Raw genomic sequence first — 53,286 nt, 5'->3', positions numbered from 1 at the left:
CCCCTCCACCTCGGCGCGCTCGGAGGGCTGGAAGACCTTCTCGGCCTCCCCGAAAATGAGCGCCCTCGCCTCCTCCTCGGTGATGAGCCCACCACCCACCAGCCGCCCGAGCTGGTAGGCCATGCGGTTCAGGGCGTTGTTGCGGTTCCCCGGCGTGGCCTCGCGGGCGAACTCGTTGACGATGCGAGCCAGGGCCGCCTCGGCGTAGCGGCGGATGTGGTAGCCGGGCTCGTCCTCCCGGACGTGGTTGGCGGCGTAGCCCCGGACGAGCCCCTTCCTGAGGGCTTCGGGGCCGTGGTGCGCCACGAGGTTCACATCGTAGACGTCCAGGAGGAATCCGGTCCCCTTCTCGGGGTGCCACGCCGCCAGGAGGACGCCGAACTCCAGCAGGGCGGCGTGCGCTTCCACCTCGTACCCCTCCGCCTCGAGGGCGACCCTGGCCCACCGCACCGCCGTGGGGGAGAAGGAGTAGTAGCGCCACTCCTCCGGGGTCGGGTCGTACAGGGCGCGGTGGGCCATGGCTCCTCCTACCAGAGGTCTTCAACCGCCTTCTGGGCCGCCTTCTGAGCCCGCTTCCTCGGAACCGGGGCGTACTGGATGATGTTGGTCACCACCCGGTCCCCCTTCTCCTTCGTGGCGATGGTGAGGAGCACGGGCCTGCCGGGGGCGGTGATCTCCTCCTCGCCCATGCGAATCACCACCCCTTTCACCGGTTCCTGCCCCTCTGTGAAGAAGAGAGGTAAGCGCTTCAGGTCCTCCGGTCTGTTCACCCCGGGAATGTCCATGTCCAGGAGGCTCGCGTCCTGAGGCCCGACCGCCCGGCCCCAGAGGGCCCCCACCACCTGCCAAAACTTGGACTTCTCGTTGTAGAGGAGCCCGTAGGAGCCATCGGGGGTTCTACCGATGGAGGGGATGTTGACGAGACCGGAGAGGCGCCCCTCGTCGTCCTCAAAGAGGAAGCGCAGGGCGGGCTTGGGCTCCTCGCTGAACTGGCTCGCCATGAGCCCCGCCTGCACCTCTACAAGCTGGAACTCGTAAGTCCCAGGCTCCCTAACCGCCTGCTCGCCGCTCCTTTCCGCGACCATCCCTTTAAAGATCCCCATGATCTACCTCCTTTGGCCTTCTTCGGCCATTGGGAACGGGGTTTCCTCCCCGTAGTCCCCTGCGTCAACGGGGAAGGGCACCAGGCCTTCCCCCCCGCATGCGTGGCAGTCCTGCCACCACTCGTCCGCGAGGTCCTGGGGGACTTCCCACGAGCGAGCCATGGGATGCGTCCACACCACCCCCTCCCCCCGGCACACGGGGCAGAGGGCCCGGGGGGCCTGGAGGTCCCACAGGAGCTCCCACCAGAGGCCCCAGCCCTCGCGCTCCAGCCGCGTGGCCAGGGCCCTGGCGGCCTCGGGGCGGGACCGCGCGAGGTCCCTGAGACGCCCCACCAGTCCCTCGGAGTTGGCTTGGTACCATGCGGCGCGCCAATCACGCATGGCGCACTCCCTTGAGGGCCCGCCGAAGCTCCGGCAAAGCCATGCGGAGCAAGTAGATTTCCCCCCGGGCCTTCGGCCACGCCCAGGCCCAGTAAGGGTCCTCCAGGTACTGCTCGGGCCTAGGGGGGGACTCAATCCAGTCCCCCCAGGCGTACTCCAGCACCCGGAGGCGGTCCTCCAGGCGCTGGAGATAGGCCTCCCAGGACTCCCCGCGCTCCCGAGGGGGAAGGGTTGGGTACTTCTCCAGCACCCGCCGCAGAGCTGTGGTATACTGAACCTGCGCCTGTCTAGTCATTCGCATCACCTCCACTAGGCCAGGGCCTCCACCCTGGCCTTCCTCACGGCCACGTGGCCGTAAAGGACCTGTTCAACGCCACCGCGTTCTAAAAACTCCACGATGGCCGAGTGAGGGACCAGCACCCTCCTCCCCACCCGGGCCACGCGGATCTGCCCCGCCCGGATGAGGTAGCGGAGGGTGCGTTCCCCGATGCCCAGCACTCTGGCCGCCTGGGCGATGTTGTAGGCCACGGGGTGGCCCAGGGGCTGAGGGGTGGTCGTGGGGTTAGGCATGGTGGACCTCCTCTGTCAGCAATACTGCTGACAGCTCGGACACAGAAATACCCAACGCAGTCGCCAGCTTTTTTAGAGTGCTGATGCTGGGGCGACCGCCATTCTCCACATACGCAACGAGCGAGCGGGAGACGCCAGCCTTGGCTGCCAAATCCGCCTGGCTCCAGCGCTTCTCCGCTCGCTTGACCCTAATCAGGGTTGCCAGGTCCGTTGCCGTCATCCTGTCAGCCATGCTAGCACAGCCTGGCCGAATAGTCAACACCCCTGACAGAGTGTTAGCTATGCTAACACCGAGGGGGTGGCAAAGTGGTGGCTACAGAAGAGAAAGCCGCTATGGCTATTCGCAAGCGCATCCGCGAGCTGGGGCTATCACAGCCAAAGGTGAGCCGCATGGTAGGGCGTAGCGCTTCGTGGCTGGCGACCCAGGTCCTCCCTGACCCCGAGAACGCCATCCGCTATCTCTGGGCTAAGGACCCGGAGGCGTTCAACCGGCTTCTCCGGGTCCTCCAATGGACCCCCGAGGAGTTCTCCCGCGAAACCGGCATTCAGCTTCCTGGTGCGGAAATCCCCGGGTCCATCCCCGTGGTGCGGTATCGTATTCCTGTCATAGACGCCGGGGCTGGGCCGCCGATGTGGAACGAGGGCGCGGAATACATCACCCTCCACATCCCCGAGCTCAGGGGCAAGCGGGAGGAAGAGCTCTTCGCCGTGCGGGTCAAGGGAGACTCCATGGAGCCCACGCTTCGGGACGGGGACATCGTGGTCTTCTGGACGGGGGGAGCCCCGGAGCCCGGGCGCATCGTGGCGGTGCACGTGCACTGGGACGGGGTTATCGTCAAGCGCCTCCAGCGCTACAACGGCTCCTGGTACCTCTACTCCGACAACCCGGACCACCCTCCCGTTCCCCTAACCGAGCACGACCGCGTACTCGGGGTGGCGGCCACCCTGGTGCGGAAGATGTAGGAGGTGGGCATGGTGCTCAAAAGGTTCACTGTTTTCTTGGGAGCTTTAGTCGGCTTATCCCTAGGCCAGGCTGCAACTTGGTTGGATGTTTTCATCCCCGATGAGCAACGCATTAACCAAGCTTGCGACAAGGGGTACGAAAACGGGGAAAAGAAGGACCTCCTTTTTGGCTTAGTCCAAGGTTTAAAGTACGTCTACCAGGCCAGCGCGAAGCTAGACCCTTTGGATAAACTGCGTATAGCTCGGCTGAGTGTTGAACTCCAACCACCACTAGCGCAGGTGTACCTCCGATGCCTTTCACAAGCGCGTTCATTGAAGCCTAAAAGTTATGCTGGGTTGACCGCTCTCCAGCAAACTGCCGTTCTCGTTTTGAGTGGGGAGATTAGGGAGCTCAAGTATGCCCAAGAGTGGGCTGTGGCTCTCTCTATACGCAACAAGGATGGTGAAGAGGTTGCTCGTGTGCTCCCCGCTTCTAAAATCGTTGGCGACCCCAGTAGATGGTCGCTAGATTGCTCCAAAGGTGGGTGTATTTGGAAGGGTAGCAACATCTATAACTTCGTCTTCCAAAAAGATGAGCTGCAGTCCATGGAAAGACTCTTCATCCTCTACCATCTTGGCTCTGGGGTGAAAGAGGATGAGGTGCCGCTAAAGCTGTTCCAGCAATGACCCGCAAGCGCCCCCCAGGAGAGGGCTCCATCTACCAGCGGCGGGACGGGCTCTGGGTCGGGGCCGTCACCATCGGCTACACCCCTCGCGGGAACCCCCGGCGGAAGGTGGTCTACGGCAGGACCCGCCAGGAAGTGGCCCGCAAGCTCGCCGAGCTCCAGGTCCAGCGCTACCGGGGGCTCCTCTCCGAGCCCACGCAAATCAGCGTGCGGGACTGGGCCGAGGACTGGCTCAAGCGCAAGGCGGCGGAGGTTCGCCCCCGCACCCTGGAGAGCTACCGCTACCACCTGGCGAAGGCCATACCCTCCCTCAGGGACCCCACGGCTCACGACCGCTTTGGGCGCATGCGGCTCCAGAGCGTCCAACCCCTCCACGTCCGGCGGCACCTGGACGGGCTCAGGCTCACCCCGCACGCCATGAAGAACATCCGCTGGCTCCTCCACGCCGTCTTTGAGGACGCCGTGCGGATGGAGCTCATCCACCGCAACCCCGTGGCCCCCGTGCAGGTGAAGGGGCCAGCCCGGAAGTCGCCTGGCCGCACCCTCCAGCCCGAGGAGGCCAGGAGGCTCCTCGCCGCGCTGGACGAGCACCCCTCCCCCCTCGCCCTCGCCCTCCGGCTCATGCTCACCTGCGGGCTCCGTCGGGGAGAAGCGCTCGGGCTCAGATGGGAGGACGTGGACCTCGAGGAGGGGGTGCTCCACGTGCGCCGGGCGTGGGCGAAGGTGGGCGGGAAGGGAGTCATATCCGAACCGAAGACTTCCTCTGGCTACCGCTCGGTCCCGATCCCCCCCACCACCCTGGAGCGCCTGAGGGCCTACCGGGAGAGCGTCCAGGGGCTCAGCGAGGAGGAGGTGCGGAGGAGCTGGCTCTTCCCGGGGCGGGACCCCTCCCAGCCCGTCCATCCGGACGCTCCCGACCACCTCCTTCGCAGGCTCCTCGCCCGGCTCGGGCTCCCCCAGGTGCGGGTCCACGACCTCCGCCACACCTACGGCTCCCTCCTCCTCGCCCACGGGGCTCCCGTGGAGCTGGTGGCCGAGCGCATGGGCCACGCAAACCCGAACATCACCCTGGGCATCTACCGCCACCTCCTGGAGGAGGAGCGGCGGGGATGGGTGCTGGACATCGGTTAGAGCCGTTGATGAGCCATTTGTGCGGATAGTGGTAGTAATGGGCGGGGAGGTCTTGACAGGGAGGGGTGTTAACATGTATGTTAACACTCGGAGGTGATGAGGATGACCAGGGCCGAGATCCGTGAGAAGCTGGTGGAGCTGCTGGAGGGCATGGAGAGCGGTTTCGCCTCCTGGCAGGAGGGCGAGCCGGAGGCCGTGGCGGACTATATCCTCGCGGAAGACCCGTCCGCCGCGAGGAACCTGGTGGAGATGGCCGAGGAGGGGCATCCCTATCTCACCAACCGGTTGGCGGACTGGATCAACGCGTGGGAACGCGAGCGCCAGGGGCTCAGCCGGTCCAGGGTGGTGAGGGCCTACCTCCGTTCGTGGGAATGGGACGAGGTGGAGCGGGCCGCTGCCAGGTTGGTCCAGCTCGGGTTGGCGCACTCCAAGGCCGGCGCACTCGGCTACCTGGCGCTCGCTGGCGCCAGGCTGCTCGATGAGGGGACTGGCGCATTTACCGAGAAGTTGGCCGCTAGGCGGTAGACCCCTGTAGACCCCTGCTACACCTTCTGCTACAGAGCGACCCCCCGGGGAAGCCCGGGGGGTCAAAAACTCCGTTCTGGAGCTGGTGGAGCCGACGGGACTCGAACCCGTGACCTCCTGAGTGCGATTCAGGCGCGCTCCCAGCTGCGCCACGGCCCCACGCGCCCTTTATGGTAGCGGGGGGCCTTGGCCTTGTCTAGTCCCCTTCCCTAAGGCGCACCTCCACCCGGCCCTTCTTGTCCTTCACGGAAAGCTTGGCCTTGGCCTTGCCCTTTTTGTACTCCGCCTTCCACTCGTCCTTTTTCACCTCGTACTTCACCCGCACCCAGCCCCGGCGGCGAAGGTCCTCGTCGTGGTGGCGGAAGATGGCCTCGGCCCGGGAGTAGCGGTAGACCACCAGAAGGCCTTGGGGCTCAGCCACCCGCTCCACGACCACCCCCTGGGGAAAAAGGCTAAAGGAGAGGCTAGCGGTGATGCGAAGCTCCATAGGGGAGCTCGGGTTGACCTCGAGGGCCCAGGCCAGAAGCAGCAAGGGCAGCATTCCCAGGATCCTGCGCATAAGCCTAGCCTAGCCCATCTTTCCCCCTAACCCCTGAGGGTAGCCTAAAGTACACTTTAACTATGGACGAAGTTTGGCAGAGACTCTCCGAACCCTTCCCCCCCGGCGAGGTGCAGTGGCGCATAGAAGCCCTCTCCCGGGACAAAAAGCGGGCCCTGGTGGTCCCCTACGTGGACGCCCGCACCGTCTTGGACCGCTTGGACCGGGTGGTGGGCCCCGAGGGCTGGCAGGATGCCTACGAGGTCCTGGCCGATGCCGAACGCACGGTCAAGGACGAGCGGGGGGAGCGGCGCGAACGCCTGGTGGAGGTGAAGTGCCGCCTTACGGTCCTGGGGGTAACCAAGGAGGACGTGGGGGAAGGGGATTCCTTAAAGGCGGCCTTCTCCGATGCCCTAAAGCGGGCGGCGGTGAAGTTCGGGGTGGGGCGGTATCTCTACCGCCTGGAAAAGCAGTGGGTGGACTACGACCCGGAAAAAGGACGCTTTACTCCGCCCAGGCTCCCCGAACCCCTAGGGGAAGAAGCCCCGCCGGAAGAGGAAAAACCCGAGGCCTACCGGCTCATTGACCAACTCCTGGAAAGGCTTAAGGAGAAGGGGCTGGGCAAGGAAGCCGCCAAGATCGTCACCAAATACGGGGGCTACGGCAAAACCCCCGAGGAAACCAAGCGCCTTTACGGGGAGCTCAGGGCCCTGCTTAAGGGATGAGGATCATCGCCGTCGGGGACCTCCACGCCGACTTCCCCACCCTCTGGCGCATCCTGAAGGCGGAGGGGTTGGCCGACCCCGGCCTTAGGCCCACGCAGGAGCTGGCTTCGGGAAGGACCCACCTGGTCCTCCTGGGGGACCTGGTCCACCCCAAAACCCCCAGGGGTTACGAGCGCCTCACGGGGCTTAGCCCCTTTGACCCCCAAGACCCCAACCACCTCCGCCTGGCTGCGGGGGCCCAGATCCGGGAACTCTACCGGATCAAGGCCTTCCAGGAAGCCGCCCAGGGACAGGTGACCATCCTTCTGGGCAACCACGACGAGGCCGCGATGAAGGGGGAGCCCATCCTGGGAAACGCTCACCTTAAGCACCTGGAGTTCCATCCCGAACACGGAGGGCGCCCTCTCCCAGAAGCCTTGAGGACCTGGATATTGGGCTTTCCTCGGGAAGTGGTCTTCCACGGGGTGCACTTCGCCCACGTGGGTCCCGTGCCCTGGCTCCAGGAGTACGACGGGCTCTTCTACGCCCAAAGCGAACCCAAGACCTGGTGGTTCCGCACCCCGGACTACGTGGAGCGCATGGGCTACCGCTTTGGCGTGTACGGCCACGTGCCCATGAAGCAAGGCATCCTCCTAAAGGAACGCTTCGCCCTCATTGACGCCCTGGACCTGGGGGAGTACCTGGAGCTCTTTCCCAAAGAAGACCCCTTGCGCCCCCGGGTGAAACGCCTGAACCATGCTTAAAGACTTGCTTTCCCCCAAAGGGGTGCGGGAGTTGCTGCAGCGCCATGGGCTTTTCGCCGACAAGCGCCTGGGGCAAAACTTCCTGGTCTCGGAGGCCCACCTAAGGCGCATCGTGGAGGCGGCCAAGCCTTTCACCGGGCCCGTCTACGAGGTGGGACCTGGCCTTGGCGTCCTCACCCGCGCCCTGGCGGAGGCTGGGGCCCAGGTCACGGCGATAGAAAAGGACCTGCGGCTAAGGCCCCTGCTGGAGGAAACCCTAAAGGGCCTGCCCGTGGCCTTGGTCTTCGCCGATGCCCTCGAGTTCCCCTGGGAAGGGGTACCGGAAGGAAGCCTCCTGGTGGCCAACCTCCCCTACAACATCGCCACCCCCCTCATCACCCGGCTCTTGCAAAGCGGGCGCTTCGCCCGCCTGGTCTTCCTGGTGCAAAAAGAGGTGGCCGAGCGCATGGTGGCCCGGCCCAACACCCCTGCCTATGGCCTCCTCTCCCTGCGGGTGGCCTACCATGCCCAGGCGGAAAAGCTTTTTGACCTCCCCCCAGGGGCCTTCTTCCCGCCCCCCAAGGTGCAAAGCAGCCTGGTCCGCCTCACGCCCCGAAAGGTGCCCGATGACCCCCAGCTCTTCCGGCTCCTGGAAGCCGCCTTCGCTAAACGGCGCAAAACCCTAAAAAACGCCCTTTCTGCCGCAGGCTACCCCAAGGAAAAGGTAGAGGAGGCCCTCAGGAGCCTGGGCCTACCCCCAGAGGTGCGGGCCGAGGCCTTAGACCTAGGCCAGTTTCAGCGGCTTAGAGAGGCTCTTTACACAGGGGTGTAGGGTGCTCCCAACCGATAACCAAAGGTCCTACACCGATTAGCCACCTCTGCGGTGTAGCCTGGCCCATTTGTCCCGGGATGGGGGTGATAAGATGGGCGGGAACTGAGGTGGGGACATCCGGAGTATTGGACCTCCACCTCGTGAAGGGATGCACGAAAGGAGGGGACCTTGGCGCCAATAGCGGAGTATGTGAACATCCTGATCTATCTGGGGGTGGCCCTTTTCATCGGGGTGGCGGCCCTGGTGGTGGGGGCTCTCCTCGGTCCCAAGAAGCCGGGCCGGGCCAAGCTGATGCCCTACGAGTCAGGGAATGACCCCGCGGGGGAGGTCAAGCGCTTCCCCGTGCACTTCTATGTGGTGGCCATGCTCTTCATCCTCTTTGACGTGGAGGTGGCCTTCCTCTGGCCCTATGCGGTGAGCGCGGGAGGGCTCGGCCTTTATGGCTTTTTGGGCGTCTCAGCCTTCACCTTGCTCCTCTTCGTGGGCTTCCTCTACGAGTGGTGGAAGGGGGTGATGCGGTGGCACTGAAGGACCTCTTTGAGCGGGATGTCCAGGAGCTGGAGCGGGAGGGCATCCTCTTCACCACCCTGGAAAAGCTGGTGGCCTGGGGCCGCTCCAACTCCCTCTGGCCAGCCACCTTTGGCCTGGCCTGCTGCGCCATTGAGATGATGGCCTCCACCGACGCCCGAAACGACCTGGCCCGCTTCGGGAGCGAGGTCTTCCGGGCGAGTCCCCGCCAGGCGGACGTGATGATCGTGGCGGGGCGGCTTTCCAAGAAGATGGCCCCCGTCATGCGGCGGGTCTGGGAACAGATGCCCGACCCCAAATGGGTGATCTCCATGGGAGCCTGCGCCAGCTCCGGGGGCATGTTCAACAACTACGCCATCGTGCAGAACGTGGACTCGGTGGTGCCGGTGGACGTGTACGTTCCCGGATGCCCCCCGCGCCCCGAGGCCCTCATCTACGCGGTGATGCAGCTACAAAAAAGGGTGCGGGGCCAGGCGGTGAACGAAAGGGGCGAGAAACTGCCCCCCGTGGCCGCCTGGAAGCGCACCAGGGGGTGAGGTATGAGGCTGGATAGGGTGCTGGAAGAAGCCCGGGCCAAGGGCTACGCCATAGAGGACAACGGACTCGGCAACCTCTGGGTGGTGGTGCCCCGGGAGACCTTCAAGGAGGAGATGGCCCACTACAAGGCCCTGGGCTTCAACTACCTGGCGGACATCGTGGGCCTGGACTACCTGGAGTACCCGGACCCCCGCCCGGAGCGTTTTGCCGTGGTCTACGAGCTGGTTTCCTTACCTGGATGGCAGGATGGGGACGGAAGCCGGTTTTTCGCGCGGGTCTATGTGCCGGAAAAAGACCCCAGGCTTCCCACCGTCACCGACCTCTGGGGAAGCGCGGGCTTCCTGGAAAGGGAGGTCTACGACCTCTTTGGTATCGTCTTTGAGGGGCACCCGGACCTGCGCAAGATCCTGACCCCGGAGGACCTCGAGGGCCACCCCTTGCGCAAGGACTTCCCCCTAGGGGAAACCCCCACCCTCTTCCGCGGGGGGAGGTTTATCGTGCCCAGCGAGTTCCGGGCCGCCCTAACCGGCAAAAACCCCGGCCTCACCATGTACCGGGGGGGTAGCCGCAAAGGATACCGGGCCCTTTGGGCCGACCTCACCAAGGCCAAGGAGGCCAAATGAAGGACTACCTGGACCTGGACGTGCCCATAGCGGAGGAACCCAAAGAGCTTCGCACCGAGGTGATGACCCTCAACGTGGGCCCCCAGCACCCCTCCACCCACGGGGTCCTGCGGGTGGTGGTGACCCTCTCGGGGGAAGAGGTTCTGGACCTGGTTCCCCACATCGGTTACCTCCACACCGGGTTTGAGAAAAACATGGAGAACCGGACGTATACCCAGGTGATCACGTATACGCCCCGGATGGACTACCTCCACTCCTTCGCCCACGACCTGGCCTACGCCCTGGCGGTGGAGAAGCTGGTGGGGGCGGTGGTGCCCCCAAGGGCCGAAACCATCCGCATCATCCTGAACGAGCTCTCCCGCCTGGCCAGCCACCTGGTCTTCCTGGGGACGGGCCTGCTGGACCTCGGAGCCCTTACCCCCTTCTTCTACGCCTTCCGCGAGCGGGAAACCATCCTGGACCTCTTTGAGTGGGTCACGGGCCAGCGCTTCCACCACAACTACATCCGCATTGGCGGGGTCAAGGAGGACCTGCCCGAGGAGTTCGTGCCCGAACTCAGGAGGCTTTTGCAGGTTCTGCCCCACCGCATAGACGAGTACGAGGCCCTTTTCGCAGAAAGCCCCATCTTCTACGAACGGGCCCGGGGGGTGGGGGTGATTCCCCCCGAGGTGGCCATCAACCTGGGCCTCACCGGGGGCTCCCTAAGGGCCAGCGGGGTCAACTACGATGTGCGCAAGGCCTATCCCTATGCGGGCTACGAAACCTACCAGTTTGACGTACCCCTGGGGGAACACGGGGACGTCTTTGACCGCATGCTGATCCGCATTTGGGAGATGCGGGAGTCGGTGAAGATCATCCAGCAAGCCCTGGAGAGGCTGGAGCCGGGGCCGGTGCAGGACCCGAATCCCCAGATCACCCCGCCCCCCAGGCACCTTTTGGAAACCTCCATGGAGGCGGTCATCTACCACTTCAAGCACTACACCGAGGGCTTCCACCCCCCCAAGGGGGAGGTGTACGTGCCCACGGAGTCCGCCCGGGGGGAGCTGGGATATTACATCGTTTCCGACGGAGGCAGCATGCCCTACCGGGTCAAGGTGCGGGCCCCCAGCTTCGTGAACCTGCAGAGCCTTCCCTATGCCTGCAAGGGGGAGCAGGTGCCCGACATGGTGGCCATCATTGCCAGCCTGGATCCCGTCATGGGCGACGTGGACCGATAGGGAGGTAAGATGGGATTCTTTGACGACAAGCAGGATTTCCTAGCGGAAACCTTTGCCAAATACCCACCGGAAGGACGCCGCGCCGCCATCATGCCCCTCTTGAGGCGGGTGCAACAGGAGGAGGGTTGGATCCGCCCGGAGCGTGTAGAGGAGATCGCCAACCTGGTGGGCACCACGGCCACGGAGGTCCTGGGGGTGGCCAGCTTTTACTCCTACTACCAGTTCGTGCCCACGGGGCGCTACCACCTCCAGGTCTGCGCCACCTTGAGCTGCAAGCTGGCCGGGGCCGACGAGCTTTGGGACTACCTCACGGAAACCTTAGGCATCGGGCCAGGGGAGGTAACCCCGGATGGCCTTTTTAGCGTGCAGAAGGTGGAGTGCCTGGGAAGCTGCCACACGGCCCCGGTGATCCAGGTGAACGACGAGCCTTACGTGGAGTGCGTGACCCGGGCACGGCTTAAAGCTCTCCTGGAAGGCCTCAAGGCTGGCAAGCGCCTGGAGGAGATTGAGCTTCCTGGCCAGTGCGGGCACCACGTGCACGAGGTGGAGGTATGACCGGGCCCATCGTTTCCGGACGCGACCCCCGCTTTGAACCAACCCTCTACGCCCACGTGGGCCGGGAGGGAAGCTGGACCCTGGACTACTACCTGAAGCACGGGGGGTACGAAACCGCCAAGCGGGTGCTTAAGGAGAAGACACCCGAGGACGTCATTGAGGAGGTGAAGCGCTCGGGCCTCCGGGGCCGGGGCGGGGCAGGCTTCCCCACGGGGGTGAAGTGGAGCTTCATGCCCAAGGATGGGAGGCAGCATTACCTGATCTGCAACGCCGACGAGTCCGAGCCGGGAAGCTTTAAGGACCGGTACATCATGGAGGATGTCCCCCACCTGCTCCTCGAGGGCATGATCCTGGCCGGCTACGCCATCCGGGCCACGGTGGGGTACATCTACGTGCGGGGGGAGTACCGCAAGGCGGCAGACCGCCTGGAGGCCGCCATCCGGGAGGCCCGCGCCCGGGGCTACCTAGGGGAAAATCTCTTTGGGACTGGCTTCTCCTTCAACGTGCACGTACACCGGGGGGCTGGGGCCTACATCTGCGGGGAGGAAACCGCCCTCATGAACTCCCTGGAGGGCCTGAGGGCCAACCCCCGCCTTAAGCCCCCCTTCCCCGCCCAGTCGGGGCTTTGGGGCAAGCCCACCACCATCAACAACGTGGAAACCCTGGCCGCGGTGGTGCCCATCCTGGAGCGGGGCGCCGACTGGTTCGCCAGCATGGGCACGGAGGGGTCCAAGGGGGTGAAGCTCTACCAGATCTCCGGGCCCGTGAGGCGGCCTGGGGTGTACGAGCTTCCCATGGGAACCACCCTGCGGGAACTCATCTACGACTGGGCGGGAGGTCCTTTGGAGCCCATCCAGGCCCTCATCCCCGGGGGCTCCTCCACCCCGCCCTTGCCCTTTACCGAGGAGATCCTGGACACCCCCATGAGCTACGAGCACCTGCAGGCCAAGGGCTCCATGCTGGGCACCGGGGGCGTGATCCTCATACCGGAAAGGGTCAGCATGGTGGACGCCATGTGGAACGTGACCCGCTTTTACGCCCACGAGTCCTGCGGCAAGTGCACCCCCTGCCGGGAAGGGGTGGCGGGCTTCATGGTGAACCTCTTCGCCAAGATCGGCTCCGGGGAAGGAGAGGAAAAGGACGTGGAGAACCTGGAGGCCCTCCTGCCCCTCATTGAGGGCCGGAGCTTCTGCCCCTTGGCGGATGCGGCTGTATGGCCGGTAAAGGGCTCCTTGAAGCACTTCAAGGACCAGTACCTGGCCCTGGTGCGGGAAAAGCGGCCCGTGCCCAGGGTAAACCTCTGGAGGTGAAGGTGGTTAGGGTCAAGGTCAACGACCGCACAGTGGAGGTGCCCCCGGGGACTAGCGTCATGGACGCGGTCTTCCACGCGGGGTACGACGTGCCCCTTTTCTGCTCGGAAAAGCACCTCTCCCCCATTGGGGCCTGCCGCATGTGCCTGGTGCGCATCGGCCTGCCCAAGAGGGGCCCGGACGGCAAGCCGGTTCTGAACGAACAAGGCGAGCCCGAGATCGCCTGGCAGCCCAAGCTGGCGGCCAGCTGCGTCACCGCCGTAGCGGACGGCATGGTGGTGGACACCCTTTCCGAGGTGGTGCGGGAAGCCCAGGCGGGGATGGTGGAGTTCACCCTCCTCAACCACCCCCTGGACTGTCCCACCTGCGACAAGGGCGGGGCCTGCGAGCTCCAGGACCGCACGGTGGAATACGGGCTCTACGAAAAGTACTACCAGAAGTCTCCCCTGCAGCCGCCCACCTACACCCGCTTTGAGTTCACCCGCCGCCACGTGGACAAGCACCATCCCCTCTCCCCCTTTGTGGTCCTGGACCGGGAACGGTGCATCCACTGCAAGCGGTGCGTGCGCTACTTTGAGGAAATCCCTGGGGACGAGGTCCTGGACTTTATCGAGCGTGGGATCCATACCTTTATTGGCACCCAGGACTTCGGCCTTCCCTCGGGTTTTTCCGGCAACATCACGGATATCTGCCCCGTGGGGGCCCTTCTGGACCTCACCGCCCGCTTCCGGGCCCGCAACTGGGAGATGGAGGAGACCCCAAGCCACTGCGCCCTCTGCTCCGTGGGCTGCGGCATCACCGCGGATACCCGTAGCGGGGAGCTCCTGAGGATCCGGGCCCGGGAGGTCCCTGAGGTCAACGAAATCTGGCTTTGCGACGCCGGCCGGTTCGGGCACGAGTGGGCGGATGAGAATCGGGTGACGACCCCCATGGTTCGCAAAGGAGGCCGGCTGGAAAGCGCCACCTGGGAGGAAGCCTTTGCCGCCATACGGGAGGGCCTAAAAGGGGCTAGAAAGGAAGAGGTGGGGATTTACCTGCCCCACGAGGCCACCCTCGAGGAGGGCCTCATGGCGGCGGAGCTGGCCAAGGCCCTCTCCACCCCCCACCTGGACTTCCAGGGCCGCACCGCCGCCCCAGCAAGCCTCTTCCCACCCGCCACCTTTGAGGACCTCCTCAGGGCGGACTTTGCCCTCATCCTGGGGGATCCCACGGAGGAAGCCCCCATCCTGCACCTCCGCCTCAGCGAGTTCGTGCGTGACCTCAAGCCCGCCCCTCGCCTGGCCCACGGTACCCCCTTCGCCGACCTCTCCATCAAGGAAAGGATGCCCCGCCGCAGCCACAAGATGGCCCTCTTCGCCCCCTACCGCACCCCCCTCATGAAATGGTCCGGCATCGCGGGTACCCACGCCCCGGGGGAGGAACGGGAGATCCTCCTTGCCCTCCTGGGGGAAAAGGAGGGGAGCGAGGCGGTGAGCAAGGCCAAGGAAGCCTGGGAGAAGGCCCAAAACCCGGTCCTCATCCTAGGCGCTGGGGTCCTGCAGGACACGGTGGCCGCGGAAAGGGCCAGGCTCTTAGCCGAGCGCAAGGGGGCCAAGGTGCTGGCCATGACCCCAGCGGCGAACGCCCGGGGCCTCGAGGCCCTGGGGGTGTGGCCTGGGGAAAAGGGAGCGGGCTGGGACGAGGCCGGAGCCCCTCACGCCTACTACGGCTACGTGCCCCCGGAGGAGGCCCTAAAGGGCAAGCGCTTCCTCATCATGCACCTGAGCCACCTCCATCCCCTGGCGGAGCGATATGCGCACGTGGTCCTGCCCGCTCCCACCTTCTACGAGAAGCGCGGCCATTTGGTGAACCTGGAGGGCCGGGTCCTTTCCCTGAACCCTGCCCCCATCCATAGCGGCGAGGCGGAAGGGGCCCTGCAAGCCCTGGCCCTTTTGGCCGAGGCCTTGGGGGTGCGCCCGCCCTTTAGGCTGGGCCTCGAGGCCGAGCGCGAGCTCAAGCGGCGGATACCTGCCCCCATGGGCCTTCTCACCTACCGCACCCAGCGCCTCAGGCCCAAGGCGCAAGGGGGTAGGCTCTACCTTAGGCCCACCATGTGGAGGTCCTGGCAACTTAGGGGCAAGGCGGCCAAGGCCATCCAAGCCGAGCTTTGGGTCCATCCGGAGACCGCCAAGGCCGAGGCCCTCCTGGACGGAGCCCGGGTAGAGGTGGAAGCGCCCACGGGCCCGGTGCTGGCCCAGGTGGTCCACCGCGAGGACCTGCCCAGGGACTTCCTCTACCTCTCCGCCTTAGGGCCCTTCGCGGGAAGGAGATGGGAGGCTAAAGTCCTGGTGCCCTCAGGAGGTGAAGCATGAAGCCTTACCCCGTGGACCCCTACTGGATGGCGGCGCTCAAAGCCTTTTTGGTGGTGGTGGGCCTCCTCACCGCCTTCGCCTTCATGACCCTGATCGAACGCCGCCTCCTTGCCCGCTTCCAGATCCGCATGGGCCCTAACCGGGTAGGACCCCTAGGGCTCTTCCAGCCCATTGCCGACGCCATCAAGAGCATCTTCAAGGAAGATCTGGTGGTGGAGCGGGCGGATAAGGTCCTCTTCGTCCTGGCCCCCTTGATCGGGGTGGTCTTCGCCCTCCTGGCCTTCGGCGCCATCCCCTTTGGCCCTCCAGGAAGCTTTTTCGGCTATCAACCCTGGGTCTTGAACCTGGACTTGGGCCTTCTTTACCTCTTCGCCGTGAGCGAGATGGCCATCTACGGCATCTTCCTAGCGGGCTGGGCCTCGGGAAGCAAGTACAGCCTCCTGGGCTCCTTGCGCTCCTCGGCCAGCCTCATCTCCTACGAGCTGGGCCTGGGCATCGCCCTCCTCTCCCCCATCCTCTTGGTGGGAAGCCTCAACCTGAACGACATCGTGAACTGGCAGAAGGAAAACGGCTGGCTGGTCCTCTACGCCTTCCCCGCTTTCCTCCTCTACACCATCGCCGCCCTAGCGGAAGCCGCCCGCACCCCCTTTGACCTGCCCGAGGCCGAGCAGGAGCTGGTGGGGGGATACCACACGGAGTACAGCTCCATCAAATGGGCCCTCTTCCAGATGACCGAGTACATCCACTTCATCACCGCAAGCGCCCTTATCCCCACCCTCTTCCTGGGGGGCTGGACCATGCCCTTCCTGGAAGTGCCCTACCTCTGGATGTTCCTCAAGATCGCCTTCTTCCTCTTCCTCTTCATCTGGATTCGGGCCACCTGGTTCCGCCTCCGCTACGACCAGCTCCTGCGCTTCGGCTGGGGCTTCCTCTTCCCGGTGGCCCTGGTCTGGTTCCTGGTGACCGCCTTGGTGGTGGCCCTGGACCTTCCCCGCTCCTACCTCCTCTACCTCTCCTTGGCCGCCTTCTTGGTCCTTCTGGGAGCGGTGATGTATAGCCCAAAACCCGCCCGCAAAGGAGGTGGCGCATGACCCTTAAGGCCCTGGCCCAAAGCCTCGGCATCACCCTCAAGTACCTCTTTTCCAAACCGGTGACCGTCCCCTACCCCGACGCCCCCGTGGCCCTCAAGCCCCGCTTCCACGGCCGCCACGTGCTCACCCGCCACCCCAACGGCCTGGAGAAGTGCATCGGCTGCTCCTTGTGCGCCGCCGCCTGCCCGGCCTATGCCATCTACGTGGAGCCCGCGGAAAACGACCCGGAAAACCCGGTCTCCGCGGGGGAGCGCTACGCCAAGGTCTACGAGATCAACATGCTCCGCTGCATCTTCTGCGGGCTTTGCGAGGAGGCCTGCCCCACCGGGGCCATCGTGCTGGGCTACGACTTTGAAATGGCCGACTACGAGTACTCGGACCTCATCTACGGCAAGGAGGACATGCTGGTGGACGTGGTGGGCACCAAGCCCCAGCGCCGGGAGGCCAAGATCACCGGTAAACCTGTGAAGCCCGGCTACGTGGTTCCCTATGTCCGCCCCGAGTTGGAGGGGTTCAAGGCCCCCACGAAAGGAGGGGAAAAGTGAGCCCCTTTGAAATCCTAGCCCTCCTGGTTCTCCTCGGCACGGGAATCCTGGTGGTCACCCTTAGAAACGCCATCCACGCCGCCTTGGCCCTCATCGGGAACTTCCTTATATTGGCTGGGCTCTATGTGGCCCTCGAGGCCCGCTTCCTGGGTTTCATCCAGATCATCGTCTATGCGGGGGCCATCGTGGTCCTCTTCCTCTTCGTCATCATGCTCCTCTACGCCGCCCAGGGCGAGGTGGGGTTTGACCCCTTGGTGCGAAGCCGCCCCTTGGCCTTGCTCCTCTCCATGGGGGTAGCCCTGGTCCTCCTTTCGGGGCTTTGGGGCCTAAATCTGGCCTTCACCAAGGACCTCCAAGGTGGCCTGCCCCAGGCCCTGGGGCCCCTCCTTTACGGGGACTGGCTCCTGGTGCTTCTGGCGGTGGGCTTCCTCCTCATGGCGGCCACGGTGGTGGCGGTGGCCCTGGTGCAGCCGCAAAGGCCCCTGGATGCCCTGAGCCCTGAGGAGCGCAAGGAGGAAAAGGAGGTGGTGCGGTGAGTTACCTACTGGCCTCCGCCCTGCTTTTCGCCTTGGGGGTCTATGGGGTCTTGACCCGCAGGACCGCCATTTTGGTTTTCCTTTCCATTGAGCTCATGCTGAACGCCGCCAACCTCTCCCTGGTGGGCTTCGCCCGGGCCTACGGCCTGGAGGGCCAGGTGGCGGCCCTCATGGTGATCGCCATCGCCGCCGCCGAGGTGGCGGTGGGCCTCGGGCTCATCGTGGCCATCTTCCGCCAACGGGAGAGCACCGCGGTGGACGACCTTTCGGAGCTTAGGGGGTGAAGATGCTTCTCCTGACCATCCTCCTTCCCCTCTTGGGCTTTGCCCTTTTGGGTCTTTTCGGCAAGCAGATGAAGGAACCCCTACCCGGGGTGGTCGCCTCCCTATTGGTCCTGGCCTCCTTCCTGGTGGGGGTGGGCCTTCTCCTTTCGGGTGGGGCCCGGTATGAGGCAGAATGGCTCCCGGGAATCCCCTTCAGCCTCCTTTTGGACAACCTCTCGGGCTTCATGCTCCTCATCGTCACCGGGGTGGGGTTTCTCATCCACGTCTACGCCATCGGCTACATGGGGGGGGATCCCGGCTACAGCCGCTTCTTCGCCTACTTCAACCTCTTCATCGCCATGATGCTCACCCTGGTCCTGGCCGACAGCTACCCGGTGATGTTCATCGGCTGGGAGGGGGTGGGATTGGCCAGCTTCCTCCTCATCGGCTTCTGGTATAAAAACGCCCAGTATGCGGACTCCGCCCGCAAGGCCTTCATCGTGAACCGCATCGGCGACCTGGGCTTCATGCTGGGCATGGCCATCCTCTGGGCCCTCTACGGCACCCTTTCCATCAGCGAGCTCAAAGAAGCCCTGGAAGGCCCCTTGAAAAACCCCAGCCTCCTGGCCCTGGCGGGCCTTCTCCTCTTCCTGGGGGCGGTGGGGAAAAGCGCCCAGGTGCCCCTCATGGTCTGGCTTCCCGACGCCATGGCCGGCCCCACCCCGGTTTCCGCCTTGATCCACGCGGCCACCATGGTGACCGCCGGGGTCTACCTCATCGCCCGAAGCTCCTTCCTCTACGCCAACCTCCCCGACGTTTCCTACACCATCGCCGTCATAGGCTTGATCACGGCCGCCTACGGGGCCCTTTCCGCCTTTGGCCAGACCGATATCAAGAAGATCGTGGCCTACTCCACCATCAGCCAGCTGGGGTACATGTTCCTGGCCGCCGGGGTAGGGGCCTACTGGGTGGCCCTCTTCCACGTCTTCACCCACGCCTTCTTCAAGGCCCTCCTCTTCCTGGCCTCGGGGAGCGTGATCCACGCCTTGGGTGGGGAACAGGATGTGCGCAAGATGGGCGGGCTTTGGAAGCACCTGCCCCTAACCCGCTGGCACGGGCTTGTGGGCGCCTTGGCCTTGGGGGGCCTTCCCTTGCTTTCCGGCTTCTGGTCCAAGGACGCCATCCTCACCGCCACCCTCACCTACCCCTTCGGCGGGCTGGGCTTCTACCTGGGGGCGCTTTTGGTGGCGGTGCTCACCGCCATGTACGCCATGCGCTGGTTCGTCCTGGTCTTTCTGGGGGAGGAGCGGGGCCACCACCATCCCCATGAGGCCCCTCCGGTAATGCTCTGGCCCAACCACCTTTTAGCCCTGGGCTCGGTGCTGGCCGGGTACCTGGCCCTGCCCCATCCCTTGCCCAACCTCCTCGAGCCCTTCTTGAAGCCCACCCTGGCGGAGGTGGAAGCCCACCACCTTTCCTTGGGAACAGAATGGGGACTTATCGCCCTCTCGGGGGTGGTGGCCCTCGTGGGGCTCTGGCTGGGCTTCACCTTCTTCCAACGGAAAACCTTCCCTGCCTGGTACCTCACCTTTGAGGCCTGGAGCCGGGAAAGCTTCTATGCGGACCGGGTGTACAACGCCCTTTTGGTGAACCCCTTGAAGGCCTTGGCGGAGGCCCTCTTCCTGGGGGACCGTAGCCTCCTGCGCGGCTACTTCGGCCTGGGCGGGGGGGTACGTAGCCTGGGCCAAGGGATCACCCGGCTGCAGACCGGCTACCTTAGGGTCTACGCCCTGCTCTTCGTGCTGGGTGTTCTCGTTCTACTGGGGGTGATGCGGTGGTAATCCTGGCGATTCTTTTACCCATTCTCTTGGGCAGCCTCCTCCTTTTGGGCCTTCCCCGCACCCTTGGGGTTTGGGGGGCGGGATTAAGCTTCCTCCTCAACCTCTACCTCTTCCTCACCCACCCGGGCGGAATGGCCCACGAGGTAACCCTTCCCTTGCTTCCGGGGTTCGGGGTTTACTGGGCCTTTGGGCTGGATGGGCTTGCCGCCCTTTTCTTCCTCACCATCGGCCTTACCGTCTTCCTGGGGGCTTTGGTGGCCCAGGTGGAAGGGCGGTTCCTGGGCCTGGCCCTTTTGATGTCGGGCCTTCTCCTGGGGCTTTTCGCCGCCCGGGACCTTTTGGTCTTCTACCTGTTCTTTGAAGCGGCCTTGATCCCCGCCCTCCTCATGCTCCTCTTCTATGGCGGTGAGGGGCGGCTTAAAGCCCTCTACACCTTCCTCCTCTTCACCCTCGCGGGATCCCTGCCCATGCTGGCCGCCATTCTGGCGGTGAAGGCCCTGGGGGGGAGCCCCAGCTTCCTCCTCGAGGACCTCCTGGCCCACCCGGTGGGGGGAAGGGTTGCCTTCTGGGTGTTTTTGGGCTTCGCCCTGGCCTTTGCCATCAAGACACCCCTTTTCCCCCTGCACGCCTGGCTTCCCCTCTTCCACCAGGAAAACCATCCCTCGGGGCTCGCCGACGCCATGGGCACCCTCTACAAGGTGGGGGTCTTCGCCTTTTTCCGCTTCGCCATCCCCTTAGCCCCGGGAGGATTTGCGGAACTTCAGGGGCTTCTCCTCTTCCTGGCGGCCATCTCCGCCCTATATGGCGCCTGGGTGGCCTTCTCCGCCAAGGACTTCAAGACCCTTTTGGCCTACGCCGGGGTTTCCCACATGGGGGTAGCCGCCTTGGGGGTCTTCTCCGGCACCCCGGAAGGGGCCATGGGGGGGCTTTACCTCCTGGCGGCTAGCGGGGTCTACACGGGGGGGCTTTTCCTCTTGGCGGGTAGGCTTTACGAAAGGCTTCACACCCTGGAGATCGGGCGCTTCCGGGGCCTAGCCGAAAGCGCCCCCGGGCTGAGCGCCCTGGCCCTTTTCCTGTTCCTGGCCATGGTGGGGCTTCCCGGGCTTTCCGGCTTCCCCGGGGAGCTTTTAACCCTCCTTGGGGCCTACAAGGCTAGCCCCTGGCTCACCGCCCTCGCCTTCCTCTCGGTGATCGCGGGGGTGGCCTATGCCCTCACCGCCTTCCAAAAGGTCTTCTGGGAGGAGGGTCAAAGGGGGGCGGAGGACCTGAAGGGGGCGGAATGGCCCTTCGCCTTCCTGGCGGTGGCCGCCTTGGTCCTCATGGGCGTCTTCCCCGGGTTCTTCGTAAAGGGCCTTGAGCCTCTGGCGGAGGCCTTCGCCAAGATCCTTGGAGGTGGCGCATGACCCTGATGGTGCTCACCGTGTTCTCCGTGGCCCTTACCCTTTTGGGCTTCTTCGTTTCCGTGCCCCTTTACAAACGGCTCACCATCCTGGGGCTCTCCTTGGCCCTTCTTTCCCTCCTTCTCACCTGGGGAAGGCCCTTCGCCCTTGGCCCCTACCAGGTGGACGGCATCGCCCAGGTCTTTACCCTGCTGGCCCTTTTGGGAGCCCTTTGGACCGTGGGGTTGGTGCGGAGCCGGCGCTTTGAGTTCTACCTCCTGGTCCTCTACGCCGCCTTGGGGATGCACCTTCTCGCCTCCACCAAAAACCTCATCCTGATGCTGGTGGCCCTCGAGGCCCTATCCCTCCCCCTTTACGCCCTGGCCACCTGGCGGAAAGGGGAAGGCCTGGAAGCCGCGCTAAAGTACTTCCTCCTGGGAGCGTTAGCAGCGGCCTTCTTCCTCTACGGTACCGCCCTCCACTATGGGGCCACGGGAAGCCTCCTGGCGGGGACCCCTGGCGAAGGCCCCCTTTACGCCCTCGCCCTGGGCCTCCTCCTGGTAGGACTGGGCTTCAAGGTGGCCTTGGCTCCCTTCCACTTCTGGACCCCCGACGTCTACCAGGGTAGCCCTACCCCGGTGGTGCTCTTCATGGCCACGGGGGTGAAGGCGGCCGCCTTCGCCGCCCTGCTTCGGGTGGCCGCGCCGGGCGTCCCCGACGCCTTGACCCTCCTCATCGCCCTCTCCGTGATCCTGGGGAACCTGGCCGCCTTGGGCCAGCAGGAGGCGAAAAGGCTTTTGGCCTATAGCTCCATCGCCCACGCCGGGTACATGGCCTTGGCCCTTTACACGGGAAACGCCACGGCCTTGGGCTTCTACCTCCTCACCTACGTGCTGGCCACGGGGCTGGCCTTCGCCGTGCTCTCGGAGGTCTCCCCGGACCGGGTGCCCCTGGAGCGGCTTAAAGGGCTCTTCCACCGAGACCCCCTCCTCGGCCTAGGCCTCTTCGTGGCCTCCTTGTCCCTCCTGGGCCTTCCACCCCTGGCTGGCTTCTGGGGCAAGTACCTGGTCTTCACCGAGGCCGCCAAGGCCGGGCAGTGGGGCCTTTTGGTCCTGGCCCTCATCACCAGCGCGGTGAGCGCCTACTACTATCTGGCCTTGGGCTTGGCCGTGTTCCAGAAGGGGGCAGCCGAGGCCCGTCCCCGGCCCTTGGCCCGGAGCGTGGCCCTGGGGGTGGCGCTTCTTCTCATCCTGCTGGGCCTCATTCCCGGAGCCGTGCTCCCCGCCCTTGCCGCGGGCTAAGCCCGTGGCCTTCTTTCCGGCCCTGGGGTACGGAAGGTATCCCGGGGCCCGGGATTTTTCCCCACACCAGGTTTACACTCAAGGCATGGAGGACCCCCTGGCCCGTCTACCGCGGGAGCTTTTGCACAAGGACCCCCTGGGGTACGTGGCCCGGGGAGCCCAGGCCTTGCCCAAGCACCTCCGGGGAGCATGGCTCCTGGGGGTGGTAAGCGGCTTCCTCTGGCCGGAGGCCCCGCCGCCCAAGGACCTCTCCGCCTTTTTCCGCCGGAGCGAGGGGGCCTGGCGGGAGGCGGAGGCGTACTTCCTGGAAACGGGGCTGGACTTCCCGGTGCTGGTGAGCCAATGGGCCAAGGAGGCCCTGGACCCCCTTCTCCACCGCAAAAAGGACCCTCCCTGGGAAAGCCTGGCCCTGGCCTTCCACGGAGGGCAGAGGCTGGGACGGTACCTGCGGGGCCAGGCTAGGGGTTAACCACCATCCGTACCACCCGGCACCTTAACCCCTGGCGCTCCATAACAAGACCGGCCTGCGGGTTATCCCTGTGGTAGACGAAGGCCCGGGAAAGCCCTTGAAGTTTTAGCCGCCACTTGCGCACCTCCTCCAGGCTAGCCTCACCGGGGTTCTTCCCCGTGCCCAGGCTGGCCAAGCCCTCAGGCGTAAGCAGGGAATCCACAAAAGCCTGGACCAAACCCCCAGCAAAGAGCATGCCCAAAGCCATAAAGGGATCGTCCTGGGCCTTCTCCAGCTCCTTCACCATGGCGGCGTTGAGGTCAGCCTCGAGGCCTTCCCTAACCCGGGGAAAAGCCCACGTACCGCTCCAGTGCCGCCGCATCCCGGCGCTCAATGGCCCCCTGGAGCCCCGTAAGGCGAAAGGGCCAGGTAGCCTCCCAACACTATGAGGAGGAGAAGCCCCACCCACCAGCGCGCTTTCATGGGGATACGCTAGCCGGCACAACCCCTAGCGTCAATCCCTAAAGGATACGTTTCCCTAAAAGGCTCAGGGCCAGGCCCACCATCATCTCCGCCGTGCGGTTGCGCTCGTCCAAAATGGGGTTCACCTCCACCAGGTCCAGGCTTCGCACCCGGCCCGAATGGGCTAGGATTTCCATGAGCAGGTGCGCCTCCCGGTAGGAAAGCCCCCCCGGGACCGGGGTCCCCACCCCGGGGGCCAGGGTGGGGTCCAGGACGTCGGCGTCCAGGGACACGTGAAGGGGAAGGCCAGCAAGCCTTTCCAAAACCTCCTCGGCGATGCGGGCCACCCCTAGGCGGTCCACCTCGTGCATGGTGTACACGGTAACCCCCATTTCCTTAAGGAGACGCTTCTCCCCGGGGTCTAGGCTCCTTACCCCCACCAGGACCACCCGCTTGGGGTCCACCGCCTGGAAGGCCTCGGTCAGGCGGGGATGCCCCAGGCCGCAGAGCACCGCCAGGGGCATGCCGTGGATGTTGCCGCTGGGGCTGGTTTCCGGGGTGTTGAAGTCCGCGTGGGCATCCACCCAGACTACCCCCAGGGGCTCCCGGGCCACCCCGCTCACCGACCCCATGCTCAAGGAATGGTCCCCCCCCATCACGATGGGGAACACCCCCTCCGGCAAGGAGCGCAGCCTTTCCTTGAGCTCCAGGGCTGCCTGGCGGATTTCTTCCAAATAGTTCTCCCTCTCTGAACGGTTCCCCCTTCTCCTAAGGGTCTCCGCCACGGGAACCCGGATATCCCCGAGATCCTCCACCAGGAGCCCCAGGGCCTCGAGCTCCTCGGCAAGCCGGGCATAGCGCAGGGCCGAAGGTCCCATGTCCACCCCGCGCCGCCCAGCCCCTAGGTCCATGGGCACACCCACGATGGCTACCCGCTCCATGGGGGGCATGGTAGCAGAAAAGGCCATGCACCGCTTGGGAACTTTATGCCTCCCCTCTAGGAGAAAGGAGGGGGGAGCGCTATACTTAGAAGGATGGAATACCGCGAGGTGGCAAGCATCAATCTGGCCCGCCTCTTGCGAGAAGGAGGAACGGTTCGCGCCACAGGGGTGGTGCAGGAAGCCTTTTGGGTAGGTGAGGAGCGCTTCCCCTTGGAAGGCGAGGCCACCTGGAAGGTGGCGGTTTCCGCCGTGGGCGGGGACGAGTACTGGCTTTCGGGTGAGGTGGAGGGCGTGGCCCTCATGGAGTGCCGCCGCTGCCTCAAGCCCACCCCTACCCCCATCCACGCCCACTTCCAGCACCTTTTGCGCTACCAGCAGGGCCTGGGCGAGGTGGTCTTCCACGAGGAGGCGGAGGAGGAGTACTACACCTTTGGCGAGCCCGACTTGGACCTTCTTCCCTTCCTCACCGAGGCCTTCGTCACCGAAATGCCCTACACCGTCTTGTGCCAGGAGGGGTGCAAGGGCCTCTGCCCCGTGTGCGGGGCAGACCGCAACCTGGTGGACTGCGGCCACGAGCCGGAGGTCCACCACCCCTTCTTGGGCCTTAAGGACCTCCTTCCCGAACTCTAGCGGGTCTGCTATACTACCAGGGGTTTAGCGGGGGCTTTAGCCCCCCTGGAGGACTGGAGATGGCCAAGCACCCTGTACCCAAGAAGAAGACCTCTAAGGCACGGCGCGATGCCCGTAGGAGCCACCACGCCCTGACCCCCCCGACCCTGGTACCCTGCCCCGAGTGCAAGGCGCCCAAACCCCCCCACACCGTCTGCCCGGAGTGCGGCTACTACGACGGGCGCAAGGTCCTGGAAGTCTAGACCGGGTCAAGATAAGGGGCCCCTAAACCCGGGGCCTCAACTTTTTTCACTGCCAGTGGGTATAGTGGTGCCCATGACGGGAGGTCAGGCATGAGCGGCATCCTGGCCCTGGGGGCTTACGTCCCCGAGAGGGTCATGAGGAACGAGGACTTTGAGGCCTATTTGGACACCTCGGACGAGTGGATCGTGACCCGCACCGGCATCCGGGAAAGGCATATTGCTGCCGAAGACGAGTACACCTCGGACCTGGCCTTCCAGGCGGTGGAGGACCTCCTCAAGCGGCACCCGGGGGCTTTGGAGGAAGTGGACGGGGTCATCGTGGCCACCAACACCCCCGATGCCCTTTTCCCCGACACCGCCGCCTTGGTCCAGGCCCGCTTTGGCATCCAGGGCTTCGCCTATGACCTGCTGGCCGGTTGCCCGGGATGGATCTACGCCCTAGCCCAAGCCCATGCCCTGGTGGAGGCGGGCCTGGCCCGGAAGGTCCTGGTGGTGGGGGCGGAGGCCCTCTCCAAAATCCTGGACTGGAACGATCGGGCCACCGCCGTGCTCTTCGGGGACGCCGGGGGCGCGGCGGTGGTGGGTCCGGTGCGGGAGGGGTTTGGCTTTAAGTCCTTTGTGCTGGGGGCCGACGGCAGCGGGGCCAAGGAGCTCTACCATGCCTGCGTGGCCCCTAGGCTTCCCGACGGCACCTCCATGCGCAACCGCCTCTACATGAATGGGCGCGAGGTCTTCAAGTTCGCCGTGCGGGTGATGAACACCGCCACCCTCGAGGCCATAGAGAAAGCCGGCCTCACCCCGGAAGACATCAAGGTCTTCGTGCCTCACCAGGCGAACCTCAGGATCATTGACGCCGCCCGGGAGCGCCTGGGCTTGCCTTGGGAGCGGGTGGTGGTGAACGTGGACCGCTACGGCAACACCTCCACCGCCTCCATCCCCTTAGCCCTTAAGGAGGCGGTGGACGACGGCCGGATCCAAGAAGGGGATCACGTGCTCCTGGTTTCCTTTGGGGCCGGGCTCACCTGGGCCGCGGCGGTACTCACCTGGGGGGGAGCCTGATGTACGCCGCCCTCTTTCCGGGCCAAGGCTCCCAGCGGGTGGGCATGGGAAAGGCCCTCTACGAGGCCTTTCCCGCCGCCAAAGAGGTCTTGGACCGGGCCGAGGCCGCCTTGCCCGGCCTCCTCAAGATTATGTGGGAAGGCCCGGAGGAAGCCCTCACCCTCACGGAGAACCAGCAACCCGCCCTCCTGGCGGTGGGCTACGCCGCCTACCGGGCCTTTTTGGAGGCCGGGGGGAAGGAACCCCTTTTGGCCGCCGGCCATTCCCTGGGGGAATGGACCGCCCACGTGGCCGCCGGCACCCTGGGGCTGGAGGATGCCCTTAGGCTGGTACGCCTCCGGGGCCGGTACATGCAGGAGGCCGTGCCCCCAGGAAAGGGGGCCATGGCCGCCATCCTAAAGCTTCCCCTCGAGGCCATCCAGGAGGCCTTGGCGGGGCTAGAGGGGGTGGAGGTGGCCAACCTCAATGCCCCCGAGCAGACGGTGATCTCCGGCGAGAAGGGGGCGGTGGAAGAGGCGGCAGAAAGGTTAAAGGAAAAACGGGCCCGGGTGGTCTTCCTGCCGGTCTCCGCCCCCTTCCACTCCTCCCTGATGGCGCCCGCCAAGGAACGCCTGGCCCGGGACCTGGCAGGGGTGGCCCTAAGGAAACCCCGTTTTCCCGTTTACTCCAACGTGACCGCCAAGCCCGAGGAGGACCCCGAGCGCATCCGTGCGCTTCTCCTGGAGCAGATCACCGCCCCGGTGCGCTGGGTGGAGATCCTAAGGGATATGGAAAAGAGGGGCCTCCGGCGCTTTTTGGAGTTTGGTAGCGGCGAGGTGCTCAAGGGCCTGGTGGCCCGCACCCTGAAGGAAGCCCAGGCCCTTTCCGTGGGAGACCCGGAGGGGATAAGAAAGGCCTTGGAGGTGGAGGATGCGTAAGGCACTGGTGACAGGGGCCAGCCGGGGCATCGGCCGGGCCATCGCCCTGAGGCTGGCCCAGGAAGGCTACGCCTTGGTGATCCACTACGGCCAGAACCGGGAGAAGGCGGAAGAGGTGGCGGAGGAGGCCAGGAGGCTGGGTAGCCCCCTGGTGGGGGTCTTGGGGGCCAACCTCCTGGAGGCGGAGGCCGCCACGGGTTTGGTCCACGCCGCGGCGGAGATCCTGGGCGGGCTGGACACCCTGGTGAACAACGCCGGCATCACCCGGGATACCCTCCTCATCCGTATGAAGGACGAGGACTGGGAGGCGGTCCTCGAGGCCAACCTCTCCGCGGTCTTCCGCACCACCCGCGAGGCCATCAAGCTCATGATGAAGGCCCGCTTCGGGCGCATCGTGAACATCACCAGCGTGGTGGGCATCCTGGGCAACCCCGGCCAGGCCAACTACGTGGCCTCCAAGGCGGGCCTCATCGGCTTCACCCGGGCGGTGGCCAAGGAGTACGCCGCCAGGGGGATCACGGTGAACGCGGTGGCCCCGGGGTTCATAGAAACGGAGATGACGGGAAAGCTTCCCAAAGAAGTCCAAGAGGCCTACCTGAAGAGCATCCCCGCAGGCCGCTTTGGCCGCCCGGAGGAGGTGGCGGAGGCCGTGGCCTTCTTGGTCTCCGAGGCCGCCGGGTACATCACCGGCCAGACCCTGTGCGTGGACGGGGGGCTCACCCCCCATTGAGGGGGCCAGGCCCGGGGCTAGACCCCGTGGTAAAATCCCCAAGGGAGGTTTTCATGACGGAGCAGGAAATCTTTGAAAAGGTCAAGGCGGTTATCGCGGAAAAGCTCTCGGTGGAACCGGAGAAGATCACCTTGGAAGCCCGCTTCATCGAGGACCTAGGTGCGGACAGCCTGGACACCGTGGAGCTCATCATGGGCCTCGAGGACGAGTTTGGCCTGGAGATCTCCGACGAGGAGGCGGAAAAGATCCGCACCGTTAAGGATGCGGTGGCCTTCATCCAGGCCAAGCTGGGCTAGGCTTTACCCCGCTCCACCTTGGTTTTCGCCAAGGTGGGGGCCCCGGTAAATCTCTAGGGAAGAGGGCACGGGTATTAAAGCCTCAAGGAGGGCGCATTCACGCGCCCTTTCTCCTTTCCCTGGCTCCTTTCGGTATACTACCCCCATGCGACGCGTGGTCATCACCGGCCTCGGCCCCCTCACCCCCATCGGCGTGGGGGCCGAAGCCTACCATAAAGCCCAGCTGGAAGGCCGTAGCGGGGTAGGCCCCATCACCCGCTTTGATGCCTCCACCTTGCCGGTGCGCATCGCCGCTGAGGTGGAGGTCAACCCAGAGGAGTACATAGACAAAAGGGAGCTTAGGCGCCTGGACCGCTTCGTCCAGTACGCCCTGATCGCCGCCGAGCTGGCCCTTAGGGATGCGGGCCTGGAAACAAGCACCCTAGACCCCGAGCGGGTGGGTACCCTGGTGGGCACGGGTATCGGGGGCATGGAGACCTGGGAGGCCCAGAGCAAGGTCTTCCTGGAGCGGGGGCCCAACCGAATCAGTCCCTTCTTCATCCCCATGATGATCGCCAACATGGCCTCCGCCCATATCGCCATGCGCTATGGCTTCATGGGACCGAGCTCCACCGCGGTCACCGCCTGCGCCACGGGCTCGGATGCCATCGGCAACGCCTTCCGCATGATCCAGCTTGGGGAGGCCGACATCGTGCTGGCCGGGGGTACGGAGGCCGCCATCACCCCCATGGCCATCGGGGCCTTCGCCGTGATGCGGGCCCTTTCCACCCGGAACGAGGAGCCCCCCAAGGCCAGCCGCCCTTTCACCTTGAGCCGGGATGGTTTTGTGATGGGCGAGGGGGCCGGGGTGGTGGTCCTGGAGGAGTACGAGCACGCCAAAAGGCGAGGGGCCAGGATCTACGCCGAGGTGGTAGGCTTTGGCCGGAGCGCCGACGCCCACCACATCACCGAGCCCCACCCTGAAGGGAAAGGAGCGGCCTTGGCCATGCGCCGCGCCCTCCAAGACGCCCAGGTAAACCCCGAGGCGGTGGGCTACATCAACGCCCACGGCACCTCCACCCCCGTGGGGGACCGGGCAGAGGTCCTAGCCATCAAGGAGGTTTTCGGGGAGCACGCCAAAAAGCTCATGGTCTCCAGCACCAAGAGCATGACCGGCCACCTCCTGGGGGCCGCGGGAGGGATTGAGGCCATTGCCACGGTGCAGGCCCTCTACCACGGGATCATCCCCCCCACCATCAACCTCGAGGACCCGGACCCCGAGCTGGACCTGGACTTCGTGCCTGAGCCCCGCGAGGCCAAGGTGGCGTACGCCCTTTCCAACTCCTTCGCCTTCGGCGGGCAGAACGCGGTGTTGCTCTTCAAACGGGTTTAAGCCATGCTCTATTCCCGGGCGCGGCTTTTGGAGCTGGAGGCAGAAAAGCTTGCTCCCTACGCCCAAAAGGCCAGGGACACCCGGGGGCGGACGCATCCGGAGCCTGAGTCCCCTTACCGCACCCCTTACCAGAAGGACCGGGACCGCATCCTGCACACCACCGCCTTCCGCCGCCTGGAGTACAAGACCCAGGTCTTCCCCAACTGGGCCGGGGACTATTACCGCACCCGCCTCACGCATACCCTGGAGGTTGTCCAGGTAGCTCGCTCCATCGCCCGAGCCCTTGGCCTCAACGAGGACCTAACTGAGGCCATCGCCCTCTCCCACGATCTGGGCCACCCCCCCTTTGGCCACACGGGGGAAAAGGTCCTAAACGAGCTGATGCAGGCCCACGGGGGGTTTGAGCACAACGCCCAAGCCCTTAGAATCCTCACCGAGCTAGAGGTCCGCTACCCGAGTTTTAAGGGCCTTAACCTCACCTACGAGGTACTGGAGGGGATCGCCACCCACGAGGCCGCCTACGACCCCGGCTTCAAGGCCGAGTATGAGGGGAAGGGTACCCTCGAGGCCCAGGTGGTGGACCTCTCCGACGCCATCGCCTACGCCGCCCACGACCTGGACGACGGCCTCCGTAGCGGCCTCCTCCGCCCCGAGGAGCTTGCCGAGGTCCCCTTTCTGCAGGAGCTGGCCCAGGAAGAGGGCCTGGACCTCTCCAGGCTCACCGAGCTTTCCCGCCGCATCCTGGTGCGCCAGCTTCTGGGCTTCCTCATCACCGCCACCATCGAGGCCACCCACGAGGAGGTGGAAAAGGCCGGGATAAGAAGCGCCGAGGAGGTGCGCCGTTACCCCAAGCGCCTGGCCACCCTCACCCCGGAGGCCGAGAGGGCCCACCAGGAGCTAAAGGCCTTTCTCAAGGAGCGCTTCTACCGCCATCCCGAGGTCTTGAGGGAAAGGCGCAAGGCGGAAATAGTTCTAGAACAGCTCTTCCACACCTATACCCGCTACCCGGAAATCCTGCCCAAAGAGGTCCAGGCCCGGATCCCCAAAGGGGGCTTGGAACGGGCAGTCTGCGACTACATCGCCGGCATGACGGACCGGTACGCCCTCGAGGCCTACCGAAAGCTCTTTCCCTGAGGGCCCTAAGCGCTAGAATGGGTGGGTGAAAACCCTGGACTGGAATACCCGTTTTGGCGAGCGGGCAAGGCGCATCCAGGCCTCCACCATCCGCGAGCTTCTCAAACTCACCCAGCGCCCCGGCATCCTGAGCTTTGCCGGGGGGCTTCCTGCCCCTGAGCTTTTCCCGAAGGAGGAGGCGGCAGAAAAGGCAGCGGAAATCCTCAGGGAAAAGGGCGAGGTGGCCCTGCAGTATGGCCCCACGGAGGGCTACACCCCCTTAAGGGCCTGGGTGGCGGACTGGCTTGGGGTAAGCCTCGAGGAGGTCCTGATCACCACGGGAAGCCAGCAGGCCCTGGACCTCTTGGGTAAGGTCTTCCTGGACGAGGGAAGCCCCGTGCTGGTGGAGGCCCCCAGCTACATGGGGGCCATCCAGGCCTTCCGGGCCTATGGTCCCCGCTTCCTCACGGTACCCGCAGGCGAGGAAGGCCCGGACCTGGAGGCTCTGGCCGAGGTCCTAGCGCAGGAGGAACCCCGCTTTCTCTACCTCATCCCCTCCTTCCAAAACCCCTCCGGGGGCCTTATGCCCCTGGAAGCCCGCAAGCGCCTTTTGGAACTGGCCATGGAAAAGGGCCTCATCCTGGTGGAGGACGACGCCTACCGGGAGCTTTACTTCGGAGAAACCCGCCTGCCTAGCCTCTTTGAGCTTTCCCGGGAGGCGGGCTACCCCGGGGTCATTTACCTCAGCAGCTTCTCCAAGGTGCTGGCCCCGGGCCTTCGGGTGGCCTTTGTCCTAGCCCAACCGGAGGTCATCCTCAAACTGACCCAGGCCAAGCAGGGGGTGGACCTGCACACCCCGGTCCTCAACCAGATCCTGGTGCACGAGCTGGTGAAGGAGGGCTTCCCCGAGCGCTTGGCAAGGATCCGCGCCACCTATAGGGCCAAGGCCCAGGCCATGCTGGAGGCCCTGGGGAAGGAGATGCCCAAAGGAGTGGCCTACACCCGGCCCCAGGGGGGGATGTTCGTCTGGATGACCCTGCCCGAAGGCCTATCCGCCGAGGTTCTTTTCCAAAGGGCCATAGAAGAAAACGTGGCCTTCGTACCTGGCGGACCCTTCTTTGCCAACGGGGGCGGGGAGAATACCTTAAGGCTTTCCTACGCCTCGGTGAACCAGGAGAACATCGTCAAGGGAATAAAGCGCTTAGCGGCGGCTGTCAAAGACTTGCTGCTATACAACGTTAGCTAAAGCAAACCATTAAAACCCCACTCCCTTCCACAAGCCATGGTCTGAAAACCCTTATGAGGACTGATAAAAGCCTTGCTACCTTGCTAAAAATAACAAAGGCTCCCTGCTGCGGAGAGCATCCACCAAAGCATCCAAAAACTCTTCTCCCTCCTTAGCTGCCTTTATAGGATCCTGTAAGGCGGGTTGCCTCCGAGTGTCAACCTCCACCAACCAATACCTTTCTATCAGGCCCTGAGCCCACAGGGGCGGTTCTCTTCTGGAAAGCGCCTTGAGGCCATCTTTAAATTGGTCAAAGGCAGAAGGCCCCAGCCTATGGGATCGGCTCCTGTTAGTAGGGGCACCAAAATCCACAATCACCGTGTACCCTATTACCACCTCGGGAAACAGCATCTGCACAGAAGATACTTCACCGACAAGATCATCCAGCCGATTTGGCCACGAACCCGATGGATTAGCTAAAATGGACTTAAAGGAAATCAATAGCCGTGGTTTTTTGCGAGCCCCTTCTTCTCCTGGGTATATTAACCCCAAGTCCCACCTTTTCTCTCTCGCTAGACCCGGTACTCTTGCTTCCTTCTGCAAAAATGGCCAAAGGTGGGATGGCAAGCGTTCCCTTAACCTTTTCCAGGTGTAATCCACCATTGGGCTCTGTCGCCCGCTGCTGGTGGAGGGTAGCGCAACCACAGCTCGTAATGCGTCCTCAAGATCACGAGCTAAAGCGCTAAACTCCACCCGCCACCACCTCCAATGCGAGAGCATGGCCTGCCCCCTCGCGCGCAAAACGTTCTTGGGCAAGTTGAGCGTATCTCGGCACCAACTCTATGCCAACCGAACGCCTGCCATGGCGAGCGGCAGCAAGAAGGGTCGTTCCCGTGCCGGCAAAGGGGTCCAGAACCGTGTCCCCCGTAAAACTAAACATGCGTACGAGCCTTTCGGCTAGCTCCAGCGGAAAGGGGGCTGGGTGGGCTTTAGTGTTCCACCCAGGAATATCATCCCATATTTGTCGGAACCATTTGTGGAACAGATCCTTGGGGATGCGGCTCTTTTCCCGCTGTTCTGGGGTGGGTTTGCGGTAGCCCCCAGGCTTTCGCTGCATCAGGATGTATTCCACCTCGGTCTTGATGATGGCCCCGGGTTCAAAGGGCTTACCTAGGAAAAACCCGGGGCGATTGGCCTCGAGGGTAGCGTTCGTACGCTTGTGCCACAGGATAGGGTTCAGATTGTCAAAGCCTAACTTACGGCAACGCACCTGTATATCCGCGTGGAGGGGGAAGACCACATGTCTGCCAAAGCGCTTCCGGGAAACGGCCACATCACCCACCACGATGATCAGCCGCCCACCGGGCACCAAAACCCGGAAGATCTCCCTCCAAACGCCATCTAACTGGTCCAAGAAGGCCTCGTAATCCTCCACGTGTCCGAGCTGACCCGGAATATCCTCGTAACGTTTCAAGGTCCAGTAAGGAGGAGAAGTCAGGACCAAGTGCACTGAGGCATCGGGAAAGGAGCGAAGCACCTGTCGCGCATCGCCTATAAAGAGGCGATGGTAGCCGAGAAAAGCCGGGCTATGTTCCAACGGCTCTTGTAAAACCGCCGGTTTCCTTTCATTACCCGGCTCGGAAACTTCTATTTCGCTTACTCCTTTAGGCATACCTTCATCCCCGTCACAACACAGGTGGTCTCTTTTGGCTTCAGTATAATGCCTGCAAAACTTCTTCCGGCCACCTCCCCCCCACCCCCTCCCAGGCCTGGACCATATCGGCGGGCACCGGGGCCTGGAACTCCAGGATGCGGCCGGTGCGAGGGTGGGGGAAGCGGAGCTCATAGGCGTGGAGGGCCTGGCGCGGGATGTGGAGGCTTACCCGCCCGTAGACCGCATCCCCCAGGATAGGGGCCTTCAAATGCTTCAGGTGGACGCGGATCTGGTGGGTGCGCCCCGTGTGGGGCCGGGCCTCCACCAGGGCCAAAGCCCCCGCCGTGGCCAGGATGCGGAACTCGGTCTCCGCATACCGAGGCGCAATCCCCCCGACATGCATCTTGTACCGCTCCACGGGATGGCGGCCGATGGGGGCGATGAGGGTCCCTTCCGGGGGATGCCCTTCGGTGATGGCCAGGTAGCGCTTCATCACCAACCGATCGCGGAAAGCCTTGGCCAGGGCCTCGTGGGCCCCTGGGTGCTTAGCCACCACCAAGACCCCGCTGGTGTCCTTGTCCAAGCGGTGGACAATGCCCGGGCGAACCAGCTCGGGGCGGGATGCCTCGGCCTCCTCGAGGGGGAAATGCCGGGCCAAAAGGGCGTTCACCACGGTGCCCGTGTAAACCCCAGGGGCCGGGTGGGTGAGAAGACCTGCGGGCTTGTTGAGGACCAGGAGGTCCTCGTCCTCATAGAGCACGGGGAGGGGAAGGTCCTCCGGAAGCACGAAGGGCTTTTCCTCCTCGGGGAACACCTGGACCTCCTCCCCCTTAAGGCGGTAGGAGGCCTTCGCCACCACCTTCTCCCCCACCTGGACCCGGCCCTGGGCGATCCACTCCTGGGCCCGGCTGCGGCTCACCCCACAGGCCTCGGCCACCGCCTGGTCCAGGCGTATCCCATCCGCACGGAAACGCACCACTTATCCCATGATAGCGGCTTGACGCCCTGCCTGCCCTAAGGACCCGCCGACCCTGGCCCTGGAGCCTTTTCCTGTCAAGGGGTCATGCTGATGCTGCTAACCCAGCTACATGAACCGCTTCCGCCTCTTGTAGGCCTTCACCTCCTTGAAGCTTTTCCGCCCACCCCCCTTGGCCACCCCCAGGTAGAACTCCTGCACGTCGGGGTTTTCCAGCAAGTATTCCCGGTCCCCTTCCAGCACGATCCGGCCCGTTTCCATGATGTAGCCGTAGTGGGCGATGGAAAGGGCCACCCGGGCGTTCTGCTCCACCACCAAGACCGTGACCCCTTCCTCCGCATTCACCCGGGCCACGATGTCAAAGATCTCCCGCACCAAAAGGGGAGCCAGGCCCAAGGAAGGCTCGTCCAGGAGGAGGAGGCGCGGTCTGGCCAGGAGCGCCCTACCGATGGCGATCATCTGCTGCTCCCCCCCTGAGCAGTACCCAGCCAAGCGGTTGCGGAGGTCCGCCAGGCGGGGGAAGTAGTGGTAGATGCGCTCCAGTTCCTCCTTTAGGCGCACGGCCCTTCGGGTCAGGGTGCCCACCCAGAGGTTTTCCTCCACCGTGAGGTGCTTAAAGACCCGGCGGCCCTCCAGCACCTGCACGATCCCCATCCGCACGATCTCCTCGGGGGGGCGGTTATGGATGGGCTTCCCCTGGTAGAGGATCTCCCCCCTCACCACCTCCCCATCCTCGGGGATGAGGAGGCCGGAGATGGCCCTCAAGGTGGTGGTCTTCCCCGCCCCGTTGGGGCCTAAGAGGGCGGTGATGCGCCCTTCGGGCACCTTTAGGGAGACACCGCGGAGCACCTGGATGATGTCGTGGTAGACCACCTCGATGTTGTTGACCAAAAGGAGGATGGGGCCTAAGTCTTCGGGGCGTGTGGGGTTCAGGCTCATGGCGAAAGGAATGCCCGGGGGTTGCCCCCCGGGCCTACCGGACTACTTGCCGTAGTGCACCTTGCGGAAGAGGGCCGAGGTGAAGGGCTCGGTGATGGGGACAAAGCGGCCGCCCTTGGCCTCGAGGATCCTCAAGCCCTCCGCCCCGGTGCGCTCCGTCTTGGTGAAGTCAATCTCAATGCCCTGCTTGGTGGAAACGGCAAAGCTCGGCTTAAAGGCGTTGGGGCCGTTCATGCCTATGAGGGCCTGGTAGACGGTATCCCCGGTGATGCGCTTGAACCTTTCCTGGGCCCGGCGCATGGCCTCTACCGCGATGGCCGTGGCCAGCATACCGTTGGTGTAGTTCACGCTCTCCACTATGGCTTGAGGACGCTTGTATTTCTCTCCCAACTCCTTCTGCAGGCGGATACCCGGGGCATCTTCGTGGAACATGTAGAAGCTGGTGACCCACAAGAACCCTTCCGCCGCATCCCCCGCCAGGTTGATGAGGTCAGGGCCGCCCGTGTAGTGGGCCCCAAGCTGCTTGATCTTCTTGTCCAGCCCCAGGCGCTTGGCATCCTTAAGGATGTTGGCCACCGGCCCGGCCACATTCTGGTGCACGATGAACTCCACCCCTGCCGCCTCAAAGCGCTTGAGGAGGGCGGTGTTGTCCAGGTTCCCCGCCCCCACCTCCTGCACGTCCACGATCTGCAGGCCAAGCTGGGCCGCCGCCTTGCGGGCATCGGCCACCGGGGCCCGGCCAAAGGGCGAGGGGTGAACCACTAGGGCCACCTTGGCCCCCTTCTTCTGCTTGGCGATGTACTCCAAAAGGGCCACCACCTGCTCGGAGTAGGTGGTGGTGGGGATGAAGAAGTACTCGTTGTTGGGGGGGTCAATGAGCTCCACGTGCATGGAGGCGGGAATGGTGGGCACCTTCACCTCTTGGATCAGGGACTTGAGCTGCAGGTTGGCCCCGGTGGCGTAGGAAAGGAAAACCGGAATCCTGAACCGGTCCAAAGCCTCCTCAAAGAAGCGCTGGGTATTGGCGTTGTTGTACTGGTCGTCCCGCACCAGGCAGTTCAGCACCACCCCGGGGATGAGCTTTCTTTCATTGGCATACTTGCAGTAATCTTCCACCCCTGCCGCGTAAGGAGCCCCCGCATCCGAGGTGGGACCGGTGATGGCCCCCGACCACAGGATGGTGACCTGCTGCTGGCCTAAGGCCAGCCCCGCCATCGCTAAAAGACCGAACCAGAGTTTTCGCATCCGCCTCACCTCCCATTCGCCAACCCCACAAGGGGGGGTTGCCTAGTATTTAAAGGGCCAGGTGCGGAAGTAGCTTCGCACCAGGCGCCACCAGTTGTAAAGCCCCCGAGGCTCAAACATGAGGAAAAGCACGATGATAAGGCCGAAGGCCAAGGGCCTGAGGGCGCTGGCCACGTCCACCCCCGCCACGCTGAACCCCAGGGCCTTGATCAGGTTGGAAAGGGCTTCCATGTTGACATCCAAGAGCTCCAAGAAAGCCGGGCCCAAAAAGCTCCCCACCAGGGTTCCCAACCCTCCCACGATGGCCATGGCCAGGAGCTTGATGGAAACGGCAAAGGTGTAGTCCTCTATGACCACGGCCCGGGCCAGGTAGGCGTAGAGCACCCCCGCCACCCCGGCGTAAAAGGCCCCCAGGGCAAAGGCGAAGAGCTTGGTGCGGCCCGGGTCCATGCCCATGGCGTCCGCGGCCCGGTCGTTATCCCGCACCGCCACCAAAGCCCTCCCGTAGCGGGTGCGAAGCAGGTTGCGGAAGAAAAAGGCCAAAACCACCAAAGTGGTCAAGGCAACGTAGTACCAGAAGTGAAAATGGTTGCGGAAACCGGCCTCGTAGCCCAAGAAGCTGGCCCGGGGCATGTCCATGGCCCCGCCCTGCTTCAGAAGGGGCAGGTGCCCCACGGCCCACTCAAAGACCACCTGGAAGGCCAGGGTGGCCAAGGCCAGGTAGAGGTGCTTGACCCTTAGGCTGGGGATCCCCACCAGGAAGCCGAAGAAGGCCGCCACCAGACCCCCTAGGGGAACCACCAACCAAAAGGGAAGCCCCTGGGGGGCCAGAAGCGCCGCCGTGTAGGCCCCCACCCCCATGAAGGCCGCCTGGCCGATGTTGATGAGACCGGCATAGCCCGTGGTGATGTTAAGCCCCAAGACCGCGATGCTGTACACCAGGATCAGGTCCAGGATGAAGACCTGGGTTCGGGAGAGGAACTGGGGGAGAACCAGGAGAAAACCCAGGAAGAGCAGCAAGGAGACCAGCTCCCGGTGGGTGGCGAAGATGCTGGTGTCCTGCCGGTAAGAGGTGCGGTAGTTTCCGGTCTGGGCCCAAGGGTTTCTCATACGCGCTCGATCTCCTCCGTGCCGAAAAGGCCATGGGGCTTAAACCAAAGGACCAAAAGGAGCACCAGGAAGGGGAAGACGTCCCGGGTACCCCCGCCCGGGACATAGGGGTCCAGAAACCCCGCCGCCAGGTTCTCTAACACCCCTATCAGAATCCCCGCCACCACCGCCCCCGGGATGGAGTCCAGCCCCCCCAGGATCACCACCGGGAAAACCCGCAGGCCGATGTGCACCAAGGCGTCCAGGTTGAGGCCGGAGATGGTCCCCACCACCAGGCCCGCGGCCGCCGCTGTAAGCCCCGCCGCCGCCCAGGCCAGGGCGAAGACCCTTTCCACGGAAACCCCCAGGCTCATGGCCGCCATCTGGTCATCGGCCACGCTGCGCATGGCCACCCCCAGGGTGGAACGCTGGAAGAACCAGGTAAAGGCCAGGAGAAAGAGCAGGGTGAAGCCCACGGCCAAAAGCTGGGCATACGAGATCTGAACCCCTAAAAGGGTAAGCCCCCCAGCGGGTAGGAAACTGGGATAGCTAAAGTTTCCCGCCCCATAAGGGGTGAGGTGAATCAGGCCGTCCAGCAAGGAGGCCAGGCCGATGGTGGCCATGATGACCGCAATGATGGGCTGGCCCACCATGCGTTTCAGGAAAACCCGCTCCACGCCAAAACCCAGGAGGGCGGTGAGGCCTAAGGCCAGGGCGGCGGCCAACAGGAAAGGAGCCCCCAAGGACACCATGGCCCAGTAGGCCAGAAAGGCCCCGATGGCGATGAACTGGCCTTGGGCAAAGTTCACCACCCGACTGGCCTTGTAGATGAGGACGAAGCCCAAGGCCGCCAGGGCGTAGACCAAGCCCAGCACAATCCCGGAAAAGAGAAGTTGCAAGAAAAAGCTCACACCACCACCTCCTCCCGCAGGTGCAAAACCGGCACCCGGGCCCGCACCCGCTGGACGGTCCCGTCCTGGTAGCGGTATTCCGCCTCCACCTCCACCGCCTCGAGGGGGGAGTACAAGGCCTCCACCAAGGGGGCGTACCTCTTGGCGATGAGGCCCCGGCGCACCTTGCCCGTGCGGGTCAGCTCCTCGTCGTCGGCGTCCAAGAGCTTATAGAGCAGGACAAAACGGCGGATTTTGAGGTCCTCGGGCAACTCCCGATTCACCTTTTCCACCTCCTGGCGGATGAGCTCCGCCACCTCCGGCTTTAGGGAAAGGTCCAGATAGGTGGTGTAGGCCAGCCCCCGGTCCTCCGCCCACTTGCCCACCGTCTGGGGATCAATGTTGATGAAGGCCGCCAGGTAGGGCTTGCGGTCGCCGAAGACCACCGCCTCCTTGATGTAGGGGGAGAACTTCAGCTTGTTCTCCACGAACTGGGGGCTGAAGACCGTGCCCCTTTCCGTGCGCATGACGTCGGAAAGCCGGTCAATCACCACCAGGTGCCCATCCTCGGTGAGGTAGCCGGCATCCCCCGTGTGCAGCCAGCCGTCCCGGAAGGTCTCCTCCGTGGCCTCGGGGCGTTCCCAGTACCCGGCACAGACGGCATCGGAGCGGCAGAGGATCTCCCCCTCCTCGCTGATGTGCAGCTCGGTTCCGGGGATGGGTAGGCCCACGGTGTCATGGCGCACGTCCCCATCCCGGTGGACGAAGGCAATGCCGATGATCTCCGTCTGGCCGTAGATCTGCTTCAGGTTAACCCCGATGGCGTGGAAGAAGCGGAAGACATCGGGGCCCAAGGCGGCACCCCCGGTATAGGCCCGCCTCAGGCGCAAGAAACCCAACTGGTCCCTTAAGGGCTTAAAGAGCACCTGGTCCGCCACCCAGTAGGCCAGGCGAAGCCCCAGGGGCATGGGTTTCCCCCGCATGCGGTACTCCGCCGCCCGGTAGCCGATCTTAAGGAGTTTCTCGTAGACGAAACGGTTGAAGGCGTAGCTCTCCGACATGCGGACCCAGATGTTGCTCTGGATGGCCTCCCAGACCCTGGGCGGGCTGAACATCACGTGGGGGCCGATCTCCTTAAGGTCCTGCATGGCGGTTTCCACCGCCTCCGGGAAGTTGACGGCAAAGCCCCCGGTGAGGGCCATGGCCACCGACATCATCTGCTCCCCGATCCAGGCCAAGGGCAGGAAGGAGAGGTAGTCGTCCGTGGGCAAAAGGGGATCCACCTCCTGCAGGGCCACCCCCATGTGGATGAGGTTGCGGTGGCGGAGCATAGCCGCCTTGGGCCTTCCCGTGGTGCCGGAGGTGGAGGAAAGGTGGCAGACCTCCTCGGGGCTGGCCTCGAGGAGCAACTTCTCCACCGCATCCGGATACCTCCTCCGGTGTTCCCGGCCCCGCTCCAACACCTCCTCAAAGGAAAGGAGCCAGGGGTCCCGGTAACCCCGCATGCCCTTGGGGTCCTCGTAGATCACGTGGCGGACCTTGGGGATTTCGCTGCGGATCTCGTAGAGCTTGTCCACCTGCTCCTGGTCCTCGGCGAGCACGAAGCTGGCCCCGGTGTAGTCCAGCATGTAGGCGATCTCGGGGGGAAGGCTACTTTGGTAGACCCCCACGCTGATCCCCCTCACCGCCTGGGCCCCAAGCTCCGCATAGAGCCACTCCGGGATGTTGTCGGCGATGATGGCCAGCCTCTCTCCGGGTTGGAACCCCAGGTCAAGAAGGCCGTGGGCGAAGAGAAGAACCTGTTCATAATACTCGGAATAGGTGATCTCATTCCAGATACCGTAGTCCTTTTCCCTCAAGGCCACCCGGTCCCCCTCCTCTTCCGCCCTCAGGCGCAGAAGCTGGGGCAGGGTGTAGCGCTTCATCTCGTAGGAGGACCTCAGGGCCTTCATGCTCCCACCCCCAGGTAGGCCTCCTGCACCCGGGGATTCCTGGCCACCTCCTCCGGGGCCCCCTCGGCGATCACCTGGCCGAAGTCCAGCACATAGACCCGGTCGGAGATGTCCATGACCACGCCCAAGTCGTGCTCAATGAGGATTACCGTGGTGCCTTGAGCCCGGATCTCCAGGATGAAGCGCACCATGTCCTCCTTTTCCTCCAGGGTCATCCCCGCCATGGGCTCGTCCAGAAGGAGGAGCTTGGGGGAAAGGGAAAGGGCCCGGGCCACCTCCACCCGCTTCCTGACCCCATAGGGGAGATTCCCCACCAGGGCCTTGCGGTAAGGCTCCAGCTCCATGAAGTCAATGACCTCCTCCACCACCCGGCGGTTTTCCACCTCCTTGGCCAGGGCCCTCCCATAAAAGGCCCCGGCCTCCAGCAAGTTGTAGCCCAGGTAGGTGTGCCGGGCCAGCATGAGGTTTTCCAACACGGTAAGGCCAGAGAAGAGCTCAATGTTTTGGAAAGCCCGGGCGATGCCCTTCCGGGTGACCTCGTGGGGGCTTGAGCGGGTGATCTCCTGTCCCTCAAAGAGGATCCGTCCTCGCTGGGGGTGGTAAAACCCCGAGATGCAGTTTAGGAGGCTGGTCTTCCCCGCCCCGTTGGGGCCGATGACGGAAACCAGCTCCCCCTTCTCCACCGCCAAGGAAACCGAGGCAAGGGCGGCCACGCCGCCGAAGGTTAGGGTGACGTTTTCCACCTCAAGCTGGGCCACGGAGGTCCTCCCTAACAACCGTTTGGGGGGAAGTATAAAGGGAACCCAGGTCTATGTCAACGTTCTCTTGCCCGGGTGTAAAAAACCGTTAGGCCTAGTATAGCCCCTCTTATGCTACACTCTTTAGGGTATTGGGGGCCAAGGCCCCAAAGGAGGGCAATGGATGAAAAGGACCTGGCAACCCAACCGGAGGAAACGGGCCAAAACCCACGGCTTCCGGGCCCGCATGCGGACCCCAGGCGGCAGGAAGGTGTTGAAGCGGAGAAGGCAGAAGGGCCGCTGGCGCCTCACCCCAAGGGTGAACGCCTAAGGCCTGCCCCCCCAAAAGCGGGGGGCAAACTCCTCTCCCTAAAGGGCGATCGCGCCTTTCAGAGGCTCCGCCAAGGCCGTGCTGGGCGGGGTCGTTTTGTCAACGTCAAGTGGCTCCCCGCCGCCCAGCTACGGGTGGGGATCGTGGTGTCCAAGAAGGTGGGCAAGGCGGTGGTGCGCAACCGCATCAAGCGCCGCCTGAGGGAGATCCTCCGCCGCCTCCACCTCCCCAAGGCCCACCTCCTGGTGATCGCCAGCCCCGAGGCCCGGGAGGCCACCTATGCTGAACTCTTCCAGGACCTCACCCGCGCCCTCAAGAAGAGCGGGCTGATACAATAGGCGGCGTGCGCGGCGTACTGATCCTTTTGGTTAAGGCCTACCGCAGGTTCATCTCCCCCCTCAAACCCAGGACCTGCCGCTTCCACCCCACCTGTTCCGCCTATGCCCTCGAGGCCCTGGAGCGCCATGGCGCCTTATGGGGTAGCTACCTGGCCGCCAGGCGCATCCTGAAGTGCCATCCTCTGCACCCTGGGGGGCTGGACCCGGTACCCTTGGTCTTCCCACCCAGGAGTACCGTCAAGACCCAGAAGGAGGCAAGATGAAAAGGCTTTTACCCCTCCTTTTCCTGCTCGGCCTAAGCGCGATGGCCCTCGAGGCGGGCTTCAAGGACCAGGACGTAAACGGGGACGGGGTGCCGGAAAAGGTGGCCGTCACCAACCTCATGGACCTGGCCTTTGACCAAAAGGGCCAGGTGGTGGGCTGGTACGTGAAGACCTACAAGGGCACGGCCTTCAACGACTACACCCGGGCCCCTAACCTCTCCGCCAATGGCCCCGTGGTAGCCCCCATCGGCTTCACCCCGGAAAGGACGGAGTTTTTGGTGCAGGATGGCCGCCTCCTGGCCCGTTTCCAAGGCGCAGAGGGCACCCTCACCTACCGCATAGAAAAGGGCCGCTACACCGTCCAGATTACCGCCGACTTCCCCCTCACCCTAAGGCTTTCTGCCCAAGGAAGCCCCAAGGTGTTCCTGGAGGGCCAAAAGGAACCTACCCCAAGCGGGGAAGGTCCCATGGCCTACCTAGCCTGGCAGACCAAGCCCAAGGCGGGGTACGCCCTGGTGGCCTTTGCCGAGAAACCCTTGGCGGGGAAACTGGTGGGCAAGGAGGGGACCCTCACCCTCGCTCCCGGGGAAACCCTGAGGCTTTACGGGGGGCAGAACGAGCTGGTCCGCTTCCACGTGGAAGGCCTTCTTCCCCTCCCTGGCCTCTTCGCCCCCAACATCTGGGGGCAGCTCTCCTTGGGCCTCCTCTGGCTCATGGAGGTGGCCTTCCGCTATACGGGTAGCTGGGGCCTGGCCATCCTCTTCCTGACCCTGGTGGTGCGCCTCCTCCTTTGGCCCCTCATGCACCAGCAGTTCAAGAGCATGGCGGAGATGCAACGCCTCCAGCCCCTCATCCAGAAGATCAACGAGAAGTACAAGGACGACCCCAACAAGCGGGCGGAGGCCACCATGAAGCTCTACCAGGAGCACAAGGTGAACCCCGCCGCCGGCTGCCTACCCCTTTTCATCCAGATGCCCATCCTCTTCATCCTCTGGAAGGTCATCGCCAACTACGAGTTCGGCCAAGGCCTCCTCTGGATCCCCGATCTGGCCCTCCCCGACCCCTTCTACATCCTCCCCGCCCTCTACGTGGCCTCCACCTTCCTCTCCACCTGGCTTTCCGCCCACGGAAATAAGGACCTGATCCGGCAAAGCCTCTTCATGAACCTGATCTTCATCTTCCTGGTCCTGCAGTTCCCCTCGGGGGTGACCCTCTACTGGGTCCTTTCCAACCTGATCGGCTTGGTGCAGCAGTGGCTCATCAACAAGAGCCTTAAGCCCCTGGCGGCGTAAACTGAGGGCATGGACGAGAAGAAAAAGAGCATTGACGACCTCCTCTCCGACCTGGGGGTATTGGAGGAAGCCCCGGTGGAGGTGGAGTTAAAAGAGGCGGGAAAGGAGCCTGCAGAAAAAGGGCCCAAGGAGGTGCTGGAAAACTTCCTGGTGGGGCTTCTCCTGCGGCTGGACCCCGCCCATTACGTGGAGGTCCGCCAGGAGGGCAACGTCCTCAAGGCCGAGGTCAAGGGCGGGGACCTGGGGCGCTTCATCGGCAAGGAGGGGCGCACCCTGAAGGCGGTGGAGTACCTGGCCGGGGTGGTGCTGGCCAAGCATTTCGGCGGGGCCTACCGGGTGGTCCTGGACGCCGCCGGCTACCGCAAGCGCCAGGAGGAAAAGATCCGCAAGATCGCCGAGGAGGCGGCCCTTACCGTGGCCATGACCCAGGAGCCCTTGCACCTTCCCCCCATGCGCCCCTCCGAGCGCCGCATCGTGCACATGCTCCTCAAAAACCACCCCCAGGTGACCACGGAAAGCCAAGGGGAGGGGGAGGAGCGGCACGTGGTGGTCTACCCCCGTGGTCAGGCTCCTGCGAGAACTCCAGGAGAGGCTTAGGACCGCAGGGCTTCCCGAAGGGGAGGCCCTGGACCTTTTGGCCTTGGCCTCGGGCCTTTCCCGCAAGGAGCTTCTCCTCCATCTCTCCCAAGCCCCACCCCCAGGTACGGAAGAAAAAGCCCTGACCCTCTTGGAAAGGCGCCTTGCGGGCTATCCCCTGCAGTACCTTCTAGGGGAGGTGGAGTTTTTTGGCCTGCCCCTCAAGGTGGCCGAAGGGGTCCTCATCCCCCGCCCGGAAACGGAAGGCCTGGTGGAGCTGGCCCTAAGCCTCCCCTTGCCCCATGCCCCCCGCATCCTGGACGTGGGCACGGGTACCGGGGCCATCGCCCTGGCCCTAAAAAAACACCTTCCGGAGGCCCAGGTGTGGGCCACGGACACCGATCCCGAGGCCCTGGCCTTAGCCCGGGAGAACGCCCACAGGCTGGGCCTGCAGGTGGCCTTCCTCCAGGCTCCCCTCACCGGCGGGTTGAAGGATCTGGACCTCCTTGTCTCCAACCCCCCCTACCTGCCCGAGGCCTACCGGGCCCAAGCTCCCCGGGAACTGGCCTGGGAAAGCCCCTGGGCCCTCTATGCGGGAAGGCAAGGGCTGGATGTGGCCCAGCCCCTGGCCCAGGAGGCCTGGCAAGCCCTCAAGCCGGGCGGGTTTCTCCTCCTGGAACTGGCCCCGGAAAACGTCCACCTCCTGGCTGAGGAACTTAAGGCCAGGGGATGGATAGATGTGGAGGTGCTACGGGACCTGGCGGGTCGGGACCGGTACCTCCGGGCCCGGCGGCCCGCCTAGGAGCTGGAAGGAAAGCAGAGGCTTTTCCGTGGTCCACGCCTCCTTGGCGGCCACCACCCCCACCCGCACCACTCCCCTCCTTCCCTGAAGGAGGTTAAGCCCCCGGGCCAGCTCCTCCGGTGAGGGAAAGGTGGCGTACTCTGGGGGAAAACCCGCCTCCAAAAGCCTTTTCCTCATGGCCTCCCCCAGGGCCTCCAGGACCTCCTGATCCCGGGCCGGGGTGGATAGGCGGAAGGTGCGGGCCGCCAGCACCTCCCCCTGGGCAAAGGCCCGCCGCTCCGGATAGAAGCGCACCCGCACTAGAAGCCTCCCCTCCTGGTACCCAGCTCCCTCCAGCACCGCCAGGCCTGGGCCCGTGGCCTCTCCCAAAAGCTCTACGCCCCGGAAACCCTGTAGCCGGGCCCGCCGCTCCGCCACCCGCTCCAGGGCCTCCCTCCCCTCCTCCGCCCCCAGGCGCACCTCCCCCAGGTAGAGGCCTTGGCTCAGGCGGACGAGGCTTTGGGAAAGCTGGCCCCGTTCTCCCTGAAGCACCTCGGCCTGCACCAGAAGGCTCCGCACCCTTTCCTCCGTCTTTAGAAGTTCCTCCCTGGCCCTGGCGAGCCTGCCCCTCAAGGCCTCGACCTCTTGCGCCAGGGCTTGGCGCTCCCGTCGGGTTTCCTCCAAGCGGGCGAGGGCCTGAAGCACATCCCCCTGCAGACGCCTCTTTTCCTCGGTGAAACGGGCTTTTTCCGCCTCCGCCCGCTTGGCCGCCTCCTGGAGGACGGTCAAGCGCTGCTCCAAGGCTTTGAGTTCCCGAGCCTTCTCCGTAAGCTCCGCTGTCTTCTTGGCCAACTCTTGGTTTCTTTCCTCCAGAAGCTGGGCCAGGGCCTGGCGCTCCGCCTGTAGGGCCGCCCGCTCCTTAAGGAGGGTTTCCCTTTCCCCCTCCAGGGCCTTGACCTGGGAGGCCAGGGCCTTGGCCTCCTCCTCCAGGCGGCTCCTCACAACTCCCGCCTGCTCCAGGGCCTGGAGCAGGGTTCTCCTTTCCTCCCTCAGGGCGTTGAGTTCCGCCAAGGCCCTGCTGGCCTCGGCCTCCATGGCCGCCTTGGCCTCCAAAAGGACCTGCTGCTCCCTTCTTAGCTGGTCCCGCTCGGCCCGGATGGCCTGGGCCTCGAGGATCACCTCCCTAGCCTCCCGGAACACCAGGAGAAACCCCAGGTAGCTGAATAGGGCGATCCCCACCCCCGTGAGGACCGCCACCAGGGTGGCCGTCTGCCGGGGCCTGAGGCCAAAAAGGCGGTAGTGGCGCTTCCCCGCCCACTTGGCCACCCTGTCCCCCAGGTAGGCCACAAGGGCGGCCAGGAAAAGGATCAGAAAGAGAAGGGCCCAGAAGGTCATGGCCTAAAGCTCGTAGTCTTCCCCCAGGTAGTGCCTCCGTACCCCCTGGTCCCGGGCAAAGGTCTCGGGGTCGCCGTGGAAGAGGATCTCCCCATCGTACATCACGTAAACCCGGTCGGTGATGGCCAGGGTCTCCCGCACCGCGTGGTCGGTGATGAAGACCCCCACCCCCCGCCTCTCCCGAAGTTCGGCAATGACCTTTTGGATCTCCTTCACGTTTTTCGGGTCCACCCCGGTGAAGGGTTCGTCCAGAAGGATGAAGTCTGGGTCAGTACAAAGGGCTCTGGCCATCTCCAGCCGCCTTCTTTCCCCCCCGGAAAGGGCGTAGGCCATCTGGTCCTTGAGGTGGTAGATGGAAAGCTCCTCCAAAAGGGCCTTGGCCTTCTCCAGCCGCTCCTTGCGGGAAAGGGGCTGGAACTCCAAAACGGCCAGGAGGTTTTCCAAAACGGTCATGCGCCGAAAGGCGGAAGGCTCCTGGGGGAGATACCCCAGGCCCAGCCGGGCCCGGCGGTACATGGGGAGGCGGCCCACCTCCTGCCCTTTCAGAAAAATGCTCCCCGCAGTAGGCCGGATAAACCCCACCACCATGTAGAAGGTGGTGGTCTTCCCCGCCCCGTTGGGGCCGAAGAGGGCCACGATCTCCCCCCGCTTGAGGCTTAGGTCCACCCCCCGCACCACCTCCCTGGGGCCGTAGCGCTTGCGCAACCCCTTGGCCAAAAGCTCCCCGTCCATTACCTCCCAGGGTAAGGCCCAACCTTTAGCCCTGGGTGAGATAATGGGCGAGGTATGGTGGTGACCCGCATCGCCCCAAGCCCCACGGGGGACCCCCATGTGGGGACAGCGTATATCGCCCTTTTCAACTACGTGTGGGCCAAGAAAAACCGGGGCCGTTTCCTGGTGCGCATAGAGGACACCGACCGCACCCGTTACGTCCCCGGAGCCGAGGAGCGCATCCTGGCTGCCCTTAAGTGGCTCGGCATCCCCTACGACGAAGGCCCCGACATCGGGGGACCCCACGGGCCCTATCGCCAGTCGGAAAGGCTCCCCCTTTACCGGGAACACGCCCAGGAGCTCCTAAGGCGGGGATGGGCTTACCGGGCCTTTGAAACCCCCGAGGAGTTGGAAAGGATCCGCAAGGAGAAGGGGGGCTACGACGGCCGCGCCCGCAATATCCCACCTGAGGAAGCGGAGGAACGGGCCAAAAGGGGCGAGCCCCACGTGATCCGCCTCAAGGTGCCCAGGCCCGGCACCACGGAGGTTAAAGACGAGCTTCGGGGGGTGGTGGTCTACGACAATGGGGAGATCCCCGATGTGGTCCTCCTCAAGTCCGACGGCTACCCCACCTACCACCTGGCCAACGTGGTGGACGACCACCTCATGGGGGTGACGGACGTGATCCGGGCGGAGGAGTGGCTGGTTTCCACCCCCATCCACGTCCTCCTCTACCAGGCCTTTGGCTGGGAAGTGCCCAAGTTCTACCACATGCCCCTCCTGAGAAACCCCGACAAGACCAAGATCAGCAAGCGGAAAAGCCACACCTCCTTGGAGTGGTACCGGGCTGAAGGGTTTTTGCCCGAGGCCCTACGCAACTACCTGGCCCTCATGGGCTTCTCCATGCCCGATGGGCGGGAGATCTTCACCCTGGAAGAGCTCATCCAGGCCTTCACTTGGGAGCGGGTTTCCCTGGGGGGTCCGGTCTTTGACCTGGAGAAGCTGCGCTGGCTCAACGGGAAGTACATCCGCGAGGTCCTCCCCCTGGAGGAGGTGGCGGAAAGGGTGAAACCCTTCCTGAGAGAAGCGGGGCTCTCTTGGCCGGACGAGGCCTATTTAAGGCGGGCGGTGGAGCTCATGCGTCCCCGGTTTGACACCTTGAAGGAACTTCCGGAAAAGGCCCGCTACCTCTTCTCCGAAGACTATCCCATGGGAGCGAAGGCCTTAGAGAAGCTGAAGGAAGGCCTCCCGGTCCTGAAGGAGGTGGAGCCTCTCCTAAGGGCCCAGGGGGACTGGAGCGAGGCCAGTTTGGATGCCCTTCTCCGGGGCTTGGCCCAGGAAAAAGGCCTCAAGCTTGGCCAGGTGGCCCAGCCCTTAAGGGCGGCCCTCACGGGAAGCCTAGAAACCCCGGGGCTTTTTGAGATCATGGCCCTATTGGGCAAGGAACGGGCCCTTTCCCGCCTGGAACGGGCCCTAAAACCACCCCACTCTGCCTGATGGCAGAGTGGGGGCCCCGGTGAGGTCCTTCGGTGGAGGAAATCCTGTAGAGGCCTAGGGAACAACTACGCAAAAAGGATATACTGGGGGGATGAAGCGGGCTTTTCTCCTCCTTGCCGCCCTCCTTGGCCTAGCCTACGCCCAAACGGCCATTCAGATGCGCTTCGGCTATGGGGAAGTTTTGGGCCTGACCTTTGGAGCCGGGCTGGAAAATCGCCTGAGGCAGAACCTCTCGGGCCGGCTTGCCGCCATGCTGGCCCCGGCACCCCCGGGGGTGGCCCTCGAGGCCGCCCTCCTCTTCAAGCCCGACCTGGGCCAGTACGACCCTACCCTGGCAGGCCTCCTTCCCTATTTCGGCGGGGGGCTTAGCGCGGTGGTGGGGCCAAGCCTTACCGCTGGGGTGAGCTTTACCGGGGGGTTGGAAGGGCTTCTGGACCCCTCCACGGGCCTTTTCCTGGAGGCCACCTACGTTTATGGCTTCGCCGACTTCCCCAAGGTCTGGCAGTTCGCCTTGGGGGTGAGCTTCCGCTAGGCCTAAAAACCGGCGCCAAAGGAATCCATGGGCTTTTTTGACCGACTAAAGGCCGGACTGGCCAAAACCCGGGAAACCCTCCTCAAGGCCATCCCCTGGGGGGGAAGTCCCGAAGAGGTCCTGGAGGAGCTGGAGATGGCCCTCCTGGCCGCCGATGTGGGCCTCGAGGCCACCGAAGAGCTCCTCGCCGAGGTGAAGGCCTCCGGGCGGAAGGACCTGAAGGAGGCGGTCAAGGAGAAGCTTGTGCAGATGCTGGAGCCGGACGAGCGCCGGGCCACCCTGAGGAAACTGGGCTTCCGCCCGCAAAACCTGAAGCCCGTGGAACCCCAAGGGCACGTGGTCCTCATGGTGGGGGTGAACGGGGTGGGCAAGACCACCACCATCGCCAAACTGGGCCGCTACTACCGAAACCTGGGCAAGAAGGTCATGTTCTGCGCTGGGGATACCTTCCGCGCCGCCGGGGGAGCCCAGCTCGCCGAGTGGGGAAAGCGGCTTGGCGTCCCCGTCATCCAGGGGCCCGAAGGCGCCGACCCCGCCGCTTTAGCCTTTGATGCCGCCAGTGCCCGCAAAGCCCGGGGTTACGATCTCCTGCTGGTGGACACCGCAGGCCGCCTCCACACCAAGCACAACCTCATGGAGGAGCTAAAAAAGGTGAAGCGGGCCATCGCCAAGGCAGACCCCGGGGAGCCCAAGGAGGTCTGGCTGGTGCTGGACGCCGTCACCGGGCAAAACGGCCTGGAACAGGCCAGGCGCTTCCACGAGGCGGTGGGGCTTACCGGGGTGATCGTCACCAAGCTGGACGGCACCGCCAAGGGGGGGGTCCTGGTTCCCATCGTGCGCACGTTAAGGGTGCCCATCAAGTTCATCGGGGTGGGGGAAGGCCCCGACGACCTCCAGCCCTTTGACGCGGAGGCCTTTGTGGAGGCGCTATTGGAAGCTTAAGCTTCCTCTTCCCCCCTAGGCCAGGGGCAGTGGCGACAACCCGTGCCGCAGCAATACCCCCGTTTGCGGAGATAAACCTCCGTGAAAACCATCCGCCCCTCCTCCCAATAGAAGTCTTCGCCCTCTTGGAGTTCGGCTTCCGCCATGAGCCCTAGTCTAGCGGTATGCTCACCCCATGAACCGCGGCCTTCTCCTGCTCGCCTTCTCTTGGGTGGTGGCCTTGGTGGCCACCTTGGGAAGCCTTTACTACTCCGAGGTGCGGCTTTTTTTGCCCTGCGAGCTCTGCTGGTACCAAAGGATCTTCATGTACCCCCAGGCCGTCCTCCTGGGCCTCGCCCTTTGGCGGCAGGACCTCGCTGTCTGGCCCTATAGCCTGGCCCTTTCCCTCGTGGGAGCCGGGTTTAGCACCCTGCACCTCCTGGAACAGCGCTTCCCCGACCTCTTCACCCTGGCCTGCAAGCCCCCGGTGCCCTGCAACGTGGAGTACATACCCCAGTTCCCCATCCCCTTGCAGGCCCTGATCGCCTTCATTCTGATCGCCCTTAGCATGGGGCTTCTGGCCCGAGAGGCCCGTCAAAGGGGATAGCCGAGCCCCTCGAGGACCGCCCTCACCCTAAAGCCCAGGAGGTCCTCCGGGGAGTAGACCACCTGCACCCTTTCCCAAACCCAAAGGTCCACTGGGGAGAGGGCCACCAGGGCGTGGAATGGCTGGAGATAATCCAGGTTAATCCGTCCTCCAGCGTAAAGGAGGAGGTCGGCCCTTAGGGAGAGGGCCCTAGCCTCCTCCGGCCGTAAGGCCACGTGCCCCCGGGCCCGCTCGGGCAGGCGGGCCAGAAAGCTATCCCCTTCAACAAAGCTGGGGGCCGCCACGGAAACCTGGCCCAATGGGCGCAAGAAGGGCGCCAAGGAGGGCCTCAAGGGCCCCAGCCAAAGCCCCCTGGCCCCGGGGAAATGGAGGGAAAGGAAGCGCTCCAGGGCTACCCCTTCCGTGTACTGCCCCGCCACCCCCCCTACCCGGGGCACCAGGAGGTCCACAAGGCCCACCCCCCGGGCCTCGGCCTCCAGGAAGAGCCCTGCGGATTCCTTGGGAAGCGGAATGGCCTCCGCCAGCACCGCCCCCGCCAGGCCCAGGGGCTTGAGGCAAGGAAGGAGGGCGAAGGGGTCTTGGGTTTCCACCGGGTAGGGGAAAAGGGGAAGCCGAAGGGTGGCCACCTCCGCTGCCAGGCGGTCAAAGAAGGGCGAGGGGGCTCGGTAGAAGAAAGCCAGGGGACGGGTCTTGTGGTCTTGCCGCACGGCTTCACCCCAAGGGTCTCAAGTCCGCGTACTTCAGGGAAAGCCGCTTTAAACCCACCCCCTCAAAGTGCACGGTCACCTCATCCCCCATGGCCGCCACCACCGTGCCTTGGCCGAAACGGGGGTGGACCACCTTTTCCCCGCCCTTGAAGGCCCCGGGCTTGGGCCGGTGGGCTGGAGGGGCCTTGGTGGGGGTCCGGTAGGGGTCATATTCCTGGTAAAGCCCCTCCTCCACCTCCTCCAGGAAGCGGCTTGGCCGGGTAGCCTCGGTGCGCCCGTAAACCTCCCTTTCCTCCGCATAGGAGAGGTAAAGCCTCTCCTGGGCCCGGGTCACCCCCACGTAGAAGAGGCGCCTTTCCTCTTCCAAACCCTCCAGGGTGCTCAAGGAGGAGCGGTGGGGCAACAACCCCTCCTCCACCCCCACCACAAAGACCACGGGAAACTCCAGCCCCTTGGCGTTGTGCAGGGTCATGAGGGCCACCTTGCCCCCAGGCTCTCCAGGCTCCTCCGCCCGGGCGGTAAGGGCCACCTTGTCCAGGAACTCCATAAGCCCCTCCGCCTCTCTGGCGGCCCTTAAGAGCTCCTCCACGTTCTCCAGCCGGTCCTCGTAGTCCTCGGGGTAGGCCTCTTTCAGGTAGGCGGGGTAGTCGGTGGCCTCGAGGAGGTGGCGGAAAAACCCTTCCGCAGGGCCAAAGGCCAGCTCCTGAAGCTCCTCCATAAGGGCCAGGAAGTGGCGCACGGGGGCGGGGCGAGCTAGGCTCCCCACCGCCACCTTCAAGGCCTCATAAAGGGGTAACCCCAGCTCCCGGGCCAAGGCCTCCACCTTCTCCACCGTAGCCGGGCCGATGCCCCTAGGAGGGGTGTTCAGCACCCGTTTAAGGCTTACCGCATCCAAGGGGTTCAGGCTAAGGCGGGCATAGGCCAGGAGGTCCTTTACCTCAGCTCGCTCAAAGAACCCCACCCCGCCCACCACCCGCGCGGGGATCCCCCGGGAGGCCAGGGCCTGCTCCAGGAGGCGGCTTTGGGCGTTGGTGCGGTAGAGCACCGCCACCCGGTCCAAGGGGGGCCCCAGGCGCCCGATCTCCTCGGCCACGAAGCGGGCCTCGTCCCGGGCGTCCTTAGCCCTATAGAGGCGCACGGGCTCCCCCCCCGGCTTCACCGGCCTTAGGGTCTTTTCCAGGCGGAGGGCGTTATGGACGATGAGGGCGTTGGCAAAGCGCAGGATGGCCTCGGTGGAGCGGTAGTTTTCCTCGAGGCGGTACACCTTGGCCCCGGGGAAGTCCCGGGTAAAGTCCAGGATGTTCTTGATGTCGGCGGCGCGGAAGGAGTAGATCCCCTGGTCCGGGTCCCCCACGGCCATGAGGTTGGCCTCCTCCCCCGCCAAAAGCTTGGTGAAGCGGTATTGGACGGGGTTGGTGTCCTGGTACTCGTCCACGTGGATGAACCGGGCCCGCTTCCTCACCCGCTTCAAGACCTCCCGGTCCTCCTCCAGAAGGCGCAGGGCATAGAGGAGGATGTCCCCAAAGTCCAAGGCCCCCTGGGCCCTTAGGGCCTCCTCGTAGCGCTTCAGCACATCCAAAAGCCTTCCCCGGCTAAGCCCGGCGTAGTAGTCGGGAAGCTCCGAAAGGAGGGACTCGGGTGCCTCCCCCCGGTTCTTGGCCCGGTCCAGAAGGCCCTTGATGGGCCCGGGGCGGGCGGCAAGGCCCAGCTCCTTCAGCACCTCCTTGAGGAGGGCGGTCTGGTCGTCCTCGTCGTAGACCACAAAGCCGGGCCTAAGCCCCACCCTTTCCCCATAGACCCTAAGGATGCGCAAGGCGGCGGAGTGGAAGGTGGAAACCCAAAGCTCCCCTGCCCCCCTCACCATGCGCCTAAGGCGCTCCCGCATCTCCTCGGCGGCCTTATTGGTAAAGGTGACCGCCAGGATCTCCGAGGGGTACACCCCCCGCTTGGCCATGAGGTAGGCCACCCGGTGGACCACGGTGCGGGTCTTGCCGCTTCCCGCCCCCGCCACCACCAAAGCTGGCCCCTCAAAGTGCATGACCGCCTGGCGTTGGGCCTGGTTCAGGGAGGAGAGGAGCGCCTCTTCCGAGGGCTGGGTCAAGGGGGCGTCCACGGGCCGAGTCTACCACGGGGTAGTGTCTTACAAGTAAAGCATGAATCCTCCTAGGGTCCTCGGCTATGGCCTA

General features: G+C 64.4%; 64 protein-coding genes and 1 tRNA gene (1 of these 65 only partly in view). 41 read left to right on the top strand and 24 right to left on the bottom strand.

What is annotated here, in order from left to right; all coding sequences use genetic code 11:
* The 6 genes in view from L0D18_RS08955 to L0D18_RS12015 are tightly spaced (at most 8 nt apart) and all read right to left on the bottom strand, a layout consistent with a single transcriptional unit that may run on beyond the window.
* Positions 1–519 carry the 5' portion of a hypothetical protein gene (locus L0D18_RS08955; RefSeq protein WP_243028539.1) on the bottom strand. The gene continues 108 nt to the left of window position 1, outside the view, so 519 of the gene's 627 nt are visible here — the first part of the coding sequence; the start codon lies at positions 517–519; its stop codon lies off the left edge, out of view.
* A gap of 8 nt (positions 520–527) precedes the next feature.
* Positions 528–1,103, bottom strand: coding sequence for a hypothetical protein (locus tag L0D18_RS08950; protein ID WP_243028538.1), 576 nt, complete (start codon positions 1,101–1,103; stop codon positions 528–530).
* 3 nt (positions 1,104–1,106) lie between these two features.
* Positions 1,107–1,484: a DnaJ-like cysteine-rich domain-containing protein gene (locus tag L0D18_RS08945; RefSeq protein ID WP_243028537.1), complete on the bottom strand. Its 378-nt coding sequence runs from the start codon at positions 1,482–1,484 to the stop codon at positions 1,107–1,109.
* On the bottom strand, positions 1,477–1,785 hold the full coding sequence (locus tag L0D18_RS08940; protein WP_243028536.1) for a hypothetical protein: 309 nt from the start codon (positions 1,783–1,785) through the stop codon (positions 1,477–1,479). Before L0D18_RS08940 ends, L0D18_RS08945 begins: the two co-directional genes overlap by 8 nt.
* A gap of 8 nt (positions 1,786–1,793) precedes the next feature.
* Positions 1,794–2,054, bottom strand: a complete 261-nt coding sequence (locus L0D18_RS08935; protein ID WP_243028535.1) for a helix-turn-helix domain-containing protein — start codon at positions 2,052–2,054, stop codon at positions 1,794–1,796.
* Complete coding sequence (locus tag L0D18_RS12015; RefSeq protein ID WP_423247900.1) at positions 2,047–2,274, bottom strand: helix-turn-helix transcriptional regulator; 228 nt, start codon at positions 2,272–2,274, stop codon at positions 2,047–2,049. Before L0D18_RS12015 ends, L0D18_RS08935 begins: the two co-directional genes overlap by 8 nt.
* 113 nt (positions 2,275–2,387) lie before the next feature.
* Between L0D18_RS12015 and L0D18_RS08930 the strand changes: the two genes are divergently transcribed.
* The 4 genes from L0D18_RS08930 (at position 2,388) to L0D18_RS08915 (ending at position 5,338) form a co-directional block, all read left to right on the top strand.
* Positions 2,388–3,017, top strand: coding sequence for a S24 family peptidase (locus L0D18_RS08930; RefSeq protein ID WP_243028534.1), 630 nt, complete (start codon positions 2,388–2,390; stop codon positions 3,015–3,017).
* Positions 3,018–3,026: 9 nt separating this feature from the next.
* Positions 3,027–3,683 carry a hypothetical protein gene (locus tag L0D18_RS08925; protein ID WP_243028533.1) on the top strand — a complete coding sequence of 219 codons (657 nt, stop codon included), beginning with the start codon at positions 3,027–3,029 and terminating at the stop codon, positions 3,681–3,683.
* Positions 3,680–4,813 (top strand): tyrosine-type recombinase/integrase, encoded by a 1,134-nt coding sequence (locus L0D18_RS08920; protein WP_243028532.1) that lies wholly within the window; start codon positions 3,680–3,682, stop codon positions 4,811–4,813. The genes L0D18_RS08925 and L0D18_RS08920 overlap by 4 nt, the downstream gene beginning before the upstream one ends.
* 96 nt (positions 4,814–4,909) lie before the next feature.
* On the top strand, positions 4,910–5,338 hold the full coding sequence (locus L0D18_RS08915) for a hypothetical protein (protein ID WP_243028531.1): 429 nt from the start codon (positions 4,910–4,912) through the stop codon (positions 5,336–5,338).
* Between the two features lie 83 nt (positions 5,339–5,421).
* Here the strand turns inward: L0D18_RS08915 and L0D18_RS08910 are convergent.
* Together L0D18_RS08910 and L0D18_RS08905 are read right to left on the bottom strand one after the other, a co-directional pair.
* Positions 5,422–5,497, bottom strand: a tRNA-Ala gene (locus tag L0D18_RS08910).
* A gap of 37 nt (positions 5,498–5,534) precedes the next feature.
* On the bottom strand, positions 5,535–5,897 hold the full coding sequence (locus L0D18_RS08905) for a hypothetical protein (protein WP_243028530.1): 363 nt from the start codon (positions 5,895–5,897) through the stop codon (positions 5,535–5,537).
* A gap of 62 nt (positions 5,898–5,959) precedes the next feature.
* On the opposite strand from L0D18_RS08905, the gene L0D18_RS08900 reads away from it, so the two are divergent.
* The 18 genes from L0D18_RS08900 (at position 5,960) to L0D18_RS08815 (ending at position 22,701) form a co-directional block, all read left to right on the top strand.
* Positions 5,960–6,601: a Rad52/Rad22 family DNA repair protein gene (locus tag L0D18_RS08900; RefSeq protein WP_243028529.1), complete on the top strand. Its 642-nt coding sequence runs from the start codon at positions 5,960–5,962 to the stop codon at positions 6,599–6,601.
* A complete protein-coding gene (locus L0D18_RS08895; RefSeq protein ID WP_243028528.1) occupies positions 6,598–7,344 on the top strand; it encodes a metallophosphoesterase in 747 nt (248 codons plus the stop codon). The genes L0D18_RS08900 and L0D18_RS08895 overlap by 4 nt, the downstream gene beginning before the upstream one ends.
* Positions 7,337–8,155, top strand: coding sequence for a 16S rRNA (adenine(1518)-N(6)/adenine(1519)-N(6))-dimethyltransferase RsmA (gene rsmA, locus L0D18_RS08890; RefSeq protein ID WP_243028527.1), 819 nt, complete (start codon positions 7,337–7,339; stop codon positions 8,153–8,155). The genes L0D18_RS08895 and rsmA overlap by 8 nt, the downstream gene beginning before the upstream one ends.
* Positions 8,156–8,323: 168 nt before the next feature.
* Positions 8,324–8,683, top strand: a complete 360-nt coding sequence (locus tag L0D18_RS08885; RefSeq protein WP_243028526.1) for an NADH-quinone oxidoreductase subunit A — start codon at positions 8,324–8,326, stop codon at positions 8,681–8,683.
* Complete coding sequence (locus L0D18_RS08880) at positions 8,674–9,219, top strand: NuoB/complex I 20 kDa subunit family protein (protein ID WP_114313823.1); 546 nt, start codon at positions 8,674–8,676, stop codon at positions 9,217–9,219. Before L0D18_RS08885 ends, L0D18_RS08880 begins: the two co-directional genes overlap by 10 nt.
* A 3-nt stretch (positions 9,220–9,222) precedes the next feature.
* A complete protein-coding gene (locus L0D18_RS08875; protein ID WP_243028525.1) occupies positions 9,223–9,843 on the top strand; it encodes an NADH-quinone oxidoreductase subunit C in 621 nt (206 codons plus the stop codon).
* Positions 9,840–11,060, top strand: coding sequence for an NADH dehydrogenase (quinone) subunit D (gene nuoD / locus L0D18_RS08870; RefSeq protein WP_243028524.1), 1,221 nt, complete (start codon positions 9,840–9,842; stop codon positions 11,058–11,060). The genes L0D18_RS08875 and nuoD overlap by 4 nt, the downstream gene beginning before the upstream one ends.
* Before the next feature lie 9 nt (positions 11,061–11,069).
* A complete protein-coding gene (gene nuoE / locus L0D18_RS08865) occupies positions 11,070–11,615 on the top strand; it encodes an NADH-quinone oxidoreductase subunit NuoE (protein WP_243028523.1) in 546 nt (181 codons plus the stop codon).
* Complete coding sequence (gene nuoF, locus L0D18_RS08860; protein ID WP_243028522.1) at positions 11,612–12,925, top strand: NADH-quinone oxidoreductase subunit NuoF; 1,314 nt, start codon at positions 11,612–11,614, stop codon at positions 12,923–12,925. Before nuoE ends, nuoF begins: the two co-directional genes overlap by 4 nt.
* A 2-nt stretch (positions 12,926–12,927) precedes the next feature.
* Positions 12,928–15,276 carry an NADH-quinone oxidoreductase subunit NuoG gene (gene nuoG, locus L0D18_RS08855; protein WP_243028617.1) on the top strand — a complete coding sequence of 783 codons (2,349 nt, stop codon included), beginning with the start codon at positions 12,928–12,930 and terminating at the stop codon, positions 15,274–15,276.
* Complete coding sequence (gene nuoH / locus L0D18_RS08850; RefSeq protein ID WP_243028521.1) at positions 15,273–16,367, top strand: NADH-quinone oxidoreductase subunit NuoH; 1,095 nt, start codon at positions 15,273–15,275, stop codon at positions 16,365–16,367. Before nuoG ends, nuoH begins: the two co-directional genes overlap by 4 nt.
* Entirely contained in the window at positions 16,364–16,912 is a 549-nt protein-coding gene (gene nuoI, locus L0D18_RS08845; RefSeq protein WP_243028520.1) for an NADH-quinone oxidoreductase subunit NuoI, read from the top strand. The genes nuoH and nuoI overlap by 4 nt, the downstream gene beginning before the upstream one ends.
* The gene (locus L0D18_RS08840; RefSeq protein ID WP_243028519.1) at positions 16,909–17,448 is read left to right on the top strand and encodes an NADH-quinone oxidoreductase subunit J family protein; all 540 of its coding nucleotides are present in this window, start codon (positions 16,909–16,911) and stop codon (positions 17,446–17,448) included. Before nuoI ends, L0D18_RS08840 begins: the two co-directional genes overlap by 4 nt.
* On the top strand, positions 17,445–17,732 hold the full coding sequence (gene nuoK, locus L0D18_RS08835) for an NADH-quinone oxidoreductase subunit NuoK (RefSeq protein WP_114313815.1): 288 nt from the start codon (positions 17,445–17,447) through the stop codon (positions 17,730–17,732). Before L0D18_RS08840 ends, nuoK begins: the two co-directional genes overlap by 4 nt.
* Positions 17,733–17,734: 2 nt before the next feature.
* Positions 17,735–19,552, top strand: a complete 1,818-nt coding sequence (nuoL, locus tag L0D18_RS08830; RefSeq protein ID WP_243028518.1) for an NADH-quinone oxidoreductase subunit L — start codon at positions 17,735–17,737, stop codon at positions 19,550–19,552.
* Positions 19,546–20,955, top strand: a complete 1,410-nt coding sequence (locus L0D18_RS08825; RefSeq protein WP_243028517.1) for a complex I subunit 4 family protein — start codon at positions 19,546–19,548, stop codon at positions 20,953–20,955. The genes nuoL and L0D18_RS08825 overlap by 7 nt, the downstream gene beginning before the upstream one ends.
* Positions 20,952–22,232 (top strand): NADH-quinone oxidoreductase subunit N, encoded by a 1,281-nt coding sequence (locus L0D18_RS08820; protein WP_243028516.1) that lies wholly within the window; start codon positions 20,952–20,954, stop codon positions 22,230–22,232. The genes L0D18_RS08825 and L0D18_RS08820 overlap by 4 nt, the downstream gene beginning before the upstream one ends.
* 85 nt (positions 22,233–22,317) lie before the next feature.
* Positions 22,318–22,701, top strand: coding sequence for a hypothetical protein (locus tag L0D18_RS08815; RefSeq protein ID WP_243028515.1), 384 nt, complete (start codon positions 22,318–22,320; stop codon positions 22,699–22,701).
* On the opposite strand, the gene L0D18_RS08810 is transcribed toward L0D18_RS08815, so the two are convergent.
* Together L0D18_RS08810 and rocF are read right to left on the bottom strand one after the other, a co-directional pair.
* Positions 22,691–23,062: a DUF2939 domain-containing protein gene (locus tag L0D18_RS08810; RefSeq protein WP_243028514.1), complete on the bottom strand. Its 372-nt coding sequence runs from the start codon at positions 23,060–23,062 to the stop codon at positions 22,691–22,693. The genes L0D18_RS08815 and L0D18_RS08810 overlap by 11 nt on opposite strands.
* 139 nt (positions 23,063–23,201) lie before the next feature.
* The gene (gene rocF, locus L0D18_RS08805; RefSeq protein ID WP_243028513.1) at positions 23,202–24,092 is read right to left on the bottom strand and encodes an arginase; all 891 of its coding nucleotides are present in this window, start codon (positions 24,090–24,092) and stop codon (positions 23,202–23,204) included.
* Positions 24,093–24,176: 84 nt separating this feature from the next.
* On the opposite strand from rocF, the gene L0D18_RS08800 reads away from it, so the two are divergent.
* The 9 genes from L0D18_RS08800 to L0D18_RS08760 all read left to right on the top strand — a co-directional run bounded on the left by L0D18_RS08800 (position 24,177) and on the right by L0D18_RS08760 (position 31,688).
* Entirely contained in the window at positions 24,177–24,713 is a 537-nt protein-coding gene (locus L0D18_RS08800; RefSeq protein WP_243028512.1) for a YceD family protein, read from the top strand.
* Positions 24,714–24,772: 59 nt separating this feature from the next.
* Positions 24,773–24,955: a 50S ribosomal protein L32 gene (gene rpmF / locus L0D18_RS08795; protein WP_243028511.1), complete on the top strand. Its 183-nt coding sequence runs from the start codon at positions 24,773–24,775 to the stop codon at positions 24,953–24,955.
* A 90-nt stretch (positions 24,956–25,045) separates the two neighbouring features.
* Positions 25,046–26,014, top strand: coding sequence for a beta-ketoacyl-ACP synthase III (locus L0D18_RS08790; RefSeq protein WP_243028510.1), 969 nt, complete (start codon positions 25,046–25,048; stop codon positions 26,012–26,014).
* The gene (gene fabD / locus L0D18_RS08785; RefSeq protein ID WP_243028509.1) at positions 26,014–26,931 is read left to right on the top strand and encodes an ACP S-malonyltransferase; all 918 of its coding nucleotides are present in this window, start codon (positions 26,014–26,016) and stop codon (positions 26,929–26,931) included. The genes L0D18_RS08790 and fabD overlap by 1 nt, the downstream gene beginning before the upstream one ends.
* On the top strand, positions 26,924–27,661 hold the full coding sequence (gene fabG / locus L0D18_RS08780) for a 3-oxoacyl-[acyl-carrier-protein] reductase (RefSeq protein WP_243028508.1): 738 nt from the start codon (positions 26,924–26,926) through the stop codon (positions 27,659–27,661). Before fabD ends, fabG begins: the two co-directional genes overlap by 8 nt.
* A gap of 53 nt (positions 27,662–27,714) precedes the next feature.
* The gene (gene acpP / locus L0D18_RS08775; RefSeq protein WP_243028507.1) at positions 27,715–27,957 is read left to right on the top strand and encodes an acyl carrier protein; all 243 of its coding nucleotides are present in this window, start codon (positions 27,715–27,717) and stop codon (positions 27,955–27,957) included.
* A 145-nt stretch (positions 27,958–28,102) separates the two neighbouring features.
* The gene (fabF, locus tag L0D18_RS08770) at positions 28,103–29,329 is read left to right on the top strand and encodes a beta-ketoacyl-ACP synthase II (RefSeq protein ID WP_243028506.1); all 1,227 of its coding nucleotides are present in this window, start codon (positions 28,103–28,105) and stop codon (positions 29,327–29,329) included.
* Between the two features lie 3 nt (positions 29,330–29,332).
* Entirely contained in the window at positions 29,333–30,463 is a 1,131-nt protein-coding gene (locus L0D18_RS08765; protein WP_243028505.1) for a deoxyguanosinetriphosphate triphosphohydrolase, read from the top strand.
* Positions 30,464–30,488: 25 nt separating this feature from the next.
* Positions 30,489–31,688 (top strand): aminotransferase-like domain-containing protein, encoded by a 1,200-nt coding sequence (locus L0D18_RS08760; RefSeq protein WP_243028504.1) that lies wholly within the window; start codon positions 30,489–30,491, stop codon positions 31,686–31,688.
* Between the two features lie 75 nt (positions 31,689–31,763).
* On the opposite strand, the gene L0D18_RS08755 is transcribed toward L0D18_RS08760, so the two are convergent.
* The 9 genes from L0D18_RS08755 to L0D18_RS08715 all read right to left on the bottom strand — a co-directional run bounded on the left by L0D18_RS08755 (position 31,764) and on the right by L0D18_RS08715 (position 41,170).
* Positions 31,764–32,078, bottom strand: coding sequence for a hypothetical protein (locus L0D18_RS08755; RefSeq protein WP_243028503.1), 315 nt, complete (start codon positions 32,076–32,078; stop codon positions 31,764–31,766).
* Between the two features lie 331 nt (positions 32,079–32,409).
* Complete coding sequence (locus tag L0D18_RS08750; RefSeq protein ID WP_279232312.1) at positions 32,410–33,264, bottom strand: DNA-methyltransferase; 855 nt, start codon at positions 33,262–33,264, stop codon at positions 32,410–32,412.
* A 115-nt stretch (positions 33,265–33,379) separates the two neighbouring features.
* A complete protein-coding gene (locus L0D18_RS08745; protein WP_243028501.1) occupies positions 33,380–34,300 on the bottom strand; it encodes an RluA family pseudouridine synthase in 921 nt (306 codons plus the stop codon).
* A 105-nt stretch (positions 34,301–34,405) separates the two neighbouring features.
* On the bottom strand, positions 34,406–35,236 hold the full coding sequence (locus L0D18_RS08740; RefSeq protein WP_243028500.1) for an ABC transporter ATP-binding protein: 831 nt from the start codon (positions 35,234–35,236) through the stop codon (positions 34,406–34,408).
* A gap of 42 nt (positions 35,237–35,278) precedes the next feature.
* Positions 35,279–36,481 (bottom strand): ABC transporter substrate-binding protein, encoded by a 1,203-nt coding sequence (locus L0D18_RS08735; RefSeq protein WP_243028499.1) that lies wholly within the window; start codon positions 36,479–36,481, stop codon positions 35,279–35,281.
* 42 nt (positions 36,482–36,523) lie between these two features.
* On the bottom strand, positions 36,524–37,591 hold the full coding sequence (locus tag L0D18_RS08730; RefSeq protein WP_243028498.1) for a branched-chain amino acid ABC transporter permease: 1,068 nt from the start codon (positions 37,589–37,591) through the stop codon (positions 36,524–36,526).
* Positions 37,588–38,481 carry a branched-chain amino acid ABC transporter permease gene (locus L0D18_RS08725; RefSeq protein ID WP_243028497.1) on the bottom strand — a complete coding sequence of 298 codons (894 nt, stop codon included), beginning with the start codon at positions 38,479–38,481 and terminating at the stop codon, positions 37,588–37,590. Before L0D18_RS08725 ends, L0D18_RS08730 begins: the two co-directional genes overlap by 4 nt.
* Positions 38,478–40,412 (bottom strand): long-chain fatty acid--CoA ligase, encoded by a 1,935-nt coding sequence (locus L0D18_RS08720; protein WP_243028496.1) that lies wholly within the window; start codon positions 40,410–40,412, stop codon positions 38,478–38,480. Before L0D18_RS08720 ends, L0D18_RS08725 begins: the two co-directional genes overlap by 4 nt.
* Positions 40,409–41,170 (bottom strand): ABC transporter ATP-binding protein, encoded by a 762-nt coding sequence (locus tag L0D18_RS08715; RefSeq protein ID WP_243028495.1) that lies wholly within the window; start codon positions 41,168–41,170, stop codon positions 40,409–40,411. Before L0D18_RS08715 ends, L0D18_RS08720 begins: the two co-directional genes overlap by 4 nt.
* A 163-nt stretch (positions 41,171–41,333) precedes the next feature.
* Here L0D18_RS08715 and rpmH point away from each other — a divergent pair, with 163 nt between their 5' ends.
* From rpmH to prmC, 6 genes are read left to right on the top strand one after another with little or no spacing between them, the layout of a single operon-like run.
* The gene (gene rpmH / locus L0D18_RS08710) at positions 41,334–41,480 is read left to right on the top strand and encodes a 50S ribosomal protein L34 (protein ID WP_015716485.1); all 147 of its coding nucleotides are present in this window, start codon (positions 41,334–41,336) and stop codon (positions 41,478–41,480) included.
* The gene (rnpA, locus tag L0D18_RS08705; RefSeq protein ID WP_243028616.1) at positions 41,450–41,818 is read left to right on the top strand and encodes a ribonuclease P protein component; all 369 of its coding nucleotides are present in this window, start codon (positions 41,450–41,452) and stop codon (positions 41,816–41,818) included. The genes rpmH and rnpA overlap by 31 nt, the downstream gene beginning before the upstream one ends.
* A gap of 5 nt (positions 41,819–41,823) precedes the next feature.
* Positions 41,824–42,081: a membrane protein insertion efficiency factor YidD gene (gene yidD / locus L0D18_RS08700; protein ID WP_243028494.1), complete on the top strand. Its 258-nt coding sequence runs from the start codon at positions 41,824–41,826 to the stop codon at positions 42,079–42,081.
* On the top strand, positions 42,078–43,373 hold the full coding sequence (locus tag L0D18_RS08695; protein WP_243028493.1) for a YidC/Oxa1 family membrane protein insertase: 1,296 nt from the start codon (positions 42,078–42,080) through the stop codon (positions 43,371–43,373). Before yidD ends, L0D18_RS08695 begins: the two co-directional genes overlap by 4 nt.
* 9 nt (positions 43,374–43,382) lie before the next feature.
* A complete protein-coding gene (locus L0D18_RS08690) occupies positions 43,383–43,970 on the top strand; it encodes a Jag family protein (RefSeq protein ID WP_243028492.1) in 588 nt (195 codons plus the stop codon).
* Positions 43,933–44,751, top strand: a complete 819-nt coding sequence (prmC, locus tag L0D18_RS08685; RefSeq protein ID WP_243028491.1) for a peptide chain release factor N(5)-glutamine methyltransferase — start codon at positions 43,933–43,935, stop codon at positions 44,749–44,751. Before L0D18_RS08690 ends, prmC begins: the two co-directional genes overlap by 38 nt.
* Here prmC and L0D18_RS08680 read toward each other — a convergent pair.
* Together L0D18_RS08680 and lptB are read right to left on the bottom strand one after the other, a co-directional pair.
* Positions 44,698–46,125, bottom strand: coding sequence for a DUF3084 domain-containing protein (locus L0D18_RS08680; protein ID WP_243028490.1), 1,428 nt, complete (start codon positions 46,123–46,125; stop codon positions 44,698–44,700). The genes prmC and L0D18_RS08680 overlap by 54 nt on opposite strands.
* A gap of 3 nt (positions 46,126–46,128) precedes the next feature.
* Positions 46,129–46,857 (bottom strand): LPS export ABC transporter ATP-binding protein, encoded by a 729-nt coding sequence (gene lptB, locus L0D18_RS08675; protein WP_243028489.1) that lies wholly within the window; start codon positions 46,855–46,857, stop codon positions 46,129–46,131.
* 54 nt (positions 46,858–46,911) lie between these two features.
* Between lptB and gltX the strand changes: the two genes are divergently transcribed.
* The 3 genes from gltX to ftsY all read left to right on the top strand — a co-directional run bounded on the left by gltX (position 46,912) and on the right by ftsY (position 49,807).
* Positions 46,912–48,333, top strand: coding sequence for a glutamate--tRNA ligase (gltX, locus tag L0D18_RS08670; RefSeq protein ID WP_243028488.1), 1,422 nt, complete (start codon positions 46,912–46,914; stop codon positions 48,331–48,333).
* 91 nt (positions 48,334–48,424) lie between these two features.
* Complete coding sequence (locus tag L0D18_RS08665; RefSeq protein ID WP_243028487.1) at positions 48,425–48,865, top strand: hypothetical protein; 441 nt, start codon at positions 48,425–48,427, stop codon at positions 48,863–48,865.
* A 27-nt stretch (positions 48,866–48,892) separates the two neighbouring features.
* Positions 48,893–49,807: a signal recognition particle-docking protein FtsY gene (ftsY, locus tag L0D18_RS08660; RefSeq protein WP_243028486.1), complete on the top strand. Its 915-nt coding sequence runs from the start codon at positions 48,893–48,895 to the stop codon at positions 49,805–49,807.
* Here ftsY and L0D18_RS08655 read toward each other — a convergent pair.
* Positions 49,804–49,953 carry a C1orf53 family protein gene (locus L0D18_RS08655; protein WP_243028485.1) on the bottom strand — a complete coding sequence of 50 codons (150 nt, stop codon included), beginning with the start codon at positions 49,951–49,953 and terminating at the stop codon, positions 49,804–49,806. The genes ftsY and L0D18_RS08655 overlap by 4 nt on opposite strands.
* 29 nt (positions 49,954–49,982) lie before the next feature.
* Between L0D18_RS08655 and L0D18_RS08650 the strand changes: the two genes are divergently transcribed.
* Positions 49,983–50,393, top strand: coding sequence for a disulfide bond formation protein B (locus L0D18_RS08650; RefSeq protein ID WP_243028484.1), 411 nt, complete (start codon positions 49,983–49,985; stop codon positions 50,391–50,393).
* Here L0D18_RS08650 and L0D18_RS08645 read toward each other — a convergent pair.
* Together L0D18_RS08645 and L0D18_RS08640 are read right to left on the bottom strand one after the other, a co-directional pair.
* Complete coding sequence (locus L0D18_RS08645) at positions 50,381–51,100, bottom strand: hypothetical protein (RefSeq protein ID WP_243028483.1); 720 nt, start codon at positions 51,098–51,100, stop codon at positions 50,381–50,383. The two genes, L0D18_RS08650 and L0D18_RS08645, sit on opposite strands and share 13 nt — an antisense overlap.
* Before the next feature lie 4 nt (positions 51,101–51,104).
* The gene (locus L0D18_RS08640; RefSeq protein ID WP_341474591.1) at positions 51,105–53,213 is read right to left on the bottom strand and encodes an ATP-dependent helicase; all 2,109 of its coding nucleotides are present in this window, start codon (positions 53,211–53,213) and stop codon (positions 51,105–51,107) included.
* Positions 53,214–53,286 lie beyond the last annotated feature (73 nt).

This window comes from Thermus albus (assembly GCF_022760855.1).
GTDB lineage: Bacteria > Deinococcota > Deinococci > Deinococcales > Thermaceae > Thermus > Thermus albus.
Note: the sequence above shows the minus strand (reverse complement) of the source record. Positions and strands in the feature narration are given on the sequence as shown.

Bases quoted from the DNA above. Each gene is read 5' to 3' on its own strand.
- L0D18_RS08790 (WP_243028510.1), top strand. From the start codon at position 25,046: ATGAGCGGCATCCTGGCCCTGGGGGCTTACGTCCCCGAGAGGGTCATG.
- fabF (WP_243028506.1), top strand. From the start codon at position 28,103: ATGCGACGCGTGGTCATCACCGGCCTCGGCCCCCTCACCCCCATCGGC.
- L0D18_RS08730 (WP_243028498.1), bottom strand. From the start codon at position 37,591: ATGAGAAACCCTTGGGCCCAGACCGGAAACTACCGCACCTCTTACCGG.
- L0D18_RS08755 (WP_243028503.1), bottom strand. From the start codon at position 32,078: ATGCTGTTTCCCGAGGTGGTAATAGGGTACACGGTGATTGTGGATTTT.
- L0D18_RS08895 (WP_243028528.1), top strand. From the start codon at position 6,598: ATGAGGATCATCGCCGTCGGGGACCTCCACGCCGACTTCCCCACCCTC.
- nuoE (WP_243028523.1), top strand. From the start codon at position 11,070: ATGGGATTCTTTGACGACAAGCAGGATTTCCTAGCGGAAACCTTTGCC.
- L0D18_RS08950 (WP_243028538.1), bottom strand. From the start codon at position 1,103: ATGGGGATCTTTAAAGGGATGGTCGCGGAAAGGAGCGGCGAGCAGGCG.
- nuoD (WP_243028524.1), top strand. From the start codon at position 9,840: ATGAAGGACTACCTGGACCTGGACGTGCCCATAGCGGAGGAACCCAAA.
- L0D18_RS12015 (WP_423247900.1), bottom strand. From the start codon at position 2,274: ATGACGGCAACGGACCTGGCAACCCTGATTAGGGTCAAGCGAGCGGAG.
- nuoL (WP_243028518.1), top strand. From the start codon at position 17,735: ATGCTTCTCCTGACCATCCTCCTTCCCCTCTTGGGCTTTGCCCTTTTG.
- L0D18_RS08920 (WP_243028532.1), top strand. From the start codon at position 3,680: ATGACCCGCAAGCGCCCCCCAGGAGAGGGCTCCATCTACCAGCGGCGG.
- ftsY (WP_243028486.1), top strand. From the start codon at position 48,893: ATGGGCTTTTTTGACCGACTAAAGGCCGGACTGGCCAAAACCCGGGAA.
- acpP (WP_243028507.1), top strand. From the start codon at position 27,715: ATGACGGAGCAGGAAATCTTTGAAAAGGTCAAGGCGGTTATCGCGGAA.
- L0D18_RS08720 (WP_243028496.1), bottom strand. From the start codon at position 40,412: ATGAAGGCCCTGAGGTCCTCCTACGAGATGAAGCGCTACACCCTGCCC.
- L0D18_RS08815 (WP_243028515.1), top strand. From the start codon at position 22,318: ATGGAGGACCCCCTGGCCCGTCTACCGCGGGAGCTTTTGCACAAGGAC.
- L0D18_RS08735 (WP_243028499.1), bottom strand. From the start codon at position 36,481: ATGCGAAAACTCTGGTTCGGTCTTTTAGCGATGGCGGGGCTGGCCTTA.
- L0D18_RS08940 (WP_243028536.1), bottom strand. From the start codon at position 1,785: ATGCGAATGACTAGACAGGCGCAGGTTCAGTATACCACAGCTCTGCGG.
- fabG (WP_243028508.1), top strand. From the start codon at position 26,924: ATGCGTAAGGCACTGGTGACAGGGGCCAGCCGGGGCATCGGCCGGGCC.
- L0D18_RS08935 (WP_243028535.1), bottom strand. From the start codon at position 2,054: ATGCCTAACCCCACGACCACCCCTCAGCCCCTGGGCCACCCCGTGGCC.
- L0D18_RS08810 (WP_243028514.1), bottom strand. From the start codon at position 23,062: ATGCGGCGGCACTGGAGCGGTACGTGGGCTTTTCCCCGGGTTAGGGAA.
- nuoH (WP_243028521.1), top strand. From the start codon at position 15,273: ATGAAGCCTTACCCCGTGGACCCCTACTGGATGGCGGCGCTCAAAGCC.
- L0D18_RS08740 (WP_243028500.1), bottom strand. From the start codon at position 35,236: ATGAGCCTGAACCCCACACGCCCCGAAGACTTAGGCCCCATCCTCCTT.
- lptB (WP_243028489.1), bottom strand. From the start codon at position 46,857: ATGGACGGGGAGCTTTTGGCCAAGGGGTTGCGCAAGCGCTACGGCCCC.
- L0D18_RS08875 (WP_243028525.1), top strand. From the start codon at position 9,223: ATGAGGCTGGATAGGGTGCTGGAAGAAGCCCGGGCCAAGGGCTACGCC.
- nuoI (WP_243028520.1), top strand. From the start codon at position 16,364: ATGACCCTTAAGGCCCTGGCCCAAAGCCTCGGCATCACCCTCAAGTAC.
- L0D18_RS08650 (WP_243028484.1), top strand. From the start codon at position 49,983: ATGAACCGCGGCCTTCTCCTGCTCGCCTTCTCTTGGGTGGTGGCCTTG.
- L0D18_RS08945 (WP_243028537.1), bottom strand. From the start codon at position 1,484: ATGCGTGATTGGCGCGCCGCATGGTACCAAGCCAACTCCGAGGGACTG.
- nuoF (WP_243028522.1), top strand. From the start codon at position 11,612: ATGACCGGGCCCATCGTTTCCGGACGCGACCCCCGCTTTGAACCAACC.
- L0D18_RS08680 (WP_243028490.1), bottom strand. From the start codon at position 46,125: ATGACCTTCTGGGCCCTTCTCTTTCTGATCCTTTTCCTGGCCGCCCTT.
- rocF (WP_243028513.1), bottom strand. From the start codon at position 24,092: ATGCCCCCCATGGAGCGGGTAGCCATCGTGGGTGTGCCCATGGACCTA.
- L0D18_RS08665 (WP_243028487.1), top strand. From the start codon at position 48,425: ATGAAGCGGGCTTTTCTCCTCCTTGCCGCCCTCCTTGGCCTAGCCTAC.
- L0D18_RS08900 (WP_243028529.1), top strand. From the start codon at position 5,960: ATGGACGAAGTTTGGCAGAGACTCTCCGAACCCTTCCCCCCCGGCGAG.
- L0D18_RS08695 (WP_243028493.1), top strand. From the start codon at position 42,078: ATGAAAAGGCTTTTACCCCTCCTTTTCCTGCTCGGCCTAAGCGCGATG.
- rpmH (WP_015716485.1), top strand. From the start codon at position 41,334: ATGAAAAGGACCTGGCAACCCAACCGGAGGAAACGGGCCAAAACCCAC.
- L0D18_RS08655 (WP_243028485.1), bottom strand. From the start codon at position 49,953: ATGGCGGAAGCCGAACTCCAAGAGGGCGAAGACTTCTATTGGGAGGAG.
- fabD (WP_243028509.1), top strand. From the start codon at position 26,014: ATGTACGCCGCCCTCTTTCCGGGCCAAGGCTCCCAGCGGGTGGGCATG.
- L0D18_RS08690 (WP_243028492.1), top strand. From the start codon at position 43,383: ATGGACGAGAAGAAAAAGAGCATTGACGACCTCCTCTCCGACCTGGGG.
- L0D18_RS08820 (WP_243028516.1), top strand. From the start codon at position 20,952: ATGACCCTGATGGTGCTCACCGTGTTCTCCGTGGCCCTTACCCTTTTG.
- L0D18_RS08925 (WP_243028533.1), top strand. From the start codon at position 3,027: ATGGTGCTCAAAAGGTTCACTGTTTTCTTGGGAGCTTTAGTCGGCTTA.
- rpmF (WP_243028511.1), top strand. From the start codon at position 24,773: ATGGCCAAGCACCCTGTACCCAAGAAGAAGACCTCTAAGGCACGGCGC.
- L0D18_RS08765 (WP_243028505.1), top strand. From the start codon at position 29,333: ATGCTCTATTCCCGGGCGCGGCTTTTGGAGCTGGAGGCAGAAAAGCTT.
- L0D18_RS08800 (WP_243028512.1), top strand. From the start codon at position 24,177: ATGGAATACCGCGAGGTGGCAAGCATCAATCTGGCCCGCCTCTTGCGA.
- gltX (WP_243028488.1), top strand. From the start codon at position 46,912: ATGGTGGTGACCCGCATCGCCCCAAGCCCCACGGGGGACCCCCATGTG.
- L0D18_RS08930 (WP_243028534.1), top strand. From the start codon at position 2,388: ATGGCTATTCGCAAGCGCATCCGCGAGCTGGGGCTATCACAGCCAAAG.
- L0D18_RS08905 (WP_243028530.1), bottom strand. From the start codon at position 5,897: ATGCGCAGGATCCTGGGAATGCTGCCCTTGCTGCTTCTGGCCTGGGCC.
- rsmA (WP_243028527.1), top strand. From the start codon at position 7,337: ATGCTTAAAGACTTGCTTTCCCCCAAAGGGGTGCGGGAGTTGCTGCAG.
- L0D18_RS08915 (WP_243028531.1), top strand. From the start codon at position 4,910: ATGAGGATGACCAGGGCCGAGATCCGTGAGAAGCTGGTGGAGCTGCTG.